The sequence below is a fragment of the Mycobacterium sp. ABE4_509 genome (assembly GCF_056160785.1).
Window position 1 is genome coordinate 53,093 of the sequence record NZ_JBSWXU010000002.1, and the last position, 42,736, is coordinate 95,828.

The 42,736-nt window shown below is 69.6% G+C and carries 31 protein-coding genes (1 of these 31 only partly in view); 13 read left to right on the forward strand and 18 right to left on the reverse strand.

All coding sequences use genetic code 11. The features are described from left to right. The 3 genes in view from wzt to wzm are tightly spaced (each overlapping or abutting the next) and all read left to right on the forward strand, a layout consistent with a single transcriptional unit that may run on beyond the window. Window positions 1-44 carry the 3' portion of a galactan export ABC transporter ATP-binding subunit Wzt/RfbE gene (wzt, locus tag ACXAID_RS01040; RefSeq protein WP_475020311.1) on the forward strand. 784 nt of this gene lie to the left of the window's left edge, so 44 of the gene's 828 nt are visible here — the last part of the coding sequence; the start codon falls outside the window, past its left edge; the stop codon is at window positions 42-44. Further along, window positions 41-970, forward strand: coding sequence for a galactofuranosyltransferase GlfT1 (gene glfT1 / locus ACXAID_RS01045; RefSeq protein ID WP_475020312.1), 930 nt, complete (start codon window positions 41-43; stop codon window positions 968-970). Before wzt ends, glfT1 begins: the two co-directional genes overlap by 4 nt. Continuing rightward, complete coding sequence (gene wzm / locus ACXAID_RS01050) at window positions 967-1,797, forward strand: galactan export ABC transporter permease subunit Wzm/RfbD (RefSeq protein WP_475020313.1); 831 nt, start codon at window positions 967-969, stop codon at window positions 1,795-1,797. The genes glfT1 and wzm overlap by 4 nt, the downstream gene beginning before the upstream one ends. A 99-nt stretch (window positions 1,798-1,896) precedes the next feature. On the opposite strand, the gene ACXAID_RS01055 is transcribed toward wzm, so the two are convergent. Beyond that, window positions 1,897-2,337, reverse strand: a complete 441-nt coding sequence (locus tag ACXAID_RS01055; protein WP_475020314.1) for a pyridoxamine 5'-phosphate oxidase family protein — start codon at window positions 2,335-2,337, stop codon at window positions 1,897-1,899. Window positions 2,338-2,434: 97 nt separating this feature from the next. On the opposite strand from ACXAID_RS01055, the gene ACXAID_RS01060 reads away from it, so the two are divergent. After that, window positions 2,435-2,908 (forward strand): nitroreductase family deazaflavin-dependent oxidoreductase, encoded by a 474-nt coding sequence (locus ACXAID_RS01060; RefSeq protein WP_475020315.1) that lies wholly within the window; start codon window positions 2,435-2,437, stop codon window positions 2,906-2,908. Window positions 2,909-2,961: 53 nt separating this feature from the next. Here the strand turns inward: ACXAID_RS01060 and ACXAID_RS01065 are convergent, their stop codons facing one another. Beyond that, window positions 2,962-3,270 carry a hypothetical protein gene (locus ACXAID_RS01065; RefSeq protein ID WP_475020316.1) on the reverse strand — a complete coding sequence of 103 codons (309 nt, stop codon included), beginning with the start codon at window positions 3,268-3,270 and terminating at the stop codon, window positions 2,962-2,964. Window positions 3,271-3,512: 242 nt separating this feature from the next. On the opposite strand from ACXAID_RS01065, the gene ACXAID_RS01070 reads away from it, so the two are divergent. Genes ACXAID_RS01070 through ACXAID_RS01105 form a run of 8 tightly spaced genes read left to right on the forward strand, consistent with a single transcriptional unit; the run spans window position 3,513 to window position 18,572 of the window. Further along, window positions 3,513-3,908: a GtrA family protein gene (locus tag ACXAID_RS01070; protein ID WP_475020343.1), complete on the forward strand. Its 396-nt coding sequence runs from the start codon at window positions 3,513-3,515 to the stop codon at window positions 3,906-3,908. 32 nt (window positions 3,909-3,940) lie between these two features. After that, the gene (locus ACXAID_RS01075) at window positions 3,941-5,332 is read left to right on the forward strand and encodes an FAD-binding oxidoreductase (RefSeq protein ID WP_475020317.1); all 1,392 of its coding nucleotides are present in this window, start codon (window positions 3,941-3,943) and stop codon (window positions 5,330-5,332) included. After that, window positions 5,333-6,109 carry a decaprenylphospho-beta-D-erythro-pentofuranosid-2-ulose 2-reductase gene (locus ACXAID_RS01080; protein ID WP_475020318.1) on the forward strand — a complete coding sequence of 259 codons (777 nt, stop codon included), beginning with the start codon at window positions 5,333-5,335 and terminating at the stop codon, window positions 6,107-6,109. It abuts the gene before it with no gap. After that, entirely contained in the window at window positions 6,109-8,004 is a 1,896-nt protein-coding gene (locus tag ACXAID_RS01085) for a galactan 5-O-arabinofuranosyltransferase (protein WP_475020319.1), read from the forward strand. The genes ACXAID_RS01080 and ACXAID_RS01085 overlap by 1 nt, the downstream gene beginning before the upstream one ends. Before the next feature lie 4 nt (window positions 8,005-8,008). After that, a complete protein-coding gene (locus tag ACXAID_RS01090) occupies window positions 8,009-11,221 on the forward strand; it encodes an arabinosyltransferase domain-containing protein (RefSeq protein WP_475020320.1) in 3,213 nt (1,070 codons plus the stop codon). 24 nt (window positions 11,222-11,245) lie between these two features. Beyond that, the gene (locus ACXAID_RS01095) at window positions 11,246-14,503 is read left to right on the forward strand and encodes an arabinosyltransferase domain-containing protein (protein WP_475020321.1); all 3,258 of its coding nucleotides are present in this window, start codon (window positions 11,246-11,248) and stop codon (window positions 14,501-14,503) included. Next, window positions 14,500-17,697 carry an arabinosyltransferase domain-containing protein gene (locus ACXAID_RS01100; protein ID WP_475020322.1) on the forward strand — a complete coding sequence of 1,066 codons (3,198 nt, stop codon included), beginning with the start codon at window positions 14,500-14,502 and terminating at the stop codon, window positions 17,695-17,697. Before ACXAID_RS01095 ends, ACXAID_RS01100 begins: the two co-directional genes overlap by 4 nt. Next, window positions 17,694-18,572, forward strand: a complete 879-nt coding sequence (locus ACXAID_RS01105; protein ID WP_475020323.1) for an MBL fold metallo-hydrolase — start codon at window positions 17,694-17,696, stop codon at window positions 18,570-18,572. The genes ACXAID_RS01100 and ACXAID_RS01105 overlap by 4 nt, the downstream gene beginning before the upstream one ends. Window positions 18,573-18,579: 7 nt before the next feature. Here the strand turns inward: ACXAID_RS01105 and ACXAID_RS01110 are convergent, their stop codons facing one another. From ACXAID_RS01110 to glf, 16 genes are all read right to left on the reverse strand, one after another. Further along, window positions 18,580-19,965 carry a serine/threonine-protein kinase gene (locus tag ACXAID_RS01110; RefSeq protein ID WP_475020324.1) on the reverse strand — a complete coding sequence of 462 codons (1,386 nt, stop codon included), beginning with the start codon at window positions 19,963-19,965 and terminating at the stop codon, window positions 18,580-18,582. Between the two features lie 25 nt (window positions 19,966-19,990). After that, window positions 19,991-20,431, reverse strand: a complete 441-nt coding sequence (locus ACXAID_RS01115; protein ID WP_475020325.1) for an RDD family protein — start codon at window positions 20,429-20,431, stop codon at window positions 19,991-19,993. Next, window positions 20,415-20,792, reverse strand: coding sequence for a hypothetical protein (locus ACXAID_RS01120; RefSeq protein WP_475020326.1), 378 nt, complete (start codon window positions 20,790-20,792; stop codon window positions 20,415-20,417). The genes ACXAID_RS01115 and ACXAID_RS01120 overlap by 17 nt, the downstream gene beginning before the upstream one ends. A gap of 87 nt (window positions 20,793-20,879) precedes the next feature. Further along, the gene (locus ACXAID_RS01125; RefSeq protein WP_475020327.1) at window positions 20,880-21,860 is read right to left on the reverse strand and encodes a DUF4331 family protein; all 981 of its coding nucleotides are present in this window, start codon (window positions 21,858-21,860) and stop codon (window positions 20,880-20,882) included. 27 nt (window positions 21,861-21,887) lie between these two features. Then, window positions 21,888-23,441 (reverse strand): acyl-CoA carboxylase subunit beta, encoded by a 1,554-nt coding sequence (locus ACXAID_RS01130; RefSeq protein ID WP_475020328.1) that lies wholly within the window; start codon window positions 23,439-23,441, stop codon window positions 21,888-21,890. Further along, window positions 23,438-28,939 (reverse strand): polyketide synthase Pks13, encoded by a 5,502-nt coding sequence (gene pks13 / locus ACXAID_RS01135; RefSeq protein ID WP_475020329.1) that lies wholly within the window; start codon window positions 28,937-28,939, stop codon window positions 23,438-23,440. The genes ACXAID_RS01130 and pks13 overlap by 4 nt, the downstream gene beginning before the upstream one ends. 67 nt (window positions 28,940-29,006) lie before the next feature. Further along, complete coding sequence (gene fadD32, locus ACXAID_RS01140; protein ID WP_475020330.1) at window positions 29,007-30,896, reverse strand: long-chain-fatty-acid--AMP ligase FadD32; 1,890 nt, start codon at window positions 30,894-30,896, stop codon at window positions 29,007-29,009. Between the two features lie 187 nt (window positions 30,897-31,083). After that, a complete protein-coding gene (gene culp6, locus ACXAID_RS01145) occupies window positions 31,084-32,094 on the reverse strand; it encodes a carboxylesterase Culp6 (protein ID WP_475020331.1) in 1,011 nt (336 codons plus the stop codon). A 54-nt stretch (window positions 32,095-32,148) separates the two neighbouring features. After that, a complete protein-coding gene (locus ACXAID_RS01150; protein WP_475020344.1) occupies window positions 32,149-32,583 on the reverse strand; it encodes a DUF732 domain-containing protein in 435 nt (144 codons plus the stop codon). Window positions 32,584-32,659: 76 nt separating this feature from the next. Next, the gene (locus ACXAID_RS01155) at window positions 32,660-33,562 is read right to left on the reverse strand and encodes an alpha/beta hydrolase-fold protein (RefSeq protein ID WP_475020332.1); all 903 of its coding nucleotides are present in this window, start codon (window positions 33,560-33,562) and stop codon (window positions 32,660-32,662) included. A 157-nt stretch (window positions 33,563-33,719) separates the two neighbouring features. Continuing rightward, entirely contained in the window at window positions 33,720-34,790 is a 1,071-nt protein-coding gene (locus ACXAID_RS01160; RefSeq protein WP_475020333.1) for an esterase family protein, read from the reverse strand. Window positions 34,791-35,033: 243 nt separating this feature from the next. Beyond that, window positions 35,034-37,037, reverse strand: a complete 2,004-nt coding sequence (gene aftB, locus ACXAID_RS01165) for a terminal beta-(1->2)-arabinofuranosyltransferase (RefSeq protein WP_475020334.1) — start codon at window positions 37,035-37,037, stop codon at window positions 35,034-35,036. Then, complete coding sequence (locus ACXAID_RS01170; protein ID WP_475020335.1) at window positions 37,015-37,950, reverse strand: decaprenyl-phosphate phosphoribosyltransferase; 936 nt, start codon at window positions 37,948-37,950, stop codon at window positions 37,015-37,017. Before ACXAID_RS01170 ends, aftB begins: the two co-directional genes overlap by 23 nt. Further along, complete coding sequence (locus ACXAID_RS01175; protein ID WP_475020336.1) at window positions 37,947-38,486, reverse strand: phosphatase PAP2 family protein; 540 nt, start codon at window positions 38,484-38,486, stop codon at window positions 37,947-37,949. The genes ACXAID_RS01170 and ACXAID_RS01175 overlap by 4 nt, the downstream gene beginning before the upstream one ends. Further along, entirely contained in the window at window positions 38,479-40,467 is a 1,989-nt protein-coding gene (locus ACXAID_RS01180; RefSeq protein WP_475020337.1) for a glycosyltransferase, read from the reverse strand. Before ACXAID_RS01180 ends, ACXAID_RS01175 begins: the two co-directional genes overlap by 8 nt. 16 nt (window positions 40,468-40,483) lie before the next feature. Then, window positions 40,484-41,716 carry a UDP-galactopyranose mutase gene (glf, locus tag ACXAID_RS01185; RefSeq protein WP_475020338.1) on the reverse strand — a complete coding sequence of 411 codons (1,233 nt, stop codon included), beginning with the start codon at window positions 41,714-41,716 and terminating at the stop codon, window positions 40,484-40,486. A gap of 209 nt (window positions 41,717-41,925) precedes the next feature. Between glf and ACXAID_RS01190 the strand changes: the two genes are divergently transcribed. Then, window positions 41,926-42,736, forward strand: an 811-nt coding sequence (locus ACXAID_RS01190) for a hypothetical protein (RefSeq protein WP_475020339.1), incomplete at its 3' end; no start/stop codon positions are given.

Sequence of the window (42,736 nt, forward strand, 5' to 3'; positions counted from 1 at the left end):
GCGAGGTGCTGGAGGAGACGGGGCGCGAAAGCCGGCCGGCATGACCAACCCGCTCATCTGCGCGGTCGTCGTCACCCACCGCCGCGCCGACCAACTGGCCAAATCACTGGACGTGGTGTGCGCGCAGAGCCGGCGACCCGACCATCTGATCGTCGTCGACAACGCCGCCGAAGACCGGGTCCGCGACCTCGTCGCCGGCCAGCCCGTCCCGACGACCTATCTCGGCTCGCGCCGCAACCTGGGGGGCGCCGGAGGTTTCGCACTGGGGATGCTGCACGCGCTCAGCCTGGGCGCCGACTGGATCTGGCTGGCCGACGACGACGGCCGGCCCCAGGACGGCGCGGTGCTGGCCACGCTGCTGGCCTGCGCGCAGGAACGCGGACTGGCCCAGGTGTCGCCGATGATCTGCGACCTGGAGAACCCCGAACGGCTCGCCTTCCCGCTGCGCCGCGGAGTGGCGTGGCGCCGACTGGTCAGCGAGCTGCGCGCCGAGGCGCCGCGCGAGGACTTCCTGCCCGGCATCTCGCACCTGTTCAACGGCGCGTTGTTCCGCGCCGCCACCCTGGAGGCCACCGGGGTGCCCGACCTGCGCCTGTTCATCCGCGGCGACGAAACCGAGATCCACCGGCGGCTGCTGCGCACCGGCCTGCCGTTCGGCACCTGCCTGGATGCGGTGTACCTGCACCCGCAGGGCGGCGACGAGTTCAAGCCGATCCTGGGCGGCCGCATGCACACCCAGTACACCGACAACGCCACCAAGCGGTACTACACCTACCGCAACCGTGGCTATCTGCTGTCGCAGCCGGGCATGCGCAGGCTGCTCCCCCAGGAATGGGTGCGGTTCGGCTGGTTCTTCCTGGTGTCGCGACGGGACCCGGCCGGGCTGCTGGAGTGGATGCGGTTACGACGGCTGGGCCGCCGGGAGAGGTTCTTCCGGGAAGAGCAGCTCGACGGGGCAGGAACGCAATGACATTCATGGACGCCGCCGCGCAGTCCAAGACCTTCCGCCGGGCGTGGGGCGACCTCGTCGAGGGCTTCGGTAAACGCGAGCTGTGGCTGCACCTCGGCTGGCAGGACATCAAGCAGCGCTACCGCCGGTCGGTGCTGGGCCCGTTCTGGATCACCATCGCCACCGGCACCACCGCGGTGGCGATGGGCGGCTTGTACTCGAAGCTGTTCAATCTGGAACTGGCCGAGCACCTTCCGTACGTGACTCTCGGCCTGATCGTGTGGAACCTGATCAACGCCTCGATCCTCGAGGGCGCCGAGGTGTTCATCGCCAACGAGGGGTTGATCAAGCAGCTGCCCACCCCGCTGTCGGTGCACGTCTACCGGTTGGTGTGGCGGCAGATGATCCTGTTCGCCCACAACATCGTCATCTTCGTCATCATCGCGATCATCTTCCCCAAACCCTGGCAGTGGACGGACCTGACCTTCATCCCCGCGCTGGCGCTGATCGCGCTGAACTGCGTGTGGGTGGCGCTGTGTTTCGGCATCCTGGCCACCCGCTACCGCGACATCGGCCCACTGCTGACCTCGCTGGTGCAGCTGCTGTTCTTCATGACGCCCATCATCTGGAACGAGGCGACCCTGCAGCGCCAGGGCGCCGGCGACTGGGCCAGGATCGTCGAACTCAACCCGCTGCTGCACTACCTCGACATCGTGCGGGCGCCGCTGCTCGGCGCCCAGCAGCAGGTGCACCACTGGGTCGTGGTCCTGGTGCTGACCGTGGTCGGCTGGACCTTCGCGGCGCTGGCCATGCGGCAGTACCGGGCCCGGGTGCCCTACTGGGTCTAGGGCGGTCAGCCCGCGACGTCCAGGGCGGTCAGCCCGCGACGTCCAGGGCGGTCAGCCCGCGACGTCCCAGGGCGGTCAGCCCGCGACGTCCCAGGGCGGTCAGCCCGCGACGCCGCCCTCGGGTTCGGGCCCGAATACGAACCGCCTGCCGGTGAGCGAATCGGGGGTCACCCGCACGAAGCGCAGCTTCTGGGTCGCCACCCACGGGTAGAGCCCGGCGCGCTCGGCCTTGTCGATCTCCTCCGAGGTGGCCAGCACGTGGGCGGTGCCGCGGACCACCACGCTCCACCCCCCGGCCACGTTGTGATCGTCGACCTCGAACACCACATGCTCGTTGAGCACCGACGTCAGCAGCTTGGTGCCTTCCGCGGTACGGAACAACAGCGTCTTGTCCTGCACGACGAAGTTGACCGGGAAGATCTCGGTCCAGCCGTCGACCGTTGTCACGAGTCGGCCCAGTGACATGCTGGAGAGCAGGTCCCAACTCTCGGCCTCGGTGAGTTCGGTGACCGGGTCTCCAGATGTTTCAGTGGCATCCATGCCCTTATCGTCGTCGCACCCGGCGCTCCGTTCAAGAGGAAGGGGTCGCCGCAGGTCGGGGCCAATGGCACTTACCGGCGGCGGCTACGCTCCGGTGATGGCAGGCGCCCCGCAACGACTCATCCAACGAATCTCACGAACCAAGCTGGGCTACCGGTTCGTCTCGAGCGTTCCGCCCAAGCTCGACCCCGCACTGCTGCGCCTCACCGGCGGCCGGTTCAGCTTCGGTTACCCGCTGCCGGTGATGTTGTTGACCACGACCGGAGCCAAGTCCGGGCTGCAGCGATCCTCCCCGCTGGTCTACATCGACGACGCCGGGTCGCTGATCCTGATCGCCTCCAACTTCGGCAGGCCCGGGCACCCCGCCTGGTACCACAACCTGAAGGCCAATCCGACGGCCACGGTGCTCGCCGGAAAACTCAGCGGCACCTACACCGCGACCGAGGTCACCGACCCGCAGGAGCGGGACCGGGCCTGGCACAAAGCCGTCGGCGTCTATCCGGGCTACGACGACTACGTGGCGCGCGCCGAGGGACGCACCATCCCGGTCGTCCGGCTGACGCGGGCATAGAACCGAGAAACGGGGCGCCCGGCTGGGCGCCCCGTTTCTCGTGCGGTGTGTCATCACCGGACGTCGATGTAGTAGACCATGCCGGTGATGACGTTCTGGCGGGTCGTGTCGTCGTCGTAGCCGGGGTTGGTGGCGGTGCCGCGCAGCGCCGGGCCGGGCTGGACGGCGACCACGGTGGCCTCATCCAGCGGGGTGTCCGACAGGCGGTTGACGATGACGCGGTGGCCGTCGGCCTCGAGCTGGCTGATGGTCGAATCGGCGTTGCCCCCGGAGGTCGGGGCGGCGGCGGCCGGGGCGGCCAGTCCCAGTACGGCGGCGGACAGTCCGGCAGCGGCGACGGTGGCGATGGTGAGCTTGTTCATCTCGGTTCCTCTTCTCGGTGATCTTCTCGCTGATCTTGGTCTTCTGAGGCGTGTAACCCGCAGGTCAGAGTGGAAATTTCCGGTGGCAGCAATTGAGCGGCCGGTGGCAGGAACCGATCGCCGAACCCGCCGAAACGGCATTCCGGCAGCAGAAGTGCGAGAAGAGGCCTGCCGGAATGCAAGTTCGGCGAGACCGGGCGGTGCGGCCGAACCCGTAAGCTGCCCGGGTGGCCGAGCCCCCGCTGTCTCCCCGGCTGAGCCTGACGACTCAGATCTGGCGGTTCATCGTCACCGGCGGGCTGGCCGCCATCGTGGACTTCGGCCTGTACGTGGCGTTCCTGGCCGCCGGCCTGCACGTCAACGTCGCCAAGACGCTGAGCTTCATCGCCGGCACCACCACCGCCTACCTGATCAACCGCCGGTGGACCTTCCAGGCCCCGCCGAGCACCGCACGGTTCATCGCGGTGGCGGTCCTCTACGCCCTCACCTACGCCGTGCAGGTCGGCATCAACTACGTCTTCTACATGGAGTTCGAGAATCAGCCCTGGCGGGTGCCGGTGGCGTTCGTCATCGCCCAGGGCACGGCCACCGTGATCAACTTCGTCGTCCAGCGCGCGGTGATATTCCGGCTGCGCTGAGGCCCGCACCCCAGGCGGTACCCTCTGTGACGATGTCGAGCACCGAGTTTCCGACCATCACCCGCCGGCTGACCGGGTGGGGCCGCACCGCGCCGTCGACGGCGCAGGTGCTGACGACCCCTGACCCCGAGCTGGTCGCCAAGGCGGTCGCCCGGGCCGGTGCGGACGGCGGCCGGGGCGTGCTGGCGCGCGGGCTCGGCCGCTCCTACGGCGACAACGCCCAGAACGGGGGCGGGCTGGTCATCGACATGAGCGCGGTGAACCGGATCCACTCGATCGATGCCGACCAGGCGCTCGTCGATGTGGACGCCGGGGTGAACCTCGACCAGCTGATGCGCGCCGCGCTGCCGTTGGGTCTGTGGGTTCCGGTGCTGCCCGGTACCCGGCAGGTCACCGTCGGCGGCGCCATCGCCTGCGACATCCACGGCAAAAACCACCACAGTGCGGGCAGTTTCGGCAACCATGTGCGTTCGCTGGACCTGCTCACCGCCGACGGCCAGGTGCGCACCCTCACCCCCGCCGGTGGTTCCGACGAGGACACGGCGCTGTTCTGGGCCACCGTCGGCGGCAACGGCCTGACCGGCATCATCCTGCGGGCCGTCATCGCGATGACACCGACGGAGACGGCGTACTTCGTCGCCGACGGCGACGTCACCGCCGGACTCGACGAGACCATCGCGTTCCACAGCGACGGCACCGAGGCCAACTACACCTATTCCAGCGCGTGGTTCGACGCGATGAGCCCGCCGCCGCATCTGGGCCGGGCGGTGATCTCCCGCGGCTCACTGGCACGCGTGGACCAGCTCCCCCGCAAGCTGCAGAAGGATCCGCTGAAATTCGACGCGCCGCAGTACTTCACCGCGCCGGACGTCTTTCCCAGCGGGCTGGGCAACAAGCCGATCTTCGGTGCGATGACCGCACTGTGGTACCGGATGGGCAAGACCTACCGGGGCAAGGTCCAGAATCTGACGCAGTTCTACCATCCGCTGGACATGGTCGGAGACTGGAACCGGGCCTACGGCTCAGCCGGTTTCACCCAGTACCAGTTCGTCGTCCCCACCGAGGTGGTCGACGAGTTCAAGCGCATCATGGTCGACATCCAGGGTTCCGGCCACTACTCCTTCCTCAACGTGTTCAAGCTCTTCGGCCCCGGAAACCAAGCGCCGCTGAGTTTCCCGATCCCCGGCTGGAACGTCTGCGTGGACTTCCAGATCAAACCGGGGTTGGGCGAGTTCCTCGACAGCCTCGACAAGCGGGTCCTCGAGTTCGGCGGCCGGCTCTACACCGCCAAGGACGCCCGCACCACCGCCGCCACATTCCACGCCATGTACCCGCGGATCGACGAATGGATCGCGGTGCGCCGCAAGGTCGATCCCACCGGACTGTTCGCCTCCGACATGGCCCGACGACTGGAGCTCCTCTAGATGGTCTTTGACGCCACTGGTAATCCGCAGACCATCCTGCTGCTCGGCGGCACCTCGGAGATCGGCCTGGCCATCTGCGAGCGCTACCTGCGCAGCGCACCGGCCCGGGTGGTGCTGGCGTGCATGCCCGGCGACCCGCTGGCCGACACGGCCAAGGCCCAACTCACCGGCGCCGGCGCCCGCGCGGTCGACGTGATCGACTTCGACGCCGTCGACACCGAAAGCCACCCCCGGGTCATCGACGAGGCGTTCGGAGGCGGCGGCAGCCCCAGAGACATAGACGTGGCGATCGTGGCGTTCGGGCTGCTCGGTGACGCCGAGGAACTGTGGCAGAACCAGCGCAAGGCGGTGCAGATCGCCGACATCAACTACACCGCAGCGGTTTCGGTGGGGGTGCTGCTCGGCGACAAGATGCGGGCGCAGGGCTTCGGCCAGATCATCGCGATGAGCTCGGCGGCCGGCGAACGGGTCCGGCGGTCCAACTTCGTCTACGGCTCCACCAAGGCCGGGCTGGACGGCTTCTACCTCGGCCTCGGTGAGGCGCTGCGCGAGTTCGGGGTCCGGGTGCTCGTCATCCGCCCCGGGCAGGTGCGCACCCGGATGAGCGCCCACGTCAAGGAAGCTCCGCTGACCGTCGACAAGGAGTACGTCGCCGAGCTGGCGGTCACCGCGTCGGCCAAGGGCAAGGACCTGGTCTGGGCGCCCGGCGCGTTCCGCTACGTGATGATGGTGCTGCGCCACATCCCCCGCCCGATCTTTCGCAAGCTGCCCATCTGATGCGCAGCGCTCTGGCCGTCCCGCTCACGGTGGCTGGCCAGATGCTCGCTGCGGCCGCCACCGCCGCGGTGGTCACAGCGGTCAGTCTGGCCGCCATCGCCAGGGTCGAATGGCCCGCCTACAACTCGTCCAACCAGCTGCACGCGTTGACCACCGTCGGTCAGGTGGCCTGCCTGGCCGGGCTGCTGGCCGCCGGCTGGCTCTGGCGCCGGGGCCGGCGCGCCCTGGCCCGCCTCGGGTCGGTGCTGTTCCTGGCCGCGTTCTCGGTGGTGACGCTGGCGATGCCGCTCGGCGCCACCCGGCTGTATCTGTTCGGCATCTCCGTCGACCAGCAGTTCCGCACCGAGTACCTGACCAGGCTGACCGACAGCGCCGCACTGCACGACATGACCTACATCGGGTTGCCGCCGTTCTACCCGCCGGGCTGGTTCTGGCTGGGCGGGCGGCTGGCCGACGTCACCGGAACCCCGGCATGGGAGATGTTCAAACCCTGGTCGATCATCTCGATCACGATCGCCATCGTGGCGGCCCTGGTGCTGTGGGCCAACATGGTTCGATTCGAGTACGCGCTGGTGGTGTCCACCGCGACCGCGGCCGCCGCGCTGGCCTATTCGCCGGCCGAACCGTACGCGGCCATCATCGCGGTGCTGCTGCCCCCGGTGTTCGTGCTGGCCTGGTCGGGGCTGCGGGCCCGCGGCCGTACCGGTGAGCCGGGAAGTCCGCACCGTGGTTGGGGCGCGGTGATCGGCGTCGGGATCTTCCTCGGTGTGGCGGCGCTGTTCTACACGCTGTTGTTCGGGTTCGCCGCATTCACGCTGACGATCATGGCGGTGACGGCCGCAGTCAGCAGAAGGCACTGGGATCCGCTGCTGCGGCTGCTGGTGATCGGGCTGATCTCCGGGGCCATCGCGCTGATCGGCTGGGCGCCCTACCTGATCGCCGCTGCCGGCGGTGCGCCCACCGACACCGGTACCGCGCGGCACTACCTGCCCACCGACGGCGCGGTGCTGTCGTTCCCGATGCTGCAGTTCACCCTGCTCGGCGCGCTGTGCATGCTCGGCACGCTGTGGCTGGTGTTCAACGCGCGCACCTCCACGCGCGCGGGTGCCCTGGCCGTCGCGGTGCTCGCCGTGTACGCCTGGTCACTGCTGTCGATGCTGTACACGCTTGCGGGCAGCACGCTGCTGTCGTTCCGGCTACAGCCCACCTTGACGATCCTGCTGGCCGCAGCCGGCGCATTCGGCTTCCTCGAGACCGCCCGCGCGCTGGCGGCCAGGGTCAGCGCACCCAACGCCCACCGCGTCGTCGCGGCGGCCACCGCGGTGGGCGCCCTCGGCGCGGTGACCTTCAGCCAGGACATTCCCGACGTGCTGCGCTCCGACATCGCGGTGGCCTACACCGACACCGACGGCTACGGCGAGCGCGCAGATCGCCGGCCGCCGGGGGCCGAGCAGTACTACCGCGAGATCGACGAACGGATCCTGGAGGTCACCGGGCGCCCCCGCGACGAGACGGTGGTCATGACCGCCGACTACAGCTTCCTGTCCTACTACCCGTACTACGGGTTCCAGGGCCTGACGTCGCATTACGCCAATCCGCTGGCCCAGTTCGACGCCCGTGCCGCCGCGATCGAGAACTGGGCGTTGCTGTCCGACCCCGACGCGTTCATCGAGGCACTCGACGCCATGCCGTGGCAGCCGCCGTCGGTGTTCCTGATGCGCCGCGGCGCCAACGACACCTACACCCTGCGGCTGGCCGCCGACGTGTACCCGAATCAGCCCAACGTGCGCCGCTACCACGTCGCACTCGACGATGCGCTGTTCGACGACCCCCGCTTCGCCGTGTCGACCATCGGGCCGTTCGTCCTGGCCATTCGCAAGCCAATTACCATCTAGCCCCGTGGTCGAAGCGCCGGCGTCGGAGAGAACTCCGGGACGCAACCACCGCACCGCGCGGCTGATCGCGATCGTCGCCGGACTGCTCGGGACCCTGCTGGCGGTCGCGACCCCGCTGCTGCCGGTCGACCAGACCACCGCCGAGCTGAACTGGCCACAGAACGACACCCTGTCCAGCGTCGACGCACCGCTGATCGGCTACGTCGCCACCGACCTCGAGATCACCGTGCCGTGCAGCGCTGCCGCCGGCCTCGACGGTCCCGGCCGCAGCGTGCTGCTGTCCACCGTGCCCAAACAGGCCCCCAAGGCCGTCGACCGCGGCCTGCTCATCGAACAGGTCAACAACGACCTGCTGGTCATCGTGCGCAACACACCCGTAGTGGTCGCCCCGCTGGACCAGGTGCTCAGCCCGGACTGCCAGGAACTCCGCTTCACCGCGCACGCCGACCGGGTGTCCGGCGAGTTCGTCGGACTCACCCAGGGGCCCGACGACCCGGACCCGGGCGAACCGCTGCGCGGCGAACGCAGCGGCTACGACTTCCGCCCCCAGATCGTCGGCGTCTTCACCGACCTGTCCGGCCCGGCCCCACCGGGTCTGCAGTTCTCAGCCACCGTGGACTCCCGGTACAACACCTCGCCGACGCTGGTCAAACTGCTCGCGATGATCGTGGGCGTCGCCATGACCGCCGTGTCGCTGGGCGCGCTGCATGTACTCGACACCGCCGACGGCATGCGGCACCGGCGGTTCCTGCCGCCCCGATGGTGGTCGATGAAACCGCTGGACGGCCTGGTCACCGCGGTGCTGGTGTGGTGGCACTTCGTCGGCGCCAACACCGCCGACGACGGCTACATCCTGACCATGGCGCGGGTGTCGGAGAACGCCGGCTACATGGCCAACTACTACCGCTGGTTCGGCACCCCGGAGGCGCCGTTCGGCTGGTACTACGACCTGCTGGCGCTGTGGAGCAACGTCAGCACGGCCAGCGTGTGGATGCGACTGCCCACGCTGCTGATGGCGCTGGCCTGCTGGTGGGTGATCAGCCGGGAGGTCATCCCCCGGCTCGGCTCGGCGGTCAAACACAGCCGGGCCGCGGCGTGGACGGCCGCCGGAATGTTCCTCGCGTTCTGGCTGCCGTTGAACAACGGGTTGCGCCCGGAGCCCATCATCGCGCTGGGCATCCTGCTCACCTGGTGCTCGGTGGAGCGCGGCGTGGCCACCAGCAGGCTGCTGCCGGTGGCGGTGGCGATCATCATCGGTGCGCTCACCCTGTTCTCCGGCCCGACCGGCATCGCCGCGATCGGCGCCCTGCTGGTCGCCATCGGTCCACTGAAAACCATTGTCGCGGCCCATACTTCACGGTTCGGCTACCTGGCTTTGCTGGCGCCGATCGCCGCCGCCGGCACCGTCGCCATCTTCCTGATCTTCCGCGACCAGACGCTGGCCGCCGAACTGCAGGCCAGCAGCTTCAAATCATCGGTGGGCCCCAGTTTGGCCTGGTTCGACGAACACATCCGCTACTCCCGGCTGTTCACCACCAGCCCGGACGGCTCGGTGGCGCGCCGCTTCGCGGTACTCACGCTGCTGCTCGCCCTGGCCGTCGCGGTGGCGATGTCGTTGCGCAAAGGCCGGATTCCGGGAACGGCGGCCGGTCCGAGCCGGCGCATCATCGGCATCACGATCATCTCGTTCCTGGCGTTGATGTTCACCCCGACCAAGTGGACCCACCACTTCGGGGTGTTCGCCGGGCTGGCGGGCTCGCTGGGGGCGCTGGCCGCGGTGGCGGTGGGTGCGGCGGCGATGCGGTCGCAGCGCAACCGGGCGGTGTTCGCCGGCGCCGTGCTGTTCGTCACCGCCCTGTCGTTCGCCACGGTCAACGGCTGGTGGTACGTGTCCAACTTCGGGGTGCCGTGGTCCAACGACTTCCCGCAGTGGCGGCTGGGCTTCATGACCGTGCTGCTCGGATGCTCGGCGCTGGCGCTGCTGGCCGCCGCCTGGTTCCACTTCTCCGATCGCGACCCCGCGCCACCGGATGACCGCGGCGGCCGCTGGCGCCGCATCGCGCAGCCCCCCTTGGCCGTTGCGGCGTGGGCGCTGGTCACCTTCGAGGTGGTGTCGTTGACGCTGGGGATGATCAACCAGTACCCGGCTTGGAGCGTGGGGCGGTCCAACCTGGGCGCGCTGGCCGGAAACACCTGCGGGATGGCCGAGGACGTGCTCGTCGAGCAGGACCCCAACGCCGGGCTGCTCACCCCGCTCGACGTTCCGATCGCCGACGGACTGGACGCGGTCACCTCGGAGGGCTTCAGCCCCAACGGTGTTCCGTCGGATGTGTCGGCCGACCCGGTGATGGAGGAGCCCGGGTCGGACAACTTCGCCGACACCGACAGCGGTGTGGTCACCGGCAGTGAGGCCGGCACCGAAGGCGGCACCACCGCCGCCGCGGGGATCAACGGTTCGCGCGCCCGGCTGCCGTTCGGCCTGGACCCCGCCCGCACCCCGGTGCTGGGCAGCTGGCGGTCCGGGACGCAGCAGCCGGCGTTCCTGCGCTCGGCGTGGTACCCGCTGCCGCCCCGCGACGACGCCGGTCCGCTGCTGGTCGTCGCGGCGGCGGGCCGGTTCGATCGCGACGAGGTGAAGGTGCAGTGGGCCGGGCCCGACGGTGAACCCGCCGGCGAGATCGAGTTCGGCGACGTCGGGGCCGCACCGGCGTGGCGCAACCTGCGGGCGCCGCTGTCGTCGATTCCCGCCGAAGCCACCCGCATCCGCCTGGTGGCCTCCGACGACGACCTCGACCCCCAGCACTGGGTCGCGCTGACGCCGCCGCGCATCCCCGAGCTGCGGACCCTGCAGGACGTGGTCGGCTCCACCGACCCGGTGCTGCTGGACTGGTTGGTGGGGCTGGCGTTCCCGTGCCAGCGCCCGTTCGACCACCGCTACGGCGTGGTCGAGGTCCCGCGCTGGCGCATCCTGCCCGACCGGTTCGGCGCCGAGGCCAACTCGCCGGTGATGGACAACCTGGGCGGCGGGCCGCTGGGCATCACCGAGCTGCTGCTGCGTGCCACCACCGTGCCGACCTACCTCAAGGACGACTGGTACCGCGACTGGGGGGCGTTGCAGCGCCTGATCCCCTACTACCCCGACGCCGAACCGGCCCGGCTCGACCTGGGTACGACGACGCGAAGCGGCCTGTGGAGCCCGGCGCCGCTGCGTCATTAAGTTCTTCGCATACCATCGAGCCTCGTGTCCGCACCGCCTGCTCGTCTCGTCGCGCTCGTCGCAGGCCTGGCCGGGCTGGTGTTGTGCGCACTGACTCCGCTGCTGCCGGTCAACCAGAGCACAGCGACCATCCTGTGGCCCCAGGGCAGTAGCGCCGGGGACACCGTCGGCGACATCACCGCGCCGCTGATCTCCGGGGCACCGCGCTCGCTGGACGCATCGATCCCGTGCCAAGCGGTGGCCACGCTGCCGCCCGAGGGCGGGCTGGTGTTCGCGACGAACCCGCCCGGCGGGATCGACGCCAGCCGCAACGGGCTGTTCGTGCGCGCCTACCCGGACAGCGTCGTGGTCGCGTTCCGCGACACGGTGGCCGCCGTGGCGCCCCGCGCCGATGTCGACGCCGGAGCCTGCGACACGCTGCACCTGTGGGCCAACGTCGGTGAGGTCGGCGCCGACTTCGTCGGCATCCCCGGCGCGCTGGGAACCCTGTCCGCGGACAAGCGTCCCCAGGTCACCGGCGTGTTCACCGAACTGGAGGTCCCCGTCGGGACCCCCGGCCTGTCCGCGACGATCGACGTCGACACCCGCTTCATCACCTCCCCCACGACACTGAAACTGGCCGTGATGGTGCTCGGTGTGGCCTGCGTGATCGCCTCGATCCTCGCGCTGGCCATGCTGGACCGGGCCTCGGGCAGGACACTGCCGGGCCCGGGCGGGCGTCGCTTCCGCGCCGGGTGGTCGACGTGGCTGACCGACGCGACGGTGATCGGCGCGCTGTTGCTGTGGCACCTGGTCGGGCCGCAGACCTCCGACGACGGCTACAACACCACGATCGCCCGGGTCTCCGGCGAGGCCGGCTACACCCTGAACTACTACCGCTACTTCGGTGCGTCGGAGGCGCCGTTCGACTGGTACCAGAGCCTGCTGGGGCAGCTCGCCTCGATCAGCACCGCCAGCGTGTGGCTCCGGGTGCCCGCCACCCTGGCCGCGATCGCCACCTGGCTGATCGTCAGCCGCTGTGTGCTGCCCAGCATCGGGCGCCGGGTGGCCACCAACCGGGTCGCGGTGTGGACCGCCGCCGCGGTGTTCCTGGCGGCCTGGTTGCCGTTCAACAACGGTCTGCGTCCCGAACCACTGATCGCGTTCGGGGTGATCGCGGTGTGGATGCTCGTCGAATGGAGCCTGGGGACCCGCCGGCTGTGGCCCGCGGCGCTGGCCGTGGTGGTCGCGATGTTCTCGGTGACGCTGGCCCCGCAGGGCCTGATCGCGCTGGCGCCGCTGCTGGTCGGGGCCCGCGCCATCTGGCGCATCATCGCCGCCCGCCGGCCCACCGACGGACTGGCCGCCCAGTTGGCGCCGCTGGCGGCCGCAGCCTCGGTGGTGTTCGTCATCGTGTTCTCCGACCAGACACTGGCCACCGTCGCCGAGTCGGCCCGCATCAAATACACCGTCGGCCCGACGATCCCCTGGTATCAGGAATTCCTGCGCTACTACTTCCTGCTCGTCGAAGACAGCGTGGACGCCTCGCTGGCCCGCCGCTTCTCGGTGCTCATCCTGCTGCTCTGCGTGTTCGGACTGCTGGTGGTGCTGCTGCGCCGCGGCACCGTGCCCGGCGCGGTCAACGGGCCGATCTGGCGGCTCGTCGGCGCGACGGCGGTCGGGCTGCTGCTGTTGACCGTGACGCCGACGAAGTGGACCGCGCAGTTCGGCGCGTTCGCCGGGCTGGCCGGGGCCCTGGGGGCGGTCACCGCGTTCGCGTTCGCGCGGGTCGGGCTGCACAGCCGACGCAACCTGGCGCTGTACGTCACCGCGCTGGCGTTCGTGCTGGCCTGGTCGACGTCGGGGATCAACGGCTGGTTCTACACCGGCAACTACGGCGTTCCCTGGTTCGACAAGCAGCCGGTGATCCTCGGCTATCCGGTGACGACGATCTTCCTGGTGCTCGCGATCGCCGGTGGCCTGCTGACCGCGTGGCTGCACTTCCGGATGGACTACGCCGGGCACACCGAGGTCGCCGACACCGGCCGCAACCGTGCACTGGCTTCCACCCCGCTGCTCGCGGTCGCCACCATCATGGTGGTGCTCGAACTGGCCTCGATGGTCAAGGCGACCGCCGGGCGCTACCCGGTCTACACCAACGGTGCGGCCAATCTGGCCGCGCTGACCGGGCAGACCTGCGCGATGGCCGACGACGTGCTCGTCGAGGCCGACACGAACGCCGGCATGCTGACGCCGGTGCCCGGCCAGACCTACGGCGAATACGGGCCGCTGGGCGGCGAGGATCCGGTCGGGTTCACCCCCAACGGCGTCGGCGACACCCTCGAGCCCGGTGAACCGATCGCCGGCAACCCGGGTTTGGCGAACTCCGACGGCCCGATCGACAAGCCCAACATCGGCATCGGCTACGCGGCCGGGACCGGAGGCGGCTACGGCCCCGAGGGGGTCAACGGTTCGCGGGTGTTCCTGCCGTTCGGGCTCGATCCCGACACCACCCCGGTGATGGGCAGCTACGACGAGAACACCCTAGCCGCCAAGGCCACCTCCGCGTGGTACCAGCTGCCGTTCCCCGCCGGGGAGCACCCCGCCGACCGGCCGATCGTCGCCGTCGCCGCAGCGGGCGCCATCTGGTACTACAACGAGGACGGTTCGTTCAACTACGGGCAGTCGCTGAAACTGCAGTGGGGCGTGCACCGGCCCGACGGGTCCTACCAGGCACTGGGCGAGGTCGACCCGATCGACATCTTCACCCAGAAGGCCTGGCGCAACCTGCGCTTCCCGCTGGCCACCGCACCGCCGGAGGCCAACGTCGCCCGCATCGTGGCCGACGACCCCAACCTGTCCGAGGACCAGTGGTTCGGGTTCACCCCGCCCCGGGTGCCGGTGCTGCAGACCGCCGAGGAGTTCCTCGGGTCCGACACCCCGGTGCTGATGGACATCGCCACCGCGGCCAACTTCCCGTGCCAGCGCCCGTTCGGGGTGCACCTCGGGGTGGCCGAGGTGCCCGAGTACCGGATCCTGCCCAACTTCAAGCAGATGGTGATCTCGTCGAACCAGTGGCAGTCCGCTGACGACGGCGGCCCGCTGCTGTTCATCCAGGCGCTGCTGCCGCGGACGTCGGCGATCCCGACGTACCTGCGGGGCGACTGGTACCGGGACTGGGGTTCGATCGAACGCTACGACCGTGCGGTGCCCGCGGCGCAGGCGCCGGACGCCGTCATCGAGGAGGGATCGACACGCGTGTTCGGGTGGAGCCGCGGCGGACCGGTAAGGGCGCTGCCGTGAGTGAGCATGCGAAGGACGTGAAGGTGGCCCGGTGGGTCGCCACCATCGCCGGCCTGCTCGGCTTCGTGATGGCGGTGGCCACCCCGCTGCTGCCCATCACCCAGACCACCGCGACGCTGAACTGGCCGCAACAGGGCCAGCTGGGCAACGTCACCGCGCCGCTGATCTCGCTGGCGCCGGTGGGCCTGAACGCGACCGTGCCGTGCGAGGTCATCGCCTCGATGCCCGCCGACGGCGGGCTGGTGCTCGGTACCGCACCGGAGCAGGGCCGCGACGCGGCGCTGAACGCGATGCTGGTCACCGTCAACGAGTCCCGGGTGGACGTGATCGTCCGCAACGTGGTGGTGGCCAGCGTCGACCGCGACCGGATGGCCGGGTGTTCAGACCTGGTCATCACCTCGTCGCTGGACGGCACCTACGCCGAGTTCGTCGGGCTGACCCAGGATTCCGGCCCGGACGCCGGTCAACCGCAACGGACCGGCTTCGACGACCCGAACCTGCGGCCGGTCATCGTGGGTGTGTTCACCGACCTGACCGGCCCGGCCCCGCCCGGCCTGTCGTTCTCGGCGACCATCGACACCCGGTTCACCTCGCAGCCGACCGCGCTGAAACTCACCGCGATCCTGCTGGCGATCGCCGCCACGGTGATCGCGGTGCTGGCGCTGTGGCGCCTCGACCGGCTCGACGGGCGCCGCATGCACCGGCTGATCCCGATGCGCTGGCGCACCGCCAGCCCGGTCGACGGTGTCGTCGTCGGCGGGTTCCTGCTCTGGTACGTCATCGGCGCCAACTCCTCCGACGACGGCTACATCCTGGCCATGGCCCGGGTGGCCGACCACGCCGGCTACATGTCGAACTACTTCCGCTGGTTCGGCAGCCCGGAGGACCCGTTCGGCTGGTACTACAACCTGCTGGCGCTGATGACCCACGTCAGCGACGCCAGTATCTGGATCCGGCTACCCGACCTGGTGTGCTCGCTGGTGTGCTGGCTGCTGCTCTCCCGCGAGGTACTGCCCCGCCTGGGTCCCGCGGTGCTGAGCAGCCGCGCGGCGATGTGGTCGGCGGGCCTGGTGCTGCTCGCGGCGTGGATGCCGTTCAACAACGGGTTGCGCCCGGAGGGCCAGATCGCCACCGGGGCGCTGATCACCTACGTGCTGATCGAACGGGCCATCACCTCGGGGCGGCTGACCCCGGCCGCGCTGGCCATCACCACCGCGGCGTTCACCCTGGGCATCCAGCCCACCGGTCTGATCGCGGTGGCCGCGCTGGTGGCCGGCGGCCGGCCCATTCTGCGCATCCTGATGCGCAGGCGCCAGGTGGTCGGCACCTGGCCGCTGGTGGCGCCGCTGCTGGCCGCGGGCACCGTGGTGCTGGCGGTGGTGTTCGCCGACCAGACCCTGGCCACCGTGCTCGAGGCCACCCGGGTACGCACCGCCATCGGCCCCAACCAGGAGTGGTGGACCGAGGTCCTGCGGTACTACTACCTGATCCTGCCCACCACCGACGCGGCCATCTCGCGCCGGGTGGCCTTCCTGTTCACCGCGATGGCGCTGTTCGTGTCGCTGTTCATCATGCTGCGGCGCAAACGGGTTCCCGGCGTCGCCCGCGGCCCGGCGTGGCGGCTGATGGGCGTCATCTTCGCCACCATCTTCTTCCTGATGTTCACCCCCACGAAGTGGATCCACCACTTCGGCCTGTTCGCCGCCGTCGGCGCGGCGATGGCGGCGCTGGCCACGGTGCTGGTCTCGCCGACGGTGCTGCGTTCGGCGCGCAACCGGATGGCCTTCCTGGCCGTGGTGCTGTTCGTGCTGGCGATGTGCTTCGCCTCCACGAACGGCTGGTGGTACGTGTCGAACTTCGGGGTGCCGTTCAACAGCTCGATGCCACAGCTGGGCGGGGTGAGCGTCAGCTCGGTGTTCTTCGCCCTGTTCGTCCTCGCCGCGCTGTGGGCGCTGTGGCTGCACCTGTCCGGCCGTCAGGGTTCCCGTGTCGTCGACCGGCTCACGGCCGCACCGATTCCGTTCGCCGCCGGGCTCATGGTGGTGTTCTTCGTCGCCTCGATGGTCGTCGGCGTGGTCCGCCAGTACCCGACCTACTCCAACGGGTGGGCCAACATCCGCGCCTTCGCCGGTGGCTGCGGCCTGGCCGACGACGTGCTCGTCGAACCGGACTCCAACGACGGCTTCCTCACCCCGCTGCCCTCCGGTTCCGGACAGGCCTGGGGGCCACTGGGCCCGCTCGGCGGCACCGACCCGACCGCGTTCTCCCCCAACGGTGTTCCCAACCGGATCATCGCCGAGGCGATCCGGCTGAACAATCCGCAACCGGGCACCGACTACGACTGGAACCGCCCCGTCCGGCTGTCGAACCCCGGTGTGAACGGCTCGACCGTACCGCTGCCCTACGGGCTGGACCCGGCACTGGTTCCGGTCGCCGGCACCTACTCCGAAGGGGCGCAACAGGAAAGCCGGCTCACCTCGGCGTGGTACGAGCTGCCGCCGGCCGCGGACGCCCACCCGCTGGTCGTGATCACCGCGGCCGGCACCATCGCCGGCACCAGCGTCGCCGAGGGCACCGTGCCCGGCCAGACCGTCGAACTCGAGTACGCCCGCCGCGGACCTGACGGCGCACTGGTGGCCGCGGGCCGGGTCAGCCCCTACGACATCGGCCCGGCACCGTCCTGGCGCAACCTGCGCTATCCCCGCGCCGAGATCCCCACCGAGGCGGTGGCGGTCCGGGTCGTCGCCGAGGACCTGTCCCTGAGCCGGGGGGACTGGGTCGCCCTCACCCCGCCGCGGGTGCCCGAGCTGCGTTCGGTGCAGGAGTACGTCGGCTCCGAACAGCCGGTCCTGATGGACTGGGCGGTCGGGCTGGCGTTCCCGTGCCAGCAGCCGATGCTGCACGCCAACGGCGTCACCCAGATCCCGAAGTTCCGCATCTCGCCGGACTACTACGCCAAGCTGCAGAGCACCGACACCTGGCAGGACGGCCTCAACGGCGGTTTGCTCGGCATCACCGACCTGCTGCTGCGCGCCTCGGTGATGCCGACCTACCTGTCGCGGGACTGGGGACAGGACTGGGGTTCGCTGCGCCGCTTCGAGACCGTCGTCGACGCCGAACCGGCCGACATCGAACTCGGCACCGCCACCCACACCGGGCTGTACTCTCCGGGGCCGATCCGGATCCGGCCGTGACCGATCGGACCACGCTGGGCCGGGCCACGGTGACGCGGGTCCTCGAAACCCGGTTCCAGGTGCGCACCTCGTTGTTCGCCGAAACCCCGGCGCAGGCCTGGACCGAGCATGCCGACCTGCTCGACCCGCTGTTCGTCGACTACCGCGCCGACGAATGGAAGATCGCGATCCAGACCTGGGTCGTCGAGGTCGACGGGCTGACCGTGCTGGTCGACACCGGGGTCGGCAACGGCAGGCAGCGCCCGCACATGCCGCCGCTCGATCACCTCGACACCGGGTTCGTGGCCGCACTGGCCGACGCCGGTGTCGAACCCGGCGACGTCGACGTCGTCGTCAACACCCACCTGCACACCGACCACGTCGGCTGGAACACCCAGCTGGTGCACGGATCCTGGGTGCCGACGTTCCCGAACGCCCGCTACCTGATGGCCGAGGCCGACTACCGGTATTTCAGCCCCGACGGGGCCGGCGGCGGCGGCGGGATGCAGTTCGTGTTCGCCGACAGCGTGGCCCCGGTGCAGGCCCAGATCGAGCTGTTCTCCGGTGACCACCGGCTCAGCGACTCGCTGTGGCTGCGCCCGGCTCCGGGGCACACCCCGGGTTCGTCGGTGCTGTGGCTCGACGCCGGGGCGCCGGCGGTGTTCGTCGGGGACCTCACCCACTCGCCGATCCAGATCCCGCGGCCCGACGATCCGTGCGCGTTCGACGTCGACCCGGCCGCCGCGGCACGCGCCCGCAGGCGGATCTTCACCGAAGCCGCCCGGTCGCGGGCCGCGGTGATCCCGGCGCACTACCCCGGATGCGGCGGCGCCACCCTGGTGGCCCGCGGCGACGCGTTCGCCGCCGACGTCTGGCTGGATCTGCCGCAGCTGTGAGAAACGCTCAGCCGCCCCGGTTGTCGTTGGCGCTCGGGTCGGTGTTCTCGGCCAGGATGTCGTTGCGGCAGTCGACTTCGCTGCGGCCGGTCTGTTCCATACACACCAGCACCGGGGTGTCGGTGTCCGGCGCCGCCCCGGCGGCGGCCGCCTCCGAGGGATGCGTGATCTCGCCGGGGTACAGCGACCACAGCGGCACCCCGGTCGACGACATCCGGGCGCAGTAGGCCGGATCCCCCTGCTCGGTCACCCCTGCCGCGCCCAGCGTCGCGCAGTCCGCCCCGACGACGACCACCGGCAGGGTCACCTGGCCGGTGGCACCTCCGGTGCCCGGCTGATCGGCCTGTGCCCGGCGCTCGTGGCGCTCGTAGAGCACCAGCGACACCACCGAGGCCACCGCGATCAGGGACAGCACCAGCGCGGTCAGCACCAGGATCCGGGTCCGCGACCGCGACTCCGGCGGCTTCTTGACGTGCCGCCCGCCGGTCGCGGCCACCGGCGCCAGCATCGTCGCCTCCGCATCCGGGGCCTCCGGCCCGGCACCGACGTCCGGCTGGGCGCGGGCGCCCAGCGCCCGGGCGAAGTCCGCGCAGCTGTCGAAACGCTGGGACGGCGACTTGGCCAGCGCCCTGCGGAACGCCGCGCTCAGCCCGGACAACTCGGGACGGTGCGCCTCGATCGCCGGCGGCTGCGCCGTCAGGTGCTGGCTGATCACGATGGCCGGGTTGGAGTGCTGGAACGGAGGAGCACCGGTGAGCAGCTGGAACGCGGTGGCGGCCAGCGCGTATTCGTCGGCCCGGCCGTCGATGTGGTCGTCGGCGGTGAGCTGTTCGGGCGCCGAGTAGGCCACCGTGCCCACCGTCATGTTGGTGGCGGTCAGTGAACTGGACTCGCCGACCCGGCGGGCGATCCCGAAGTCGGCCAGCATGATTCGCTCGTGGCTGGTCTCCGGATCGGCGATCAGGATGTTCGCGGGCTTGACGTCGCGGTGCAGCAGGCCACGCTCGTGGGCGTAGTCCAGCGCGCCCCCGACCGCGGCCACGATGCGCAGCACCAGGTCCGGGGGCATCCCGTCCGGGTACCGCTGCGTCAGCAGCGCGGCCGCGTCGGTGCCCTCGACGTGATCCATCGAGATCCACAACCGGCCGTCGAACTCGCCCCGGTCGTGCACCGCGACGATGTGGGGATGCCACAGCGTGGCGGCGATGTCGGCTTCGCGGTTGAACCGCTGCCGGTACTCGTCGTCGGCGCACACGCTCGCCGAGAGCACCTTGAGGGCGTCGTAACGCGGCAGCCGCGGATGCTTGGCGAGGTAGACCTCACCCATCCCGCCGACGCCCAGCAACCGGGCAACCGTGTAACCCGCGATCACCTCGCCGTTGGTCAGCGGCATGGGCGAATCCTACAAGTGGGCAGGCTCATGGGTGCGCGTAGACCACCCGGCTGCCGAGCGCGATGTCCTGCAACGACCTTCGCTGCGAATCCACGGCAACCCACAGCAGGCCGATCGGGAAGAACACGTAGGCCACGGCCCGCGCCACCGCGATCACCGGCCGCATCCGCCCGCCGCGACGTCCGATGACCTGCAGCCCCATCACCACCGCGCCGACGGTGCAGCCCGACACCGCCCAGCAGCCGGCCAGGTAGACGATCGCGACGCCGAACGCCACCGCGGTGGAGAAGACCTTGTCGAGCGCCGGAAACCGGAACGCGCCCGGGTTCAGCGCGATGCTGGCCAACAGCAGACCCAGATAGAGGAAACCCAGCAGCACGGACACGACGGTCAGGTCGATCACCGCGGCCGTGCCGCGGCTGACGATGCCCGCGCTGCGGTGCTCGACGCTATCGCTGCCGGCCACGGAGACCCTGCCGGCGGCCCAACATCCGATCGACGAAGCCGGCCACCGCGTCGTCGGCGCGCTCCCCCTGCGACCGCACGTCGGTCATCACCTCGGCGGTCACCGAGGTGGTGGACTGGCGGATGATGGCGGGCAGGTCGACGCCGTCGATCACCTGATCGGCCAGACCGATGAGGTCGAGACGCGCGATGACCGCCTCGATGGCCTCGGCCTCGACCTTGTCCCGGATGATCGCGGTGAGATCAAGTTCGTCGATCACAGCTGCCACGATCAGCGACAGTACGGCGTGCGCCTCGACTCTGCCGCGGGTGAACCATCCCCCGACCAGCGGCAACCCCTCACAGCTGCGGTAGGCCTCCAACAACACCGACCTCGGGAGGTCCCGGACGGGTTCAGCCCGGGGCGCGGGGTCGGCCCCTGAATCTGTCCCAGAAGTCACCGCGGGCCCCTAGTGCGGCGTGCCCAGGTACGGGAAGTCCAGCAGCAGGTCGTCGTGCGGGGTCAGCCCCGACGGCGGGCACTGCCCCTTGGTCAGGAACGCCAGGCGGTAGTCGATCACGTCGTCGGTCAGGGTGCGCCCGTTCGGATAGCGCGCCGGCTGGGAAGGGTTGTACACCAGCATGTCGGGCAGGGTGCCCTCGGTGTTGATGGCCTCGATCGCCTCGTCGCGGGTGTACCCGCCGGTCCGGCCCATCAACTCGATGAGCGGGCCGATCCAGCGGTCCCGGTCGCGGTTGGGTTCCCCGGTCGAGAACGAGTGCGGCGCGGTGCCGGTGCTGAACAGGTTGCTGATCAGCGGCTGGGCCACCCGGTCGACGTGCAGCCAGGTGCCGTCCTGCAGCAGGCTGCACCGGCCCCAGACCCGCACGTCGGGATGTGCCCCGAGGTAGCTGGTGGGAAGCTCGACCGCCATCGTCATGACGTTGGCGCCGGCGCGGGAGTCGGTACCGGTCCACGGGCTCTGGCCGTGTCCGTCGAACAGGCTCGTCAGGCCGTCGTGGTCCAGGAACGCCGGATCGCTGCGGGCCCCCGCGAAGAACGTGAAGCTGCCCGAGCGCCACACATGCGGGGTCGAGTCGAACGACACCGCGACGTCACCGAAGATCCGGGATCCGGCGGCGGCGTCCACCCGGGAGGTCCCGGCCAGCGCCAGGTAGACGTCGACCTTCTGGCGCGGACCGTCAGGACCGTCGAGCGGTTCGGTGAACACGAAGTTGAACGCGATGTCGTTACGCAGGTCCCCGTCGTTGTCGATGGCGATCCGGTAGACCGCGTCGGGGTGCATCGCGTCACCGCCCGGATTGGCGGTCAGGATCAGCGCGGTGCGGGCGGGATCGTGCGGCGACCGGAACACGTACAGGTCACGCAGGTCCAGCCGCGCATCGTCGGCGGGCGCGCCGAGGCTCAGCCCGGGAATGTGGTTCGACACAGGTCCATCCAACCGCACGCAGGCGTACTAGATCGGGGTGAGGCCGTGCTTGCGCTGCACCTTGGGGAAGTTCTGTTTGTCCCGCAGCAGGTGCAACGACTTGCGCAACAGCAGCCGGGTCTGGTGGGGCTCGATCACGCCGTCGATGTAGCCGCGCTCGGCCGCGATCCACGGCGTGGCCATGTTGAGGTTGTACCCCTCGATGAAGTCCGCCCGGATCTTCTGCACCTCGGGGGCGGTCGGGTCCGGGAACCGCTTGACCAGCAGCTGCGCCGCACCTTCGGCACCAATGACCGCGATGCGGGCGGTCGGCCACGCGAAGTTCAGATCGGCCGAGAGCTGCTTGGAGCCCATCACCGCATAGCCGCCGCCATAGGCTTTGCGGATCACGACGGTCACCTTGGGCACGTCGGCCTCCACGATGGCGTTGAAGAAGCGTCCGCCGCGCTTGATGATGCCGTTCTTCTCCTCCCCGACACCGGGCAGCGCGCCGGGGGTGTCCACGACGAACACCAGCGGCAGGTTGTAGGAGTCGCAGAACCGGATGAAGCTGGCCGCCTTGTCCGACGCCTCACTGTCCACCGCACCGGAAAGCACCATCGGCTGGTTGGCGATCACACCGACCGGCCGGCCGTCGACTCGGGCGAACGCGGTGATCAGAGCCCGGCCGCGCTGATCGGCGATCTCGAATACATCGCCGTCGTCGAAGATCCGCAGCAGGATCTCCATCATGTCGTAGGCCTGGTTGTCCGAATCCGGCACGATCGAATCCAGCTCCAGATCGTGCGGGGTGATCTCGGGTTCGAGACCCGGGTTGATGATCGGTGGGTCGTCGAAGTGGTTGGCGGGCAGGAAGCTCAAGTAGTCGCGTACGTACTGATAGGCCGCAGCTTCGGACTCGACGACCTTGTGGATGTTGCCCCGCTGTGCCTGGACGTCGGCGCCACCGAGCTCGTCGAACGTGACGTCCTCACCGGTCACGTCCTTGATCACGTCGGGCCCGGTGATGAACATGTAGCCCTGGTCGCGCACCGCGACCACCAGGTCGGTCTGGATCGGCGAGTAGACCGCACCGCCGGCGCACTTGCCGAAGATCAGCGAGATCTCGGGCACCAACCCGCGCAGCATCTCGTGGCGACGCCCCAGCTCGGCGTACCAGGCCAGCGAGGTGACCGCGTCCTGGATGCGGGCGCCGGCCGAGTCGTTGATGCCGATGATCGGGCAGCCGACCATCGCCACCCACTCCATCAGGCGGGCCACCTTGCGACCGAACATCTCGCCGACCGAACCCTGGAACACCGTCTGGTCGTGGCTGAAGACCCCGACCGGGCGGCCGTTGATGGTGCCGTGGCCGGTGACCACACCGTCGCCGTAGAGCGCCGCCGGGTCGCCCGGTGTCTTGGCCAGCGCACCGATCTCGAGGAAACTGCCCGGATCGAGCAGGTCGTGGATCCGTGACCGCGCCGACGGGATGCCCCGCTTCTCCCGTTTGGCGACCGCCTTCTCCCCACCGGGCTCTTTGGCCTCCTCGAGCTTCACCCGCAGTTCGGCCAGGAGTTCGGCGGTGGGTTTGTTGGTCACTTGCTCTCGCTCTCAGATTCGATGGCGTTGATCGCCTCGCTCATGTGGGCGCCCACCTTTGCAATGTACGGCTCGTCGATGGCCTGGATGTGCTCGCCCCCGATCGGCACCACCTCGAGATCGCCGACGAACTCGCCCCAGCCGCCGTCCGGCTGGCGGGTGGCGTACGCGGGCTCGAAGTAGATGGCGTCGTCGTGGTAGCGGTCGGCCATGTACAGCGTGACGTGGCCGGGGTAGGGCTTGATCTCGGCGGTGTCGATGGCCCGCTGGTCCAGGTAGGACGTGCGCTGGTGCTCGATGATGCCGCCCGGGATCTGCACGCCGCTCTGGCTGACCACGTCGAGCACGAACTTCACCTGTCCCTCGTCATCGAGTTGCTCGAGCTCCTCGTAGGGGATCTCTGGGACCTCGACGTTGAAGGTGCGCTCGGCGAAGCGGGCGTACCGGTCCCAGCGCTTGCGCGTCTCCTCCTGGGTCTGCGGGATCTCCTCACCCGGGCGGACGGCGTCGATCAGGCCGACGAACCGCACGTCGGCGCCGGCCTCCCGCAGCCCGATCGCGCAGGCGTAGGCCAGCACCCCGCCCAGCGACCAGCCGGCCAGGACGAACGGCTTGCGCGATCCATTTCCCGTCGCATCGCTCGCCCAGCCGTTGAGCTCGAGCAGCTTGGGCACGTATTCGCGGGCCCGCTCCTCGATGGACCCCTCCACCCGTTCGATGCCGTACATCGGGGTGTCCGGGGGCAGCCGCTTGAGCAGCGGCTCGTAGACCACCGTCGACCCGCCCGCGGCGTGGAAGACGAACACCGGGATCCGGTCGCTGCCCTGCTGCGGTGCCCGGATGGTGCGCACGAACCCGTCGACCTTGCCGCCCTCGAGGTACTCCCGGACGGTGCTGGACAGTTCTTCGATGGTGCCGGCGGCCCGCACGTCCTCGGCGGTGACGGTGCCCTCGTCGACCCGTTCGGTCAGCCGCTCGGCGATCTTCGCGGCGACGGCGTCGTCGACGGAGGGCAGCTCGTTGAAGATGCCGCCGGGCGACTTGCCCGTCACGATCGCCCAGGTGGCGAAGGTGACCCGTTCGGCGGCGTCGCGGGGCGGGACGTCGGCGCCCAGCGCCTCTACGACGGCTTCCTGGCTCAGCGCCTTCGATGCGGCGGCGACGGTCGACTGCGACGGCCCCGTGGCCGGGGCCGGACCACTCGGATCCGTGGGCGCAGCGGGAATCGACAGGCCACCGGCCGGGCCGGACGGATCGGTGGGCGGCGGCGGGATGTCCGGGGCGCCCTGCGCCTCGACCGAGTCGGTGGCGATCTGTTCGGCAGCCTCCGGCTGGCCGGCGATGGGGTGACCCGCCTCGGCGAGCTTGGACTCCAACTCGGCGACGGTGCTGGCCCCGCCCATCAGCTCGGCCTGCTCGGCGGCGATCTCCTCGGCGGTCTTGCCCTGCTGGGATTCGGCCAGCTGGCCGACCTCGTCGCGGTGCTCGACGGCGTAGGCGATGAGCTTTTCCACCGCGTACAGGTTGGCGTCGCGCACGGCCGTCAGCTGGATCGGTGGCAGGTCGAAGTCGTACTCGACGCGGTTCTTGATGCGCACCGCCATCAGCGAATCCAGACCCAACTCGATCAGCGGCACCTCCCACGGCAGGTCCTCGGGCTCGTAGCCCATGGCCCCGCCGACGATGGCACCGAGCCGGTCGGCGATCGTCTCGCCGGAGTCGGGGCTCCACTTGGCGAAACCGGCCGCCAGCCCGGCGCCGGCGGTGAGGTTGTCGGTCAGGATGGCGGCGTCGGATTCGGTCTCGGGTTCGGGCTCCGCCGACACGACCGCGGCGGTTTCGGCGACGGTGCCGGCGCCGACGGCGGTGGGCAACGCGCTCTGCTGGCCGCCGCGGGTCACGATCGCGTCGTAGACCAGCGTGAACGACTCGTCGATGCGCGAGTGCACCTGCACACCGGCTCCCCCCGGGTGCCGGGTCAGCGTCGTCACCAGCCGGGCCCCCTCGCCGGGAACGGCCCGCTGCTCGGACGCGGTCAGCTTGGCATCCGGAAGAACCGCCGCGGCAGCGGCTTTCACCAGCGCCGACAGCGCCGCCGCGTCGACGGCCCCGCGCGGCAGGTACTCCCACACATGTCTGCCGTCGGGGGTGGCGACGTGGTTACCCGGCATGACCGTGGAGCTGTCCCCGGTGAAATGCGCCTCCAGCCAGTGCGGCTTGCGCTTGAACCGGGTCGGCGGGATGTCGGCGTAGTCGGTGGCCGGGTCCGCCGGCCGGTCGGCCGGCGGCGGGAAGACGGTGCGGAAATCGAGGTCGTGGCCGTAGACGAACAGGTTCGCGATCGCGGTCGTCATGGAGTCGACCTCGTCGGCCTTGCGGGCCAGGGTCGGGATCAGCTGTGCGTCATGGAGGCCGGCGGCCGCGGTGGTCAATCCGACCTGCATGAGCGCCACCGGGTTCGGCGCCAGCTCCAGGAACGTGGTGTGACCGTTGTCCACGGCGTTGCGGATGCCGTGGGTGAAGTACACGCTGTGCCGCAGGCCCTTCTTCCAGTAGTCGACGTCGTGGATCGGGTCGGAACCGGCCCGCAGCAGGTTCCCCTCGTGCACCGTCGAGTAGTACGCCGTCTGCAGCGGATGCGGTTGGATGCCTTGCAGTTCGGCGGCGAGCTCACCGAGCAGCGGATCCATCTGCGAGGTGTGGCTGGCGCCCTTGGTCTGGAACTTGCGGGCGAACTTCCCCTCCGACTCGGCGCGCGCGATGATCGCGTCCACCTGATCGGGCGGCCCGCCGATCACCGTCTGGGTGGGCGCGGCGTAGACGCACACCTCGAGGCCGTCGAAAGCTTCACCGTCCTTGAAGACGGTCTCGATCTCCTCCGGCGAGTACTCGACCAGCGCCATCAGCCGGATGTACTCACCGAACAGCATGGCCTCGCCCTCACCCATCAGGTGCGAACGCGAGCAGATGGCGCGGGTGGCGTCCTCCAGCGACAGCCCACCGGAGAAGTAGGCCGCCGCGGCCTCGCCGAGCGACTGTCCCACCAGCGCACCGGGTTTCGCGCCGTGCGCCTTGAGCACCTCGCCGAGGCCGATCTGGATCGCGAAGATGACCAGCTGAACCTTCTCGATGGGCAGCTCGGTCGTCTCGTCGCTGTAGTCGACGGCGTCGTCGAGGATCAGCTCGAGGATCGAGTGTCCGCGCTCGTCCTGCACCAGCGCGTCGACCTTGTTGATCCACTCAGCGAACGTGTCGTTGCGCAGATACAGGTTCTTGGCCATCTTGCGGTGCTGGGCCCCGAAGCCGGCCAGCACCCAGACCGGGCCGCTGGTCACCGGGCCGTCGGCGGACAGCACGATCGGATTGGTCTTGCCCTCGGCCAGCGAACGCAGGCCCTTGATCGCCTCGTCGTGGTCGTGGGCCAGCACCACCGCGCGGGAGCGGCCGTGGTTGCGCCGCGACAGCGAGCGCCCGATGGCCTCCAGCGACGACGCCCGGCCGGCCGGGCTGTCCATCCAGTCGGCGAGCTCGGCGGCCGTGGCCCGTTTACGGGAGGTCAGGAACCCCGAAACCGCCAGCGGCACAATGGGCTTGGTCGGGTTCTCGGCCTCGGCGGCGGCCAGTTCCTCGCGGGCCACCTCGAGCAGGCGCAACGCCTCGTCGGTCAGCCCGGGCAGTTCGGGTTCGTCCTCGACGACCCGGCCGAAGAACGCTGGATCATTGTTATCGCCACCGTTTGAATCCTCGTCCTCGTCCTCGTCGTCCTCGACGAGCACCCCGCCGACGTACACGGCCGGTTTGGCCGGTTCGGCGGTCACCTCGACGACGGGTCCCTCGGGTTCGGGCTCGACCAGATCGCCGGGGAGCACCTCGCGAAGCACCAGATGCGCGTTGGCCCCGCCGAACCCGAATCCGGACACCCCGCTGATCGCGTGGCCGCTGTAGCGCGGCCAGTCGGTGACGGTGTCGGCGACCTTGAGGTGCTCTCTGTCGAAGTCGATGTAGGGGTTCGGGCCGCTGTAGTTGATCGACGGCGGGATCTTGCCGTGGTGCAGCGCCAGCGCCATCTTGGCCAGGCTCGCCGCACCGGCCGCCGACTCGAGGTGCCCCACATTGGATTTCACCGCGCCCAGCAGAGCGGGACGGTCGGCGGCGCGGCCGCGGCCGACCACCCGGCCCAGCGCGTCGGCCTCGATCGGGTCGCCGAGGATGGTGCCGGTGCCGTGCGCCTCGACGTAGTCGACGGTGCGCGGGTCGATACCGGCGTCCTTGTAGGCCTTGCGCAGCACCTCTTCCTGCGCGTCCGGGTTCGGGGCCAGCAGACCGTTGGACCGCCCGTCGTGGTTGACCGCACCGCCGGCGATGACGGCCAGGATCTCGTCACCGTCGCGGCGGGCGTCGGCGAGGCGCTTGAGCACCAGCATGCCGCCGCCCTCGGAGCGTGCGTAGCCGTCGGCGTCGGCGGAGAACGACTTGATCCGGCCGTCCGGGGCGAGCACGCCGCCGACCTCGTCGAAACCGACCGTCACCAGCGGGGTGACCAGCGCGTTGACGCCCCCGGCCAGCACCACGTCGGCGTCGCCGGCCCGCAGCGCCTTGACCCCTTCGTGCACGGCGACCAGCGACGACGAACACGCGGTGTCGATGGCCATCGACGGGCCGCGGAAGTCGTAGAAATACGACACCCGGTTGGCGATGATCGAACTCGCGGTGCCGGTGATGGCGTACGGATGCGCCGTCGACGGATCGGCGACCCCGAGGAAGCTGTAGTCGTTGGTGGAACTGCCGACGTAGACGCCGACGCTTCCGCCGCGCAGGCTCGAGGCGGGGATCCGGGCGTTCTCCAGGGCCTCCCAGGTCAGCTCCAGGGCCATCCGCTGCTGCGGATCGATGTTGTCGGCCTCCATCTTCGACAGTGCGAAGAACTCGGCGTCGAAGCCCTTGATGTCGGACAGGTAGCCGCCTCGGGTGCGGGCCTTGGCGACCCGCTCGGCGACCCGGGGCTCGGAGAGGAACTCCGACCAGCGGCCGTCCGGCAGGTCGGTGATGGCGTCGCGGCCCTCGAGCAGCGCGGCCCACATCTGTGCCGGGGTGTTCATCTCGCCCGGGAACCGGGTGCCGACGCCGACGATGGCGATGTTGGCGACGCCCTCGTCGACCTCTCGGGTCCAGTCCTCGGCGTCCAGCGCCGAGGCGTCCTCCTCGGGTTCACCCTCGACGATCACGGTGGCCAGCGCCTCGATGGTGGGGTGCCGGAACGCGACGGTGGCGGTCAGCGTGACGCCGGTGAGGTCCTCGATGTCACTGGCCATCGCGACGGCGTCGCGCGACGACAGACCGAGCTCAACCAGCGGCGCGCTCTCGTTCACCGATTCCGGCGCCTGCCCGGTGGCGTTGCCGACCCAGTTGCGCAGCCACTCGCGCATCTCGGCGACGCTCATGTCCGGCCCGCCCTGCGGGGCCGCCGGGCTCACCGCATCGTCTTGTGGTTCAGTCATTCGTCACCTCACGATCGACCCGGCCGCCCCGTGGGGCCGCCGTTGGGGCGTTGCTGGAGTTGGAACGTCAGTCCGTCTCGTCCGGGAAGGCGTTGGCCACCTTGCCGCTGCGCAGGCTGCCGTCCAGGTACGCCGAGCGGCAGGCGCGGCGGCCGATCTTGCCGCTGGATGTTCTGGGGATGGCGCCGGCCGGTGTCAGCAGCACGTCGCGCACCGTCACACCGTGGCGCACGGCGATCGCGGCGCGGATGTCGTCGGCGATCGGCGCCAGGTCCAGCTTGTGCGAGCCGGGGGCGCGCTCACCGACGATCACCAGCTGCTCGGAGGTGTCGTCGGGGTCGCGCTTGAGCCCGGCATGGGAGTTCTCGAACACCTCGTCGGGCAGCTGGTTGGCCGGCACCGAGAACGCGGCGACGAACCCGGTGCGCAGCGCCTTGGTGGCCTCCTGGGCCGAGTACTCCAGGTCCTGCGGGTAGTGGTTGCGGCCGTCGACGATCACCAGGTCCTTGACCCGGCCGGTGATGTAGAGCTCGCCCTCGTGGTAGGCGCCCAGGTCTCCGGTGCGCACCCAGGTCGCGTCGTCGGTGGCGCCCTCGGCGTGCGACGGGCTGGTGCGGGACTTCAGGATGTTCTGAAAGGTCGCGACGGTCTCTTCGGGCTTGTTCCAGTAGCCGGTGCCCATGTTCTGTCCGCTGATCCAGATCTCACCGATCTGGCCGTCGGGCAGCTCGGAGGCGGTGTCGTGGTCGACGATCACCGCCCACTCGGCGACACCGATCTTGCCGGCGCCGGCCTGCGGAACGGCCTTGGGCGAGTCATCGGGCACCGGGACGAAGCGGTGCTTGTTGAGCTCGTCGCGATCGACCGAGGTGATCTTCGGGAACTCGTTCGACGGTGTCGTCGACACGAACAGCGTGGCCTCGGCCAGCCCGTAGGACGGCTTGATGGCCTGGGGACGGAAGCCGAACGGGCCGAACGCGTCGTTGAACCGGCGCACCGTCGCCGCGGAGATCGGCTCGCTGCCGTTGAGGATCGCCTTGACATTGGACAGATCCATGTCGGCTTCGTCGTCCTTGGGCACGCCCCGGGCCGCCGCATGGTCGAACGCGAAGTTGGGAGCCACCGAGATGGTGCCGCCGGTGTCGCCTTCCTTGCGGGCCAGTTCACGGATCCAGCGGCCCGGGCGACGCACGAACGCGGCCGGGGTCATGAACGTGACGTAGTGGCCGATCATCGGCGACAACAGCACCGTGATCAGGCCCATGTCGTGGAAGAACGGCAGCCAGGACACCCCGCGGTCGCCCTCTTCGCCCTGCAGCGCCTCGATGACCTGGACCACGTTGGTGGCCAGGTTCAGGTGGGTGATCTGCACGCCGGTGGGGATGCGGGTCGAACCGGAGGTGTACTGCAGGTAGGCGATGGTGTCCGGCTCGACGTCGACCGGTTCCCAGGTGGCGCCGACCTCGTCGGGTACGGCGTCGACCGCGATCACCCGGGGCCGCTGATCGGCCGGCCGGGTGCGGAAGAACTTGCGCACCCCCTCGGCGGCGGCGGTGGTGGTCAGGATGGCGGTCGGGGTGCAGTTGTCCAGCACGGCGTGCAGCCGGCCGACGTGGCCGGGCTCGGACGGGTCGAACAGCGGCACCGCGATGCGGCCCGAGTACAGGGTGCCGAAGAACGCGACCAGGTAGTCCAGGTTCTGCGGGCACAGGATCGCGATGCGGTCGCCGGGTTCGGTCACCTGCTGCAGGCGGGCGCCCACCGCACGGTTGCGGGCACCGAAGTCGGCCCAGTGCAGATCACGCGCGACGCCGTCGCGTTCGGTGGAGAAGTCGAGGAACCGGTAGGCCAGCTTGTCGCCACGCACCTTGGCCCATCGTTCGACGTGCTTGACCAAGCTGCCATTGTCAGGGAACTTGATCAATCCGTCCTTGATGAACGGGTTGTGGAAGGCCATCTCAATACTCCAATCAAGCGGGATTCACTATCCCAAACCCCGAAGATCGTACCGGTCAGGCGGCTCCCCGCCCGGCATCAGCCAGCCGCCGCTCTTAGATGTTTCTTAATCTGACGTAATGCTAGGCGACCTGCGCGGCTCCGCCAAATCTGACGTGACAACTTTGACGAAACCTTTGGGTCACAGCTCAGCCATGTTTGGGCTGCGGCGCGTTGGCGATCAGGTTGCGCGCCCAGTTCAGTGTCCACTGCGTCGCGGGCTGGCCGTCGATGTTCCAGAACTCCGGTGTGGCGTACATCGCGTGCACCGGCTGGCCCGCGCCGCCGGCCAGCACCTCCAGCGTCCTGGGCAGCTGGGTGATGTTGAACGCCGACTCCGGCGCCGCGCAGATCAAGTCGCCCCGGGCACAGATCTCGTTGGTCCGGTCGTTGAGCATGCCGAACCCGCCCGGGCGCGGCCCGGTCATCGTCAGGCCCAGCGCCGAGAGCGTGGGCACCTCGTGCAGCGTGATCTCGGCACCCTGGCCGTCCGGGTTGGGCCCGACGTCCTGGCCCACGCCGTCCTGGCGGCGGCCGTCGGCGATCAGCGTCACACCCAGCACCAGGTCCTGGTCCACCGGTCCCCGGCCGTTGCCGATGTCGCTGGCGATGTCCCCGGCGATCACCGCGCCCTGGGAGAAGCCGACCAACACGTAGCTGGTCAGCGGGCACCGGTCGTTCATGCCCGTGATGGCCTGGACCGCGGCACGGGTTCCCTCGGCGCGGCTGTCGTTGTAGGACATCTGGGTGTCCGAGGACAGCGGATTGTGGAACTGCGCGGTGTACGGGACGGTGAACACCTCGACGCGCTGCGTCCCGAACTCGGCCCGGATCGGGTTGGTCACGTTGAGCAGCAACGCTGCCGGGAACTGCACCGGGTTGAACGGATCGAGCTGCACCGACGACTCCCAGGTACCTGGGATCGAGATCAGCTGGACGTCCGGGCAGCTCGCATCCTGGAAGTCCGGCCGCGGCTTGCGCAGGGTCGGCGGCACCGCGGTCGGCTGACCCACACCCGGCGGGGTCGCCGACGGCGGGGTGTCCGGCCGGCGCAGCACCACGATCACGATCGCCAGGACCAGCACCACGACCAGGCCCACCGCTGCGGCGGCGGACAGCGCCAGGATGCGGTGGCGCTTACGCCGGTTGGTCTTGGCCATGACGTCGTGAGGCTCCTCGCGTGCGCGGGTGAATGATGTGGCGGGCTGGTCGGGTCAGCAGAGTTGCTCGGTCGCGATGCGGATGTAGTCGTCGGTGACCGAGGTGACCTCGCCCGCCGGCGGCGCGATCGCCGACATCGGTGAGCCGACTTCGTTGCGCACCAGCGGCACCACGAAGTCCCATACCTGTTGATCGGACTGCTTGGCGGCCCGCGCCTGGCACACGTAGGAGCCGATTCGCAGCGCCGCGAGGTCGCTGCTCGGCTGCAGACCGGCGGCCTGCAACGCGTCCAGGTAGTGCCGCTGCGGCGGGGTGACGACCAGGGTGTTGGGATCGTCGCCCGGCTCGGCCGGGCCGGGCAGCGCGGACGCGGACCGGCCGTGGGCGGTCTCGGTCTCCGAGCCCAGCCCCATCACCATGTCGTCGGCCAGCGAGCACCCGGTCAGGCCCGCCCCGGAGGAGACCATCAGCAGGGACAGGCCGGCCATGCCGACGACCCCTGAGATCCGTGACGAGTGCTGCACGCCTTCCAAAGTACCGGCCCGGGGACGCCGAACCCGGCTACTACCGGATCGTGGCCGCTAATTCGCCCGACATTGCTGCCAGCTGGGCGCTCCAGGTGCCCCAATCGTGGTTTCCGGTTGAGGGGAAGTCGAAGTGGGCGTTGCTTCCGCCGATCGAGCGGTAGTGCGCGTAGAACGTGCGGTTGCTGCCCTGGGCCTGGTCGCAGTAGCCGATCATCGCGGGCGGGTCGCTGCAGGTGAGTGTGGCCGGGCTGTGCACCCACAGCCGGGTGTTGTTGTTCACCAGCAACTGGGCGTGCACATCGGGGTCATGCCACTTCCACCGACCCAGTTGTGGCAGACCCCACATGTTGCGGGTGTCGACCCCGCCGAACCGGGCCATGCCGGCGGTGATCGCTCCGTTGAGCGCGGTGGCCGACGGGGTCAGGAAACCCGACAGCGAGCCGGCGAACCGGTACCGGTCGGGGTGGAAGGTCGCCATGGTCAGTGCCCCGGTACCGCCCTGTGCGGCGCCGACGATGCCGTGGCCGCCCGGGGCCAGGCCCTTGTTGGCGGCCAGCCAGTTGGGCAGCTCGTCGGCCAGGAACGTCTCCCACTGCTTGCTGCCGTCGGCCTCCCAGTTGGTGTACAGGCTGAACGCGCCACCGGCCGGGGCGGCCACCGAGACGCCGGAGCCGGCCAGGGTGTTCATCGCGTTGCCCGCGGTCACCCAGTTGCTGACGTCGGGTGCGGCGTTGAACGCGTCGAGCAGCACCACGGCGTGCGGGCCGCCCCCCTGGAACGCCACCGGGATGTCGCGGCCCATCGCGGCCGACGGAACCATCAGGTACTCGACCCCCTGGGCCCGGGCCGTCGGAGTGGTCGGCCCGGACGGAGTCACCCCCACACCCCAGAGCGACACGGCCAACGCGGTCGCTGCGATCATTCGAGTCAGCGCGCGCATCTACCCCACCTCACCATTTCGTCAACCTTCGTCGTCGCCGGACCGCTCTCACCGCAGGTAGTGAACCACATCACCGGCAACAGCCGAGTACGAAAACGACCGACGGCGGTGACCCGCTCAGGATCACCGCCGTCGATCTCGAATTCAGCGCCGGGCGTCAGCCACCGTTGGCCGCGGCCTCGGCATCGGCCTCAGCGGGAGCAGGCGGAGCCGACGGCTGCGGCACCGCACCCAGCACGCGCTGGATGTCCGGCTTCATCTGCTGCAGCTGCTGACCCCAGTAGTTCCAGCTGTGGGTACCGCTGGACGGGAAGTTGAACACACCGTTCTTACCGCCGGCAGCGATGTACTCCTCCTGGAAGGTCTTGTTGGTGCGCAGTGTGAAGCCCTCCAGGAACTTCGCGTTGAACAGGTTGCCCGAGCTCATGCCCGCGTCCAGCTCCGACGGCTTGCCGTTGCCGCAGAAGATCCAGATGCGGGTGTTGTTGGCCACCAGCTTGTTGATGTTGACCATCGGGTCGTTGCGCTTCCAGGCGCTGTCGGGGTCCTCGGTCGGGCCCCACATGTCGTTGGCGCTGTAGCCGCCCGCGTCACCCATCGAGATGTCCACCAGCATCGGCCACCAGCCCTCGGAGAGGTTCAGGAAGCCCGACAGCGAGGCCGCGTACTGGAACTGCTGCGGGTAGTAGATCGCCAGCGTCAGCGCCGCCGAACCGGCCATCGACAGGCCCACCGCCGCGTTGCGGTTCGGGTCGACGCCCTTGTTGGCCGCCAGGTAGGCCGGCAGCTCCCGGGTGAGGAAGGTCTCCCACTTGTAGGTCTGGCAACCGTTGTCGCCGCACGCCGGCTCGTACCAGTCGCTGTAGAAGCTGGACTGCCCGCCGACCGGCATGATCACGGCCAGACCGGAGTCCAGGTACCACTCGAACGCCGCGGTGTTGATGTCCCAGCCGTTGAAGTCGTCCTGGGCACGCAGGCCGTCGAGCAGGTAGACGCCCGGTGCGTTCTCCCCGCCGCTCTGGAACTGCACCTTGATGTCCCGGCCCATCCCCGCGGACGGCACCATGAGGTACTCCACAGGCAGACCCGGGCGAGAGAACGCCCCTGCGGTCGCGGTTCCGCCGACGGCACCGATCAGGCCGGGCAGCAGTGCCGCGACAACAGCCCCCACCGTGACCCGGCGCCACGTCATCTTAGCTGCGCCGCGCAGCCTCCCAACGAGCTTCATGGTTGTTTGGTTTCCCATCTTTCGTAAAGCAGCGTCGTGCACAGGCGGTGGAAATCCTCCACACACCCGGCCCCGTCGCCCGTGTAGTCAACCACACCTTTGTGGTCACTTCTCCCCGCCGCGATCGCCCAGCACCGCTTCGTGCGTGTCATTCACGGTATCCGTCACATGGCTTATCTGACCGACATGGCTCGAGCGTTACGAAAGCAGAAAACCTGCTCTCCCAACAAATCGCCGCCGCGGTCAGGGCCCCGCCGCCGGCAGGCCGGTGTAGGGCGGGTTGACCGGTTCGGGCAGCGGAAGCCCGCATCTGGCCAGCTCATAGCGCGGCACCCGGTCTATCCGGTACCGGGTGAACTCCGCCGCGTGAGCGAAGTTCGACAGGAACCGCCGGGGGCTCATCGGCGCCCGCACCGAGTTGAGCACCGCCTCGGTCTCCGGGCACTCCAGGGCCGCTTCGGCCTGCCGGATCCAGTCCTCGTCCAGATACTCGGGGATCCAGTCCTCGTCCTTGAGGAACGGCCCCTCGGCGACCGCCCAGTCCGGGAAGAGGTTCTTGTCGTGGCCGATGCGGCCGTCTTCGATCCTGGCCGTATGTGCGGCAAGCGGATTCGCCAGACCGATCTGATCGATGACCCTGACGTCGAGCCCCACGTTCATGCCCAGCATGCCCAGGTTGGTGAAGAACACGGTGTGGGGACCGGTCCAGTTGTCCGCGGGTGACCGGGGCCCGTCCCGCGGGGGCGGGATCGCCGGCACCACGTCCCAGACGTCGTAGTTGCCGGCCGGCAACAGCAGGGCCCCGTCCGGGGTGTTCTCGATGGCGGTCAGGACCGCCCGCATCCGCGGATAGTCGAGGTAGTCGGCTGCCGTCAACGGGTGTGCGTGTCCGGTCGCCTGGGCGTAGAAGCGCCGTTCGTCGACGATGCCGGTGGCCGTCACCCGGGTGGCGTCGGCACCCATGCCCGGCGAGTTGGCCGTCCACAGCGCCCAGCCGACCACCGCCAGCCACAGCACGCTGGTGGCACCGGCGTACAGATATCCCGCGCCCCGGGCCATCCGTGCGGGCTCGGGGAGCATGAGCGGGATCACCGACACCGGCGCGATGAGGCAGAACAGCGGGGTGAGCAGCACCCGGCCGTGCATGAAGTCGCCGCCCTGGCGAATCCAGTACACCGCCTGCAGCACACCGCTGATCAGGATGAACGCCACCACCGCCGGCGGGCTGTGCACCAGCCGGGCAAGCCGGCCCGAACCGCCCGCTCCGGTGCCGCCGCCGGACGGCCGCGCCGCCCGGCCCCGCAACAGCAGCACCATGATCGCCAGCCCGACCAGCAGCATCGCCGGAGCCCACAGCAGATACGGCTTGTTGAAGTTGGCGAGGTAGACGAAGCCCTGCTGCCATTTGGAGCCGCTGGCATCCTTGGCCAGCGCCGTGCCGGGGAACAGCAGGCCGTAGTAACCCATCCGGAAGATCTGATAGGCCACCGGCAGCAGCCCGCCGGCGACCAGGATGAGGGTGCGGCGCCGCCAGTCCGGCGCGGCGATCAGCATCATCACCAGCGCCAGCCCGCCGATGAGAGCCAACTCTGGGCGCACCAGCACGCTGAGCCCGGCCAGCACGGCCAGCGCGGCCTCGAACGCGCGCGCGGGCCGTGCCTGCGACCAGCACACCATCAGCCACCACAGCAGCCCGAGATAGGCCAGCACCAAACCGTTTTCCAGCCCCGAGGTGGCGAAGTCACGGGCGGGCGGGACCGCGATGTAGACCAGCGCCCCGGCCGGCAGCAGGACCGCGGACTTGCCCTGCAGGCCGGGGGCGAGCAGCCGGGCGGTGCCCAGCATCACCATCACCACCCCCGCCACGCTGAGCACCAGGGCCAACACCAGCGCGACGTATTCGAGGCGCGCCGGGCCGGCCACCCAGGAACCCACGTACATCAGGTAGGTCCACAGGGTGGAGGTGTTGGCCTCGACCCGTTCCCCGGCGTTGAAGACCGGGCCGTTGCCCGCCATCAGGTTCCGCACCGTGCGCAGCACGATCAGTCCGTCATCGGCGATCCAGCGCCGCTGCCAGGCGCCCCAGCCGAACAGCACCGCGACCAACGTCACACTCACCCAGAGGCTGATCCGGACCGAGGCACTGTAGGGGAAGGCGGGCCAGCGGCTCAGCCGGTCCACCACCGCCTGACTCAGCCGGCCCGCCGGCGGCGCACCCGGGCGCTCAGCTGAGGAAGACGGCGGCACCGATGGTTCCGATCCAGGCCAGTGCCAGCAGTTGGAGCACCCGATCCTTCAACGCGATCTCCTCGGGCTCACCGGCCATCCCGCCGTCGACGTCGACCGCGTAACGCAGGATCGCGATCACGAACGGCACCATGGAGATCACGAACCAGGAGGTGCCGCCGGTGGCATCCCGCTCGAAGGCCCACAGTCCGTAGCACAGCACCAGCGCCGTGGCCGACAGCGTCCACACGAAGCGCAGGTAAGAGCTCGTGTAGCTCTCCAGCGACTTGCGGATCTTGGCGCCGGTCCGTTCGGCGAGCTGCAGTTCGGCGTAGCGCTTGCCCGCGGCCATGAACAGCGAACCGAACGCCATCATCAGCAGGAACCACTGCGACAGCAGCACCCCGGCCGCGACACCGCCGGCGATCGCCCGGATGAGGAAACCCGAGGACACGATGCAGATGTCGATGACCGGCTGGTGTTTCAGGCCGAAGCAGTAGGCCAGCTGGATGGTGATGTAGATCGCCATCACCAGTGCCAGATTGGGGGTGACCAGCCACGAGATCACCAGTGACAGCAGCCCGAGCACGGCCGCCATCGCATAGGCGAGCCATTCCGGGACGACCCCCGCGGCGATCGGGCGGAACCGTTTGGTGGGGTGCGCGCGGTCGGCCTCGACGTCACGTGCGTCGTTGACCAGATAGACCGTCGAGGCCGCCAGGCAGAAGACCAGGAACGCCAGCAACACCCGGACCAGCACTTCGCCCTGGTCGTAGACGTAGCGGTCGTCGCCCAGCGCGGCGACCGGCGCGGCGAAGACCAGAACGTTCTTCACCCACTGGCGGGGCCGCAGCGCCTTGACGATGCCGGCCACCAGGTTGTTCGGCGGGCCGGCCGCCGGGCCCGCCTCGTGTCCGACCTGGGATGCGCTCACGGGCGCCCTCCTTCGAACCGGTCGGCGACCTTGCCGACCGACTTGCCTACGACTTCACCCACCGCCGCGCCGACCGCGACACCGGCGAGCACATCGCTGGGATAGTGCACCCCGAGCACCAGGCGCGACAACGCCATCGGCGGAACCAGCAGCGGCGGCAACGGCAGCCCGGTGGGCCGGGCCAGCAGCACCGCCGCCGCGGTCGTCGATGTCGCGTGTGCCGACGGGAAGCTCAGCCGGCTGGGTGTCCCCACGTTGACCGCGATGGCCGGGTGGTGCGGACGCTCCCGGCGGACCACCCGCTTGATGACCACCGCGCAGGCGTGGGCGATGAAGGCGCCGGCGCCGGCGGCGAGGTAGTCGCGGCGGTGGCGCGGGGACACCAGCGCCCCCAGTGCGGCCACCGTGAGCCAGCCGAGGCTGTGCTCACCGAAGTGGGACAGCGCACGGGCGGTGGGGAGCACACCCGGGCGCTCGGCCAGCCCATGCTGGACGGCCACCAGCACGGCGTCCTCGCCGCGCGGAGCGTCAGGCATCTCCGGCTCTCACCGCGGTGGCCACCGGCGCCGGTGCCTGGCCCCCGTTGAGCACCGACTCCCACTTCTGCTGACTGGTCAGGGTGGGCAGGGCGGCCCGGTAGACCTTGCGCATCCGGTTGAATCTGCGGGCCAGCCGGATGTGCTGACGCATCGAGGCCCGCAACAGTTCGAACATCTTGGCCCGGTCCCGCTGCCGGTAGACCACGCCGCGACCGTCGGCGGTGGTCACGGTGACGCCGTCGACCCGGCACAGCAGGAACCACCGGGCGTCCTGGGTGGCGACGTTGAGTTGGGGCCGCTGATGGTGCGCGGGGTCGTGCTGGGTGAGTTGATGGGACACCCCGCGGGCCAGCCGTACCGCGATGGCCGGCAGCGACGTCGGGATCGTGATCTTCTTGCGGCGCATGTCCGAGGGCGGTGGCAGCGCGGTGGCCCCCGGCAGCACCACCGCGTCGGGATAGTGCTCACGCATGGCGCGCACGTCGGGCAGCGCGGACTCCAGGATCGAGAAGATGTGGTCCGGCCCGGCCAGGAAATCGGCCATTGCCTTGTTCTGAATCGCTACCGTTGAATACTCAAGGCAGAGAAGGTGTTTGAGAGTGGCCTTGATCGACGAGGCCATCAGTCCGGTGACCTTGCCGTCCCAGTGCAGCGCGGCGACGACCAACCGGTTGCGCAGATGGAAGTACGCCTGCCAGTCGATCGCGTCGTCCTTGTCGCTCCAGGCCATGTGCCAGATGGCCGCTCCCGGCAGGGTGACCGTGCCGTAGCCGTGTTCGGCGGCGCGCAGGCCGTAGTCGGCGTCATCCCATTTGATGAACAGCGGCAGCGGCTGACCCAGTTCCTCGGCCACCTGGCGCGGGATCATGCACATCCACCAGCCGTTGTAGTCGACGTCGACCCGGCGGTGCAGCAGCACACTGCGGTCGTCCTCGTCGGCCAGCGGATACTTGGCGAAGTCGTGGTCGTACTCGGTGTTCGGCGCGTTGGTCCACATGAAGTTGGCCCGGTTGACCACCTCGCCCATCACGTGCAGGTGCGACGGCTCCTGCAGGTTGAGCATCTGTCCACCCACCAGCGTCGGCGCCTTGGCGAAGCGGTTCATCGCCAGCGCCCGCAGCACCGAGTCGGGCTCGATGCGGATGTCGTCGTCCATGAACAGGATCTGTTCGCAGTCGGTGTGGTTCAGCGCCTCGTACATCACCCGGCTGTAACCCCCCGAGCCACCGAGGTTCGGCTGGTCGTGCAGCGACAACCGGTCCCCCAGGGCCGCGGCCGCAGCCTCGAAGCCGGGATGGTCCTTGGCCTTCCGGTTTCCCTGATCGGAGACGATGACCGCGCCGATCACCTTGTCCACCAATGGATCCGAGGTCAACGCGGCGAGGGCGTTGACGCAGTCGGCAGGGCGGTTGAAGGTCGGGATGCCGACGGCGACGTCGGCCCGGCCCGGGGCGGGCACGGGTGCGTACCAGCCCGCGTGGCGGAGCGTCACCGCACTGTCGGTGGTGATGTCGAACCAGACCCATCCGCCGTCCTCGAACGGGTCCAGGCCGACCTCGAACTCGACGACGGACACCCCCGAACCGTCCGTCGCGGAGGTCGGTACGCCGGAATCGCCGCCGAACTCCGAGCCGCCCACGGTGATCCGGGCCCCGGTGGCCTTGGTGCGGTAGAGGTCGACGCGGCCGCTGCCGGTCAGTTCGACCCGCAGCACCACCGTCTCCAGGGTCGACCAGCGGCGCCAGTAGCTGGCCGGGAACGCGTTGAAATAGGTGGCGAACGAGACCTCCGACTCCGCACCGATCTCGAGCTGGGTGCGCGCCGGCGCATGGGCACGGCGGGCGTTGGTGTCCGACTCCTCGATGTAGAGCTTGCGGACGTCAAGCGGCTCGCCGGGCCGTGGCAGGATGACGCGGGCCAGCAGGCTGATCGCCCGCGACGCCCCGGCGTCCAGCGCTCCGGACGGGATGTCACTCAACGGTTTCTCTTTTCATTCAGGTGTTGCCTTCGGTCTCGGCGGTGGCCAGCGGCGCGCCGTCGCGCAGGTGTGGCGCCAGAACGTTGTCGAACATGTTCAGCGCGCTGGCTATCGCCATGTGCATGTCCAGATACTGGTATGTGCCCAATCGGCCGCCGAACAGAACCTTCGCCGAAGCGGTCTCGGCCTTGGCCCGCGCCCGGTAGGCCGCCAGCAGGGCGCGGTCGGACTCGGTGTTGATCGGGTAGTAGGGCTCGTCGTCGGCCTCGGCGAAGCGCGAATACTCCCGCATGATCACGGTCTTGTCGTCCGGGTAGTCGCGCTCGGGGTGGAAGTGCCGGAACTCGTGGATCCGGGTGTAGGGCACATCGGCGTCGTTGTAGTTCATCACCGGGGTGCCCTGAAAATCCCCGCAGTCGCTCAACACGTCGAGTTCGAAGTCGAGGGTGCGCCACCCCAGCCGGCCTTCGGCGTAGCCGAAATAGCGGTCGAGCGGGCCGGTGTAGACGACCGGAGCCGACGGGGACGCCGCACGCAGTTGCTCGCGCACGTCGAACCAGTCGGTGTCGCAGCGCACCTCGATGCGCTCGTCGGCGGCCATGTTCTGCAACCAGGCGGTGTAGCCGTCGACGGGCAGGCCCTCGTAGGTGTCGTTGAAGTAGCGGTTGTCGAACGTGTACCGGACCGGCAGCCGGGTGATGTTCGACGCGGGCAGTTCCTTGGGGTCTGTCTGCCACTGCTTGGCGGTGTAATGCTTGACGAAGGCCTCGTAGAGCGGGCGCCCGATCAGCGAGATCGCCTTCTCCTCGAGGTTCTGGGCGTCGGCGGTGGAGATCTCGGCGGCCTGGTCGGCGATCAGCGCGCGGGCCTCGTCGGGGGTGAAGTAGCGGCCGAAGAACTGGCTGACCAGGCCCAGTCCCATCGGGAACTGATAGGCCTGCCCGTTGTGCAGCGCGAACACCCGGTGCTGGTAGCCGGTGAACTCGGTGAACTGGCGCACGTAGTCCCACACCCGCTGGTTGCTGGTGTGGAACAGGTGCGCGCCGTAGCGGTGGACTTCGATGCCGGTCTCGGGCTCGGGTTCGGAGTAGGCGTTACCGCCGAGGTGTCCGCGCCGCTCGATGACCAGGACGCGCTTGTTCAGCTCCGTGGCCGCGCGTTCGGCGATCGTCAGGCCGAAGAACCCGGAACCGACGACGAAAAGGTCCCAGTGCTGTTCGGGCTGAGGCAGTGCTGTCATCGGCAGCAAGGGTATCCGACCGAGGGGTGCGGCCCGAGGTTGGCCGAGCCGCCCAGATCGCAATTGGCTCACGATTCAGCATCGTCACTCCAGTCACAGCATTCACTTCATTAACATCAACTGCGTACGAAGATCCAGACGCTCGACGACCGTCACCCCGCGGTGGCAGCGACGACCTGCGGGCTGGGTCTTTACGTCCAGACATTGAGGAGACTTCCGTGCCGAACCGACGCCGCCGCCGGCTCTCGACAGCCTTCAGCACCGTCGCCGCCCTGGCAGTCGCAAGCCCTGTTGCAGTCGTGGCCATGTCCGACATCTCCGAGGGCGAACCCCAGCACCGGGAGTTCGTGCAGGCCGCCAGCATCACCGACCTCCCGGGCGAGCTGATGTCGGCGCTGTCCCAGGGACTTTCCCAGTTCGGCATCAACCTGCCCCCGTTGCCGACCGGGCTGCTCACCGGATCGAGCCCGGCGCCCACCACGATCACCCCCGGCCTGGGCACACCGGGCCTGGGCGTGCCCGGCCTGGGCACACCGGGGTTGACCGCCCCGGCGCTCACCGACCCGGGCCTGTCGAATCCGGCGCTGACCAACCCCGGCTTGACCAACCCCGCCGGGGCCCTGCCGACGCTCACCGATCCCGCGCTGGCCGCCCCGGAGACCGCCCCCTCCGGCGGGCTGACCACCCCCGGTGTGACTCCGTCGCTGACCGATCCGGCGCTGGCCACGCCCGGCCTGAGCACCCCGCCGGCGCTGACCGACCCGACGCTGGGGGCCGCCCCCATCTCGACGGCGGCAGGCCTGCCCGCCACCGGCGAGATCCCCATCTCCGCGCCGATCGGCCTGGACCCCACGCTGGGCGCCTACCCGATCCTGGGTGACCCGTCGCTGGCGATGGCCCCGGTCGCACCGGCCAGCGGGGGCATCCTCGGCGATCTGTCCAGCGCGGCCGACCAGCTGGGTGCCGGTGAGGCGATCGACCTGCTCAAGGGGATCGTGATGCCGGCCATCATGTCCGCGGTGCAGCCAC

What these genes read in the sequence shown, in the direction of transcription:
- glfT1 (WP_475020312.1), top strand. Translation starts at nt 41, where the DNA reads ATGACCAACCCGCTCATCTGCGCGGTCGTCGTCACCCACCGCCGCGCC.
- wzm (WP_475020313.1), top strand. Translation starts at nt 967, where the DNA reads ATGACATTCATGGACGCCGCCGCGCAGTCCAAGACCTTCCGCCGGGCG.
- ACXAID_RS01055 (WP_475020314.1), bottom strand. Translation starts at nt 2,337, where the DNA reads ATGGATGCCACTGAAACATCTGGAGACCCGGTCACCGAACTCACCGAG.
- ACXAID_RS01060 (WP_475020315.1), top strand. Translation starts at nt 2,435, where the DNA reads ATGGCAGGCGCCCCGCAACGACTCATCCAACGAATCTCACGAACCAAG.
- ACXAID_RS01065 (WP_475020316.1), bottom strand. Translation starts at nt 3,270, where the DNA reads ATGAACAAGCTCACCATCGCCACCGTCGCCGCTGCCGGACTGTCCGCC.
- ACXAID_RS01075 (WP_475020317.1), top strand. Translation starts at nt 3,941, where the DNA reads ATGTCGAGCACCGAGTTTCCGACCATCACCCGCCGGCTGACCGGGTGG.
- ACXAID_RS01080 (WP_475020318.1), top strand. Translation starts at nt 5,333, where the DNA reads ATGGTCTTTGACGCCACTGGTAATCCGCAGACCATCCTGCTGCTCGGC.
- ACXAID_RS01085 (WP_475020319.1), top strand. Translation starts at nt 6,109, where the DNA reads ATGCGCAGCGCTCTGGCCGTCCCGCTCACGGTGGCTGGCCAGATGCTC.
- ACXAID_RS01110 (WP_475020324.1), bottom strand. Translation starts at nt 19,965, where the DNA reads ATGCCGCTGACCAACGGCGAGGTGATCGCGGGTTACACGGTTGCCCGG.
- pks13 (WP_475020329.1), bottom strand. Translation starts at nt 28,939, where the DNA reads ATGACTGAACCACAAGACGATGCGGTGAGCCCGGCGGCCCCGCAGGGC.
- fadD32 (WP_475020330.1), bottom strand. Translation starts at nt 30,896, where the DNA reads ATGGCCTTCCACAACCCGTTCATCAAGGACGGATTGATCAAGTTCCCT.
- culp6 (WP_475020331.1), bottom strand. Translation starts at nt 32,094, where the DNA reads ATGGCCAAGACCAACCGGCGTAAGCGCCACCGCATCCTGGCGCTGTCC.
- ACXAID_RS01150 (WP_475020344.1), bottom strand. Translation starts at nt 32,583, where the DNA reads ATGGCCGGCCTGTCCCTGCTGATGGTCTCCTCCGGGGCGGGCCTGACC.
- ACXAID_RS01155 (WP_475020332.1), bottom strand. Translation starts at nt 33,562, where the DNA reads ATGCGCGCGCTGACTCGAATGATCGCAGCGACCGCGTTGGCCGTGTCG.
- ACXAID_RS01160 (WP_475020333.1), bottom strand. Translation starts at nt 34,790, where the DNA reads ATGAAGCTCGTTGGGAGGCTGCGCGGCGCAGCTAAGATGACGTGGCGC.
- ACXAID_RS01175 (WP_475020336.1), bottom strand. Translation starts at nt 38,486, where the DNA reads ATGCCTGACGCTCCGCGCGGCGAGGACGCCGTGCTGGTGGCCGTCCAG.